50 protein-coding genes (1 of these 50 only partly in view) are annotated in these 42841 nt (G+C 61.9%); 26 read left to right on the top strand and 24 right to left on the bottom strand.

The genetic code is table 11. The annotated features are described in order from the left end of the window. The 5 genes from ccmI to FHT87_RS14035 all read right to left on the bottom strand — a co-directional run. A partial coding sequence (ccmI, locus tag FHT87_RS14055; protein ID WP_183802627.1) for a c-type cytochrome biogenesis protein CcmI occupies positions 1-909 on the bottom strand: 909 nt, incomplete at its 3' end. Between the two features lie 99 nt (positions 910-1008). Further along, the gene (locus FHT87_RS14050) at positions 1009-1437 is read right to left on the bottom strand and encodes a hypothetical protein (RefSeq protein WP_183802623.1); all 429 of its coding nucleotides are present in this window, start codon (positions 1435-1437) and stop codon (positions 1009-1011) included. A gap of 120 nt (positions 1438-1557) precedes the next feature. Then, positions 1558-2961 (bottom strand): HAMP domain-containing sensor histidine kinase, encoded by a 1404-nt coding sequence (locus FHT87_RS14045; protein ID WP_183735754.1) that lies wholly within the window; start codon positions 2959-2961, stop codon positions 1558-1560. Next, positions 2951-3622: a response regulator transcription factor gene (locus tag FHT87_RS14040; protein WP_183802620.1), complete on the bottom strand. Its 672-nt coding sequence runs from the start codon at positions 3620-3622 to the stop codon at positions 2951-2953. The genes FHT87_RS14045 and FHT87_RS14040 overlap by 11 nt, the downstream gene beginning before the upstream one ends. A gap of 54 nt (positions 3623-3676) precedes the next feature. Then, on the bottom strand, positions 3677-3925 hold the full coding sequence (locus FHT87_RS14035; protein ID WP_183735752.1) for a hypothetical protein: 249 nt from the start codon (positions 3923-3925) through the stop codon (positions 3677-3679). Between the two features lie 273 nt (positions 3926-4198). Between FHT87_RS14035 and FHT87_RS14030 the strand changes: the two genes are divergently transcribed. Next, complete coding sequence (locus FHT87_RS14030) at positions 4199-5413, top strand: MFS transporter (protein WP_183802617.1); 1215 nt, start codon at positions 4199-4201, stop codon at positions 5411-5413. A gap of 440 nt (positions 5414-5853) precedes the next feature. On the opposite strand, the gene FHT87_RS14025 is transcribed toward FHT87_RS14030, so the two are convergent. From FHT87_RS14025 to FHT87_RS14015, 3 genes are all read right to left on the bottom strand, one after another. Further along, positions 5854-6165, bottom strand: a complete 312-nt coding sequence (locus FHT87_RS14025) for a Dabb family protein (RefSeq protein WP_183802615.1) — start codon at positions 6163-6165, stop codon at positions 5854-5856. 125 nt (positions 6166-6290) lie between these two features. Continuing rightward, positions 6291-7235, bottom strand: coding sequence for a YeeE/YedE thiosulfate transporter family protein (locus tag FHT87_RS14020; protein WP_348649364.1), 945 nt, complete (start codon positions 7233-7235; stop codon positions 6291-6293). Between the two features lie 137 nt (positions 7236-7372). Beyond that, entirely contained in the window at positions 7373-7900 is a 528-nt protein-coding gene (locus FHT87_RS14015) for a DUF417 family protein (RefSeq protein ID WP_183802612.1), read from the bottom strand. A 246-nt stretch (positions 7901-8146) separates the two neighbouring features. On the opposite strand from FHT87_RS14015, the gene FHT87_RS14010 reads away from it, so the two are divergent. After that, entirely contained in the window at positions 8147-8716 is a 570-nt protein-coding gene (locus FHT87_RS14010; RefSeq protein ID WP_183802609.1) for a TetR/AcrR family transcriptional regulator, read from the top strand. An 84-nt stretch (positions 8717-8800) separates the two neighbouring features. Here FHT87_RS14010 and FHT87_RS14005 read toward each other — a convergent pair whose 3' ends face one another. Further along, positions 8801-9439 (bottom strand): hypothetical protein, encoded by a 639-nt coding sequence (locus FHT87_RS14005; protein WP_183802606.1) that lies wholly within the window; start codon positions 9437-9439, stop codon positions 8801-8803. A 157-nt stretch (positions 9440-9596) separates the two neighbouring features. On the opposite strand from FHT87_RS14005, the gene FHT87_RS31420 reads away from it, so the two are divergent. Then, positions 9597-9731: a hypothetical protein gene (locus FHT87_RS31420; RefSeq protein ID WP_281411218.1), complete on the top strand. Its 135-nt coding sequence runs from the start codon at positions 9597-9599 to the stop codon at positions 9729-9731. A 94-nt stretch (positions 9732-9825) separates the two neighbouring features. On the opposite strand, the gene FHT87_RS14000 is transcribed toward FHT87_RS31420, so the two are convergent. The 4 genes from FHT87_RS14000 to FHT87_RS13985 form a co-directional block, all read right to left on the bottom strand. After that, positions 9826-10392 (bottom strand): TetR/AcrR family transcriptional regulator, encoded by a 567-nt coding sequence (locus FHT87_RS14000; RefSeq protein ID WP_183735746.1) that lies wholly within the window; start codon positions 10390-10392, stop codon positions 9826-9828. A 25-nt stretch (positions 10393-10417) separates the two neighbouring features. Further along, positions 10418-10879, bottom strand: a complete 462-nt coding sequence (locus FHT87_RS13995; protein WP_183735745.1) for a nuclear transport factor 2 family protein — start codon at positions 10877-10879, stop codon at positions 10418-10420. Between the two features lie 201 nt (positions 10880-11080). Beyond that, entirely contained in the window at positions 11081-11449 is a 369-nt protein-coding gene (locus FHT87_RS13990) for a DUF983 domain-containing protein (RefSeq protein WP_183735777.1), read from the bottom strand. A gap of 381 nt (positions 11450-11830) precedes the next feature. Next, complete coding sequence (locus tag FHT87_RS13985) at positions 11831-13234, bottom strand: PLP-dependent aminotransferase family protein (RefSeq protein ID WP_183802603.1); 1404 nt, start codon at positions 13232-13234, stop codon at positions 11831-11833. A gap of 402 nt (positions 13235-13636) precedes the next feature. Between FHT87_RS13985 and FHT87_RS13980 the strand changes: the two genes are divergently transcribed. From FHT87_RS13980 to FHT87_RS13940, 9 genes are all read left to right on the top strand, one after another. Beyond that, positions 13637-14119, top strand: coding sequence for an MSMEG_0572/Sll0783 family nitrogen starvation response protein (locus FHT87_RS13980; protein WP_183802600.1), 483 nt, complete (start codon positions 13637-13639; stop codon positions 14117-14119). Positions 14120-14205: 86 nt separating this feature from the next. After that, positions 14206-15246 carry a Nit6803 family nitrilase gene (locus FHT87_RS13975; protein WP_183802597.1) on the top strand — a complete coding sequence of 347 codons (1041 nt, stop codon included), beginning with the start codon at positions 14206-14208 and terminating at the stop codon, positions 15244-15246. Further along, positions 15173-16291, top strand: a complete 1119-nt coding sequence (locus FHT87_RS13970; RefSeq protein ID WP_183802594.1) for an MSMEG_0568 family radical SAM protein — start codon at positions 15173-15175, stop codon at positions 16289-16291. Before FHT87_RS13975 ends, FHT87_RS13970 begins: the two co-directional genes overlap by 74 nt. Beyond that, entirely contained in the window at positions 16288-16830 is a 543-nt protein-coding gene (locus FHT87_RS13965; protein ID WP_183802591.1) for an MSMEG_0567/Sll0786 family nitrogen starvation N-acetyltransferase, read from the top strand. The genes FHT87_RS13970 and FHT87_RS13965 overlap by 4 nt, the downstream gene beginning before the upstream one ends. Next, positions 16830-17807, top strand: a complete 978-nt coding sequence (locus FHT87_RS13960) for a sll0787 family AIR synthase-like protein (protein ID WP_183802588.1) — start codon at positions 16830-16832, stop codon at positions 17805-17807. The genes FHT87_RS13965 and FHT87_RS13960 overlap by 1 nt, the downstream gene beginning before the upstream one ends. Then, positions 17804-19141 (top strand): MSMEG_0565 family glycosyltransferase, encoded by a 1338-nt coding sequence (locus tag FHT87_RS13955; RefSeq protein ID WP_183802585.1) that lies wholly within the window; start codon positions 17804-17806, stop codon positions 19139-19141. Before FHT87_RS13960 ends, FHT87_RS13955 begins: the two co-directional genes overlap by 4 nt. Then, positions 19134-19421 carry an MSMEG_0570 family nitrogen starvation response protein gene (locus FHT87_RS13950; protein ID WP_183802582.1) on the top strand — a complete coding sequence of 96 codons (288 nt, stop codon included), beginning with the start codon at positions 19134-19136 and terminating at the stop codon, positions 19419-19421. Before FHT87_RS13955 ends, FHT87_RS13950 begins: the two co-directional genes overlap by 8 nt. Positions 19422-19435: 14 nt before the next feature. Then, positions 19436-20707, top strand: coding sequence for an MSMEG_0569 family flavin-dependent oxidoreductase (locus FHT87_RS13945; RefSeq protein ID WP_183802579.1), 1272 nt, complete (start codon positions 19436-19438; stop codon positions 20705-20707). Positions 20708-20709: 2 nt separating this feature from the next. Beyond that, the gene (locus tag FHT87_RS13940) at positions 20710-21582 is read left to right on the top strand and encodes a Pnap_2097 family protein (protein WP_183802729.1); all 873 of its coding nucleotides are present in this window, start codon (positions 20710-20712) and stop codon (positions 21580-21582) included. On the opposite strand, the gene FHT87_RS13935 is transcribed toward FHT87_RS13940, so the two are convergent. Beyond that, the gene (locus tag FHT87_RS13935) at positions 21545-22984 is read right to left on the bottom strand and encodes a PLP-dependent aminotransferase family protein (RefSeq protein WP_183802577.1); all 1440 of its coding nucleotides are present in this window, start codon (positions 22982-22984) and stop codon (positions 21545-21547) included. The genes FHT87_RS13940 and FHT87_RS13935 overlap by 38 nt on opposite strands. A 90-nt stretch (positions 22985-23074) precedes the next feature. Here FHT87_RS13935 and FHT87_RS13930 point away from each other — a divergent pair, with 90 nt between their 5' ends. Both FHT87_RS13930 and FHT87_RS13925 read left to right on the top strand, forming a co-directional pair. After that, a complete protein-coding gene (locus FHT87_RS13930) occupies positions 23075-23938 on the top strand; it encodes a DMT family transporter (RefSeq protein WP_183802574.1) in 864 nt (287 codons plus the stop codon). A gap of 45 nt (positions 23939-23983) precedes the next feature. Further along, positions 23984-24709, top strand: coding sequence for a class I SAM-dependent methyltransferase (locus FHT87_RS13925; RefSeq protein WP_183802571.1), 726 nt, complete (start codon positions 23984-23986; stop codon positions 24707-24709). A 21-nt stretch (positions 24710-24730) separates the two neighbouring features. Here the strand turns inward: FHT87_RS13925 and FHT87_RS13920 are convergent, their stop codons facing one another. After that, complete coding sequence (locus tag FHT87_RS13920; protein WP_183802726.1) at positions 24731-25351, bottom strand: ABATE domain-containing protein; 621 nt, start codon at positions 25349-25351, stop codon at positions 24731-24733. A gap of 163 nt (positions 25352-25514) precedes the next feature. On the opposite strand from FHT87_RS13920, the gene FHT87_RS13915 reads away from it, so the two are divergent. After that, positions 25515-26354 carry an alpha/beta hydrolase gene (locus FHT87_RS13915; RefSeq protein ID WP_183802568.1) on the top strand — a complete coding sequence of 280 codons (840 nt, stop codon included), beginning with the start codon at positions 25515-25517 and terminating at the stop codon, positions 26352-26354. Positions 26355-26364: 10 nt separating this feature from the next. On the opposite strand, the gene FHT87_RS13910 is transcribed toward FHT87_RS13915, so the two are convergent. The 4 genes from FHT87_RS13910 to FHT87_RS13895 form a co-directional block, all read right to left on the bottom strand. Continuing rightward, positions 26365-26739: a VOC family protein gene (locus tag FHT87_RS13910; RefSeq protein WP_183802565.1), complete on the bottom strand. Its 375-nt coding sequence runs from the start codon at positions 26737-26739 to the stop codon at positions 26365-26367. A 6-nt stretch (positions 26740-26745) separates the two neighbouring features. Next, positions 26746-26922, bottom strand: coding sequence for a hypothetical protein (locus FHT87_RS13905; RefSeq protein ID WP_183802562.1), 177 nt, complete (start codon positions 26920-26922; stop codon positions 26746-26748). Positions 26923-27033: 111 nt separating this feature from the next. Next, positions 27034-27468, bottom strand: coding sequence for a DUF1801 domain-containing protein (locus FHT87_RS13900; protein WP_183802559.1), 435 nt, complete (start codon positions 27466-27468; stop codon positions 27034-27036). Between the two features lie 12 nt (positions 27469-27480). Then, positions 27481-27912, bottom strand: coding sequence for a DUF1801 domain-containing protein (locus FHT87_RS13895; protein ID WP_183802557.1), 432 nt, complete (start codon positions 27910-27912; stop codon positions 27481-27483). Positions 27913-28077: 165 nt separating this feature from the next. On the opposite strand from FHT87_RS13895, the gene FHT87_RS13890 reads away from it, so the two are divergent. Further along, the gene (locus FHT87_RS13890) at positions 28078-29700 is read left to right on the top strand and encodes an ABC-F family ATP-binding cassette domain-containing protein (RefSeq protein WP_183802554.1); all 1623 of its coding nucleotides are present in this window, start codon (positions 28078-28080) and stop codon (positions 29698-29700) included. On the opposite strand, the gene FHT87_RS13885 is transcribed toward FHT87_RS13890, so the two are convergent. Further along, on the bottom strand, positions 29697-30653 hold the full coding sequence (locus FHT87_RS13885; protein ID WP_183802551.1) for an SDR family NAD(P)-dependent oxidoreductase: 957 nt from the start codon (positions 30651-30653) through the stop codon (positions 29697-29699). The genes FHT87_RS13890 and FHT87_RS13885 overlap by 4 nt on opposite strands. Before the next feature lie 116 nt (positions 30654-30769). Between FHT87_RS13885 and FHT87_RS13880 the strand changes: the two genes are divergently transcribed. Both FHT87_RS13880 and FHT87_RS13875 read left to right on the top strand, forming a co-directional pair. After that, positions 30770-31687 carry an AraC family transcriptional regulator gene (locus FHT87_RS13880; protein ID WP_183802723.1) on the top strand — a complete coding sequence of 306 codons (918 nt, stop codon included), beginning with the start codon at positions 30770-30772 and terminating at the stop codon, positions 31685-31687. A gap of 156 nt (positions 31688-31843) precedes the next feature. Further along, complete coding sequence (locus FHT87_RS13875) at positions 31844-32749, top strand: S1C family serine protease (protein WP_183802548.1); 906 nt, start codon at positions 31844-31846, stop codon at positions 32747-32749. A 44-nt stretch (positions 32750-32793) separates the two neighbouring features. On the opposite strand, the gene FHT87_RS13870 is transcribed toward FHT87_RS13875, so the two are convergent. Both FHT87_RS13870 and FHT87_RS13865 read right to left on the bottom strand, forming a co-directional pair. Continuing rightward, a complete protein-coding gene (locus FHT87_RS13870; RefSeq protein WP_183802545.1) occupies positions 32794-33522 on the bottom strand; it encodes an alpha/beta hydrolase-fold protein in 729 nt (242 codons plus the stop codon). After that, on the bottom strand, positions 33519-34484 hold the full coding sequence (locus FHT87_RS13865) for an acetylxylan esterase (RefSeq protein ID WP_183735724.1): 966 nt from the start codon (positions 34482-34484) through the stop codon (positions 33519-33521). Before FHT87_RS13865 ends, FHT87_RS13870 begins: the two co-directional genes overlap by 4 nt. Positions 34485-34763: 279 nt before the next feature. Here FHT87_RS13865 and denD point away from each other — a divergent pair, with 279 nt between their 5' ends. From denD to FHT87_RS13850, 3 genes are read left to right on the top strand one after another with little or no spacing between them, the layout of a single operon-like run. After that, a complete protein-coding gene (gene denD / locus FHT87_RS13860) occupies positions 34764-35750 on the top strand; it encodes a D-erythronate dehydrogenase (RefSeq protein ID WP_183735723.1) in 987 nt (328 codons plus the stop codon). 1 nt (position 35751) lies between these two features. Next, positions 35752-37014: a 3-oxo-tetronate kinase gene (gene otnK / locus FHT87_RS13855; protein ID WP_183802542.1), complete on the top strand. Its 1263-nt coding sequence runs from the start codon at positions 35752-35754 to the stop codon at positions 37012-37014. After that, on the top strand, positions 37007-37642 hold the full coding sequence (locus tag FHT87_RS13850) for an aldolase (protein WP_183802539.1): 636 nt from the start codon (positions 37007-37009) through the stop codon (positions 37640-37642). The genes otnK and FHT87_RS13850 overlap by 8 nt, the downstream gene beginning before the upstream one ends. Here the strand turns inward: FHT87_RS13850 and FHT87_RS13845 are convergent. After that, positions 37639-38448: an endonuclease/exonuclease/phosphatase family protein gene (locus tag FHT87_RS13845; protein ID WP_183735720.1), complete on the bottom strand. Its 810-nt coding sequence runs from the start codon at positions 38446-38448 to the stop codon at positions 37639-37641. The two genes, FHT87_RS13850 and FHT87_RS13845, sit on opposite strands and share 4 nt — an antisense overlap. A 93-nt stretch (positions 38449-38541) precedes the next feature. Here FHT87_RS13845 and FHT87_RS13840 point away from each other — a divergent pair, with 93 nt between their 5' ends. Next, entirely contained in the window at positions 38542-38745 is a 204-nt protein-coding gene (locus tag FHT87_RS13840; RefSeq protein WP_183735719.1) for a hypothetical protein, read from the top strand. A gap of 8 nt (positions 38746-38753) precedes the next feature. Continuing rightward, positions 38754-38933 carry a hypothetical protein gene (locus FHT87_RS13835; protein ID WP_183735718.1) on the top strand — a complete coding sequence of 60 codons (180 nt, stop codon included), beginning with the start codon at positions 38754-38756 and terminating at the stop codon, positions 38931-38933. Between the two features lie 298 nt (positions 38934-39231). On the opposite strand, the gene FHT87_RS13830 is transcribed toward FHT87_RS13835, so the two are convergent. Beyond that, positions 39232-40146 (bottom strand): SDR family oxidoreductase, encoded by a 915-nt coding sequence (locus FHT87_RS13830; protein ID WP_183735717.1) that lies wholly within the window; start codon positions 40144-40146, stop codon positions 39232-39234. A 101-nt stretch (positions 40147-40247) separates the two neighbouring features. Between FHT87_RS13830 and FHT87_RS13825 the strand changes: the two genes are divergently transcribed. The 3 genes from FHT87_RS13825 to FHT87_RS13815 all read left to right on the top strand — a co-directional run. After that, positions 40248-40817, top strand: a complete 570-nt coding sequence (locus tag FHT87_RS13825) for a TetR family transcriptional regulator (RefSeq protein WP_183735716.1) — start codon at positions 40248-40250, stop codon at positions 40815-40817. A gap of 103 nt (positions 40818-40920) precedes the next feature. Next, a complete protein-coding gene (gene ampC / locus FHT87_RS13820; protein WP_183802720.1) occupies positions 40921-42072 on the top strand; it encodes a class C beta-lactamase in 1152 nt (383 codons plus the stop codon). A 136-nt stretch (positions 42073-42208) separates the two neighbouring features. Further along, positions 42209-42841, top strand: the beginning of a protein-coding gene (locus FHT87_RS13815; RefSeq protein ID WP_183735715.1) for a mechanosensitive ion channel family protein. 876 nt of this gene lie beyond the right edge of the window; 633 of the gene's 1509 nt are visible here — the first part of the coding sequence; the start codon lies at positions 42209-42211; its stop codon lies off the right edge, out of view.

Here is a 42841-nt window from a genome sequence, read left to right as displayed (position 1 = left end):
GCTGCTCAACGTCTCGGCCGCAGCGACATCCTCCGCCGTCGGGCCGCCCGGAACTGACGGTGGTGCGGCAGGCTCGGCCGCCGGTGCAACCGCCGTGCCGCCGTTTTTGGCGATATGTTCGTTGACCAGCGGCAGCCAGGGGGCATCGGCCGGCGACTGCTTCGCCAGTGCCTCGAAGGCGCCACGTGCCGCATCCGGCTGGCCGGCCTGCTCCATGCTCAGCGCCACATAAAAACGCGCCCGCGGGTTGTTCGGCTCAAGCGTGAGCGACTGTTCCAGCACCTTGCGCGCATCTTCCGTCACCACGCCTTCGGAGATCGCCATCAGCGTTTCGGCAAGGCCATCGAGACGCGCCGGGCTCGGGCCGAGCAGGCGGATGGCGTTGCGATAGGCGGTCTCGGCATCGGAAACCCGCATGGTGCTGAAATAGATCGGCGCCAGCACATCCCAGCCCTTGCCGTCGTCGGGTTTCTCAGCCAGATGCCGCTCCGCCTTGGCGACGAGGACGGCCATGTCATTGCCGGGATTGGCAAGCCGCGCTTCCAGCGGCTGCGACGGCAGGTCGGGTCTGCCGGTATTGATGTAGAGACAGAGCCCGATGATCGGCAGGATCAAGACGATGAAAACTTCGGTGAGGCGATGATGCCTTGCAGGTTTGCTTTCCTCGGCCGGAGCAGCGCCAGAGACGGCAATCAGACGCCGGCCGATCTCGGCGCGGGCATAATCGGCCTCGTCCGCGGTGATCAGGCCGCCGCTCACGTCTCTGTCGAGTTCACGCAACTGGTCGCGATAGACAGCGACCTCTCCAGCACGCGTATCCTCGGCCGCCTTCGCTCCACGCAAAAGAGGATAAAGCAGAATGGCGGCAACGGCCGCCGTCAGGACAGCCACGAGAATCCAGAACAGCATATCGGCCCAATTACTTGAAGCGCGCCCTCATTCCAACTGCCAATGCCGTGTTGACGAAGAATTGAGGCTATTGGCCGCAAGGATAACGGGACAGGGATATCAGCCGAGCGGCGACCAGGTACCGTTTTCGTTGCGGCAGGCGACACCGCGCGCCAGCGTATCCTTGCCATCGACCGTGACAGTATGGGTGTACTGGCGGCAATTCTGCGAGCCGACCTGATAGGGGGCGGCTGCCACGACACTGCCATTGGCATCACGGCCGGTCCAGGTGACCGGCTGGCCGACGGCTGCGCCTTCCAGCGCGCGGTATTCGGCTTCCAGCGCCCGTTGCTTGTCGCTGTCGCCAAGTTCCACGCCGGTGCGACCAACGATGCCGCCCTGCAAGGCAGCGATGAAAGCAGCCGAAGCCGGGGGCTTGCCGCCGCCAAAAAGACCGCGCGTCGCAGCGCCCTTCGTTGTCGTGCAGCCAGAGAGCGCCACGGCGACGATAAGGGAAGAAACGATCATGCCTTGCCAACGTAGAGTCATTGCAATCGAACCACGATCAGGGGTGTTAGTCGAGCCGATCGAAGTGCAGCGTCCCCGTGTCAGCATTAAGGCAAAGCATGCTATACATTTGCCACTATCTTTGTGACATCAAGCAGTTGCTCATGCAACATCCTTTGTCACACCTGGCAGGATAAGCTTGGCTTTCAGCCCGCCCCATTCCCCGCGGGTAAGCTCCAGACGCCCCTGGTACTCGTTGGAAATCTCGGTGACGATGGAAAGGCCGAGGCCGGTTCCGGGCTTGCTCTCGTCCAGCCGCCGGCCGCGCTTCAGCGCCTCGCGGATCTGGTCGGGCTCCAGGCCCGGGCCGTCATCCTCGACGGCAAGCTCCACCCAATGCTTGCGGGCGCTTGCTTCTACTCCCTTCACATCCTCGCCGGCTTCGACCGCCGAAAGACGCACTTTGCTCTTGGCAAAGCGCGCGGCATTCTCCAGGAGGTTGCCGACCGTTTCCTCCAGATCCTGCTGCTCCATGGCAACGGCAAGGTGCGGCGGCTGGACGATCAGCTCGAATTCGGTTTCGACATTCAGGCGGCGCATGACACGCACCAGCCGCTCGAGCGCCGGTTCGGCATCGGTTCGCGCCAGCACGGATTCGCGCTGGGCGGCAATGCGCGCGCGGTTGAGATAGGACTGCACCTGCCCCTGCATGGCCTCGGCCTGATTGCGCACCAGTTCGCCATGCGATTTTTCGAGCACGCGCGCCTCGTTGAGCAGCACGGCGATCGGCGTCTTCAGAGAATGGGCGAGATTGCCGACCTGCATGCGCGCCCGCTCGACGATGCGGCGGTTGCTGTCGATCAGCGCGTTGACCTCATTGGCAAGCGGCAGGATCTCGCGCGGGAAATCGCCCTTCAGCTGCTCGCTTTCGCCGGCGCGGATACGCTCCAAAGCGGCACGTGCCTTGTCGAGCGGCTTCAAGCCATAGAGAATGGCGAGCGCATTGACGATGAGACTGCCGACGCCGAAACCGGCGAGCGCCAGATAGAGCCGGTGGGAGAAATTGCGGACGTCGTCTTCCACGACATCGACATTGCCGGTGACGCGGAAACGCGCCGCACGGCCGTCGGTGTCGAGCACCACTTCCGTCTCGGCCACCTGCACGCGGTTACCGGCCGCATCCGTCACCTGGTAGTAGCGCTCGTAATTCTTGTCGAAAGGCGCTTCGACGACCGACAGCACGGGGATGGTCGCCGAGCCCAGCGAGGGTGAGACGAGCGGCGCGGTCGTATAGGTGCCGAGCGGTTCGACCACCCAGTACCAACCGGTCTTCGGCTGGGCGAAGCGCAGGTCGCCGAGCTGCGGGCTGCCCGAGAGCGCGCCCTGATCGCCGATCGTCACGGAATTGATGACGTTATAGAGCTGGGCGCGCAGCAGGTCCTGAAAGCCGCGCTCGGCGCTGCGTCTATAGAGTGTCGAAATCAACAGGCCGATCACCACCAGCGCCACCGTCGACCAGACCGTGGTCAGAAGCAGCACGCGTGCGGTGAGCGACTTAATTCGCATTGGTCGGCGCTTGGATGCGGTAGCCCAGACCGCGCACCGTTTCGATCAGATCGACGCCCATCTTCTTGCGCAGGCGGCCGACGAAGACCTCGATCGTATTGGAATCGCGGTCGAAATCCTGATCGTACATATGCTCGACCAGTTCCGTGCGGGAGACCACCTCGCCCATATGATGCATGAGATAGGCAAGCAGCCGGTATTCATGCGAGGTGAGCTTCAGCGCCACGCCGTTGACGATCGCCTTCGAGGTCTTGGTGTCGAGCCGCACGGGGCCGCAGACGATCTCGGAGGAGGCGTGGCCGGCCGCACGACGGATGAGCGCACGGATGCGTGCCAGCACTTCCTCGACATGGAATGGCTTCGTCACATAGTCGTCGGCGCCCGCATCGATGCCGGCGACCTTGTCGCTCCATCGGTCGCGAGCAGTCAGGATCAGCACCGGCACGGCGCGGCCGGCGCCGCGCCATTTTTCCAGCACGGTCACGCCGTCCATTTCGGGAAGGCCGATATCGAGGATGATGGCGTCATAGGGTTCGGTATCGCCGAGGAAGTGCCCCTCCTCGCCATCGAACGCCTGATCGACGACATAACCCGCTTCTTTCAGCGTGTCGCAGAGTTGCCGGTTCAGATTGACGTCGTCTTCGACTACCAGAATGCGCATCGCTTCGCCTTCTTCCGCTGCAAATCACTGGAACCTTGAATAAGCCGATTCCGTTTACATCGGAACCTTTACCGTCACCTTGCGCGGACGCTGGCCGTTGCCCTGAACGAGAACGGTGATGATGCAGGCGTCGCCCACCGGCTGCACGGAAAGAAGCTGGCCGCCGGTCTCGTCTACGACCTGCTGGGCCGCAGCGCTGCAATCGCGCGCCACACGCAGGACAAGCGTGCGGGTGTCGTCCGGTGAGGGCGCCGAAACCGCCAGTCCGGCGGCCAATGCTGCGACGCTCAGAGGAGAGGCCATGTGCTGTGCTTTCAATGTAATGCCAACTTGTCCCGAATATGTACTCACGCGACCTGAATGGCAAATGAATGCACGGTAATGCGGGAATTTTAGAACAATTCTCGACTATTGCACGAAATATGCATGATTCCTGAATGATGGACGCATGTGCTTCCGCCGCAATGGAAATCCCGGCACCAGTCATATTCATATGGCACCTGTTCGATCAAACCTTTCAGCGTCTGGTTGAAGCTGCTATCGCTTTACCGCCTTTCTTCATTTCTTTCCGGAATCATGCAGACATCATTTTCTCTCCGTACGGTGCGGACGGTTGGCGTGCTGGCAGTCACCCAGCTGATCGGCTGGGGCACGACCTTCGACATGCTCGGCGTCATGGGCCGTGTCATTGCGCCTTCCCTTGGGCTGCCGAATGAAGCGATTTTTGCCGGATTGACCATCATGATGGTGATCAGCGCCTTTGCCGGTCCGACCACCGGGCGCTGGCTCGGCCGCTATGGTGCTGCGAAGGTGCTGGCCGCCTCGTCGATCACCTTCGCGATCGGCCTGCTGCTGCTTGCCGCCGCCACCAATATCGTCGTCTATGCGCTCGCCTGGGTCGTGATCGGGCTTGGCGGCGCGCTCGGCCTTTCGGCGCCCTGCTATACCGCGGTCGTGGAGCGCGAAGGGGTAAACGGCAAACGGGTCATCGCCATCCTGATGCTGTTCACCGGTCTCTCGGCCACCATTTTCTGGCCGATCCTGACGCTGCTCAACGAGAATTTCGGCTGGCGCATCACCTTCCTCGTCTGCGCCGGCCTGCAATTCTTCGTCTGCCTGCCGCTGCACCTCTTCGGCCTGCCGAAGCCGGTTGCCAGCCACACGCAGGGGGCAGCCGCCGAAACGCCGCCGGTGGAGCTTTCGCCCTCCGACCGGCGCAAGGCTTTCCTGCTGATCGCGATCTCGACCACGCTCGGCACCTTCATCACTTTCGGTGTCTCGCCATCCCTGCTCGAAATCTTTCGCCAGTCCGGCGCATCGACGGCCCTTGCCCTGCAGCTCGGCTCGGCACGCGGCGTGATCGGCATTTCGGCGCGCGCACTCGACATGCTGCTCGGCAAGCGCGGCAATCCGATCCTGACATCGGTCATGGGCGTCAGCCTGATGCTGTTCAGCTTCCTGATGCTCTTCATCGTCCCGCCATCGACGCCGCTGCTCATTACCTTCGTGCTGCTCTACGGTTTCGGCTCCGGCGTGCTGGCGGTCGCCCGCGCACTACTGCCGCTCGCCCTTTTCTCGGCCAGGGAATACGGGCTGCAGACGGCCTGCCTGTCGATGCCGCAGAACCTCGCCAACGCGATTGCGCCCGTCATCTTCACCGCCATCCTCGACCGCGCCGGCGCCGGCGCGACGGTCATCACCTGTGCGGTGCTTGCGGCCATCGCATTGGTCTTCGTGCTGATGCTGATGGCGTTGGTACGCGGTGCAAAGCCGAGCGTACAGCCGGCCTGACCGGCGGCGGGCAAAGCAGGCCTCGCCTGCCGGAGGCCGACTTCGCTTCCAATCCGCTAAGCTTCTGAATCATTTGCGGCTTTTTTCTCAAGACTTGCTTGCGGCCCTTCACAGATTGATTCATCTGCAACCGGGATCATTTCCGGCCTCTCTCTATCCATTTGAAAATGAATAAGAATTTTCAAAGTGAGCCACTAGTGTAGCATTTTTGGGGCTAAGTCATTGATTCTGAATAAGTGATCCACTTAGCTCAAAATTACGCGTAAAGAATTTCAAAATCAGAAGCAGCGTTTGCTGAATCGAATTATTCAAAAGATTTTCGTGCCCTGGTGGATCACTTAAACATTATCAATGACTTAGCCGAAAACCCCGACACAATCGAATTTAATCGAAAATTCCCGTTCATTTTCAATGGGATAGATTAGCGACAGCCATAATTATCAATCCCGAAGGGGGCTGGTGACCGCCTTGTCGCTATCGAAATCGGCCGCAGTCCTGGTATCCCGGAGCGGCTTTACCGTGCGGGTCGAGAGGTCATAGTCGGGATGCGCCTTGTAGGCGGCGAGCGCTTCCTCGCTCTCGAATTCGCCGTAGACGACGAAATCGACCGTATTGCCCCACTGGTCCGTCTTGACGTTTTCGCCGATCTCCAGCGTCAGGGCATGGGGAATGCCCGTCAGTATGGAGAGCCCCTTGCGCACCGCCTCGCGGTTTTCCTCCGGCACGGTGAAGAAGACGATATGGCGGATCACGCGGACACTCCTGTGACAATTCCCTGAGGTTGAGCGGCGATAACACGCGCCGCCCAGGCCTTCAACCGGGCCACAATGCCGCGTCAGTGACCAACAAAGCTTGAGCCGCGCGGGCCAGCCTGATGTTACGACCAAGATCGCGCTGCTGAACCAAATCTAACGATCAGCGCGGCGAGCGCCGCTACCATAAGAAGGTAAGCGAGAAAGGCCTGCCACGCTCCCATCGGGAGGCCGACGAGCAGGAGCGTGTCGTTTCCACCAGGGATAAGGAGCGCTCCAAAGCCCATCAGCATACCGCCCATTATCCTTCGCGACACGCTTCCCCATGTCGGCCAGGTTAGCGAAAAACGATGTCGGCGAATTCTTGCCGAAACGAGACTGCCTCCGAACATGCAGACAAAAATGAGCGAACTCGTCACTGGGATCGAAAGCATCGATCCAATCGAGGTGGTGATCGAGAAGCGGGGGGCAAACGCTGACAAGGTGGCCGAAGTTATGCCAATCGTACCCATTGCCAGCGTTAGCCGCCGAAAGTTCGTCTCGGATTTGAAAGAGACGCCCAGTCTTAGAAATAGCAATGCGGGCAGAACCACCAGCAAAGCTCCCAGCGCAAGCGGCGGTGCGGCGCTGATTGGCATCGGTTCCGGGCGGAGTTCGAGCACCAAGTCGAGGGAGAGGATGATCAGAATGCCGAGGAAGGTGAAGCCGAATTCCAGGTCCCCGTTGCCAAAGTGCCCAACAGATCCAAAGATGCAGGCACCGTTCACGTATACGCCGACGCCAAAGAGGATGGCTGCGCTGACCATATGAAGCAGAGGAGACCATCCAGCATGCATGGTCGGCAACGTATCGAGGACAATATATCCGACGGCAGCCCATACCGCGCATTCGGCCAAAGCAAGAAACCGCGCGGGTCGGCGCTCGGAAACCAACTCGGTCGTAGCGATGAAGGTGCAGATCGAACCGTAGTTCATCGCGAAGCCGAGTACGAAGCTCAGCGTGCCGATAACGCTGAAACCCGCCCATGTCTCGAAACCTGCTGGCTCCGTACCGCCGGGCAATCCGTCCACGGCACCAATCCTCCGTTCAGAAAAGAAGATCGCGCTTCGCAGAATGGCACGAGTTTCGCGTTCAGTGAATGGCGAACGCCCCGATCCGAGCTGGATCGGGGCGTTCGCACCAAAGGCTAACTGCCGGGCTTTCGGGTCTAGGCCTTGGCGGACCGGATCGCGAGAAAGGAATCCATTGCAATCCAAAGGGATAGCGCCAGAAGCCCGACATCCTTGAGCAAGAATTGACCAGGAGCGACCGAAATGGCAGGGAACCCGAGCTCGAGAACAATCACGCCAGGGGTTGTAACCATGAAGCTGATGGTGGTGACGAACAGTCCGGACGACAGGACGCCTCCCAGTAACGAGTAGACCGGGCTAATGAGCCTTGCTGCGATCAGCGCGCCGATACTCAGTTCCACGACGCCAAGAAAGCTCGAAAAACCTCGAACACTGAAGATCGCATACATCCAGCTCACAAGAGGACTGTTACTGACCAGATCGACCAGCCCTTGCGCTTCGTAGGCCGTAAATTTCATGCCGCCAAACCAGGCGTAAATCACGGTGATCGAAACATAGAGGCCGGCGGTTGTCGCCGCGCGGCCATAGGTGTCCGCCAGATGCAAAATGCCGAAAATGCTTCCGGACTTCGGCTGCCTGCCGATATGATTGATAGCTTGGGTCATTTCCTTCTCCCATCGAATTGATTTCCAGAGGCTCCTCGCCTCCAAAGAGAAACGACACCGATCTGTATCGTTTATAACGAAATACTACAGACCTGTATTGTTTTCAAATCACGAAAGCGCGATCACTATCGTTCTTCGGTGAAGAAGCATGCGGGTTCAATCGCCGCGAATCTGCGCTTGCGCATTGCTAATGGTCGCGAGAACACCTAACTTTCGCTACAGGTCAGTTTTGTTTGAGGTGTGATAGTGCGGCGATCAGAGATCAGGGACCATCTACTTGAAACGGCCCTCCGTCTGTTCAACGAAAAGGGGTACCAGGCGACGGGCGTCGATTTGATTATCGCGGAAAGCGGCGTCGCGAAAACGACGTTGTATCGGCACTTCGAGACGAAGGAGGACCTGATCGTGGCCGCACTCGAGCGTCGCGACGAGGAGGACCGCCGTGAGATGCGCGAGTTTGTGGAAAAGCGTGCAAGCGATCCGGCAGAGCGGATTTTGTTGACGTTCGATTTTCTACAGCTCTGGTTCAAGGACAAGGACTTCAGGGGCTGCAGCTTTATGGCTGCTGCGGGAGAACACAAGGATATTGCCGATCCCGTGTTTCGTGCCGCCAGCATGCACAAGCGCCTGGCGCTCGCCTACTTCGAAGAACTTGCTCATGCTGCACGGTTCCGCGATCCGAGACGTGTGGCGGACGAAATCAATATTCTCCATGAGGGAGCAACGGCCGTAGCCCAAGTGGTTCGCTCAGCGGAGCCCGGCCGCCAGGCGAAACGGATGGCGGCGGCCATTCTCGCAACCATGGAACGCGATTAGTCGGGAACCGATACGCTATATCCGCCAGATTTTAGCAGATATGTCCGCGCGGGCCGCAGATGCCCGCCGAGCGAGGTGTTAAGATCAAGTCGACGAACCGCATTGTTCTAGGCGGATCGCCGCGAGGAAGGCTCGTCCATATTCGGCAAGCTTTTCCGCCCTGTCGGTGCCATTGACGATACGGCGCGCGTTCACCCAATCCTCCCTCTCCTCATTGAGATGGTCGCAAAGCCGGTGGCCGGCGAAGCTGCCGCGCAGCATGCCCTCGATCAGGATCGTCACGGCCGGCACCATTTCCATGGCGCGATCGGGCTCCGCGACGAGATCGATGCCGGTCACCTCGCTCATCGCCTCGTAATTGCGCCTGTGGGTGAGCTGCACCAGGCCGCGACCGAGCCAGCTTTTGCCATCCTCATCCAGCCGCCAGTAAGGCGTCTTCACCCAGGAGAGCCGACCGGACGCAAAGGCGGTCTCAAGGATCTCGACGGCGCGCGAATCACTTGTTGCCAGCGTCTCGCGCACAGGCTGCATCGTGTAAGCGGTCTCATGAAAGGCCGTCGCCAATATATAGGCCAGCCAGCGCCGATCTGCGGTAGCCAAATTCGCGTCCCAGTAGTCGAAAATGGCGTTCATGCCTTCGATCTGGGCCGGCGTGAGCCTGTCCTTGAACAAGTTGTGCTGCACAGTGTCGAAGAAGAATTGCCGGTCGAGTGAGACAGTCATGATACGCTTCCCGGAGGTCCTTCGTGGTTAATATCAGCTTAATCGATTGAAATTAACTAAATCGTTTCAAGTGTGACCGGCGTAGATTTACACGCAGTTTTTATTGTGCGATGCATCAATTCGTAAGCACACCCTTGCTGAGGAAGAGAGGTATACGATGCAGACCAGCACAGAAACTCCGACCAAGATCCCCCAGCACGTCGTTGACCAGATGGAAAACGAGTGGCGCCAGGTACGCACGCAGCGCGAGAATCCGCGCCCGGTCCGCGTGCCCCCGCAGAACGACGCCTAAATACAATCCTGCCGGGTGAGGCCGTCCTGAACCCCTCACCCACGGCTCCCCGAGTCTGCAGCATTCGTGCTCTTGCCGACGTAGCGGCCACCGCCTATCCCTCAAGTTTCGCTGCAGCCAGCCTGTCCGCCAACCGGTCCAGCGTTCTGCGGAACATATCCTTGTCATCCAGCGCCCGCGAGAGCACCAGCGCGCCCTGAATGCCGGATACCGCCTCTTCAGCCGCGGCGAGCGCGGCGCCCTCATCGCAGCCGGCACGGACCAGCGCCTGGCGCAGCGCCTCGATCCAGCGGACGAAATAATCCCGGATGACCGGCGAAAAACGCTGGCGTGTCTCGTCCAGCGCAAAGGCGCCGACGAGGCAGATACGGCTGCCGGAGCGGAAATAATCCATCACATTCGCCCACATCGCATCGATCGCCGCCCCGGCATCATCACGGCGCAGCGGCTCGTAGACGGCGCGTTCGAACCAGCCGTCGACATCGGCAAGGACGGCGGCCGCCATCTCTTCCTTCCCACCGGGAAAGAAGTGATAGAGGCTGCCCTTGCCGATGCCGGTACGCTCGGTGATGCGGCTGAGCGTCGCGCCCTCGTAGCCGAGCTCGCGGAAGATCTCTGCAAGCAGCGGCACGACATCGGCACGTTCATAAACGGTCTTCACACTTCACCTTTGGGTCACCTCGGCCTCAAAGGCCGAGGTCGGAAAGGCCCGGATGGTCGTCGGGCCGCCGGCCGAGCGGCCAGTGGAACTTACGATCCGATTCCTTGATCGGCAGATCGTTGATGCAGGCGAAACGGCGCTGCATCAAGCCTTCGGCATCGAATTCCCAATTCTCGTTGCCGTAGGAGCGGAACCAGTTTTTGCTGTCGTCATGCCATTCATAGGCAAAGCGCACGGCGATGCGATTGTCGGTGAAAGCCCAGAGCTCCTTGATCAGCCGGTAATCCAGCTCTTTTGCCCACTTGCGGGTCAAGAAGGCGACAATATCGGCGCGGCCGGTGACGAATTCGGCACGGTTCCGCCACTGGCTGTCGGGCGTGTAGACGAGCGAGACGCGCTGCGGATCGCGGCTGTTCCAGCCGTCTTCCGCAAGGCGGACCTTCTGGGTTGCGCTTTCATGGGTGAAGGGGGGAAGCGGTGCAGGCATGTCTTGTCTCCTTTGCTGGGTTGTACCTTTCGTTTTGCATTGTACCGATCGGTACAATTGACGCAAGTGATTTCGGCAGATGCCGTCTGCGACATTTTGGCTCGAGGGCGGAATGCGCACAGCAAAAAGGCCGTTCGAGGAATTCGAACGGCCCTGGCACTCATATGAATCGCTTTCAGAGCGCGGCATTTCCAATGGACGTCAGGCGAGCTTGCCCTCTTCCGCCTTGTAGAAATACTGGCTTGCCACCAGCCATCCCTTCAGCGGCCTCAGCGGCGGAATACAGGTGGCGAACATGAAGGGACCCGTCACCAAAAGCTGGACCCAGAGCGGCGCGGAGAAGGCAACTTCCAGCCAGACGCCGAGCAGCACGCTCGGCACGCAGGCGAAGCAGATGACGAAGAAGGCCGGGCCGTCGGCCGGATCGGCGAAGGAATAATCCAGCCCGCAGACTTCGCATTCCTTCTGCAGCGTGAGGAAACCCTTGAACATATGCCCCTGTCCGCAGCGCGGGCAGCGGCCCCGGATGCCGGTCTGCATCGGAGGGAGAGGAGGATATTCGGTGTCCATGGCGATCTCGCTTTTCGACGTTGCGGGCATTGGTGAAATCCATTCAATAGCCCATAATGTATGCATACAATATAATTACATTGAAAGCAGATTGCCAGTCCATTCGTCAGAATGACGCAGGGATTTTGCGGATTGAGGAGCGGAAGTGTTTGGCGGTGGGAGGATTGCCGCTGCGAGGACACGTTTGCGCGCTGGGCAAAACCCCTCCCCAACCCCTCCCCACAAGGGGGCGGGGCTAACCCGTGGCACCGCCTCGCCCAGCTTGAAACATTGAGGAAGTGAGGGGCGAGCGCAGCAGGTTAAGCCCCTCGCCCTTGTGGGTGAGGGGTTTGGGGCGGGGTCTTTATTGATTGAATTGAAGCCGTAAAACGGACCAGCAGCTCAGAAAAACGAAGCCGACATTTCAGGCGGTCCCTCAAGCGCATGCGCCATGAAGTCCAGAGCGCCCTTCAGCCTCTCGCGGCTGATCGGCCCGCCGAGGCAGACGCGCACGGCTTCGGGGGCCGCACCTTCCACCGTGAAGGCGTCGCTTGCCACCACGCCGATGCCGGAAGAGCGCATGTGGCTGCCGAAGGTGGAGCGGGTCCAGCCGTTCATCAGCGGCAGCCAGATGTTGAAGCTGATCGGATCGGCCCTGTAGCTGCGCTCGGGCAGGATATTCGCCACCATCTGCTGGCGGGCACCCGCCTCCGCGCGGATGAAGCGCAGGATCGTATCGGCCGTGCCGTCTTCGATCCAGCGGGTGGCCAGCGCCACCGTCATCGGCGAGGCCATGACATTATTGGTGCGCATGGCGCTGACGAAGGGCCAGATCGCCTTGGTGTCCGGCGCCACGACATAAGCAAGGCGAAGGCCGGCACCGATGCATTTGGCGAGACCGCCAATATGCCAGGTCAGGTCAGGCGCAATTGCCGCCAGCGGCGGCGGGCCGTGCAGCGGGATGAAGCCGTAGGCGTCGTCTTCAACGATGGGCACATGATATTTGCGGGCGACGGCGGCGATTTCCTCGCGGCGCTTTTCCGGAATGGTCAGCGTCAGCGGGTTCTGCAGCGTCGGATTGAGATAAAGGGCCTTCGGCTGCAGCCGCTCGCAGGCCTCGGCGAAGGCATCCGGCAATATGCCCTCCTCATCCATCGGCAGGCCCGAGAGATTGAGACGAAGCTGGGCGGCGATCGAGCGCATGCCGGGATAGGTGATGTTTTCCGACAGCACGGTTTCGCCGGGCTTTGCCAGCAGGCCGAAGATCGCCAACAGCGCAGGATGAGCACCGGGCGTGACGAAGATGCGCTCCTGCGAGGGCACAAGACCGCGACGGCTGAGCCAGGCGGCAGCCGCCTCCTTGTCCATGCCCGAACCGCCAAAACCCTGGTAGCGCAGCAGCGGAATGAGATTGGTCGCGACCGCCGACATGCCCTCGCGCATGCGGGCGATCAGCTCCTGATCATCCGGCTCCGGCGGCAGGTTCATCGAGAAATCGACGACGGAGGCGCGGCGCGGATCGGGCGCTGCATCGGAGGCGAAGCCACGGCGCTCGCGGTCCTGCCCGCCGGTGACGAAGGTGCCGCGGCCGACATGCGAATCCACCAGGCCGCGCTTCTGCGCCTCGACATAACCGCGCGCCACCGTGGTGAAATCGATGCTGAGGCGCTTTGCAAGCTCGCGCTGCGGCGGCAGCCGGTCTCCAACCGCCAGCACGCCGCTTCTCAGATCCATTTCGATCAGATCGGCAATTGCCATGTAACGGGGGCTTGAGGAGCGGGTGAGGTCGGGATGCCAGTCTTTCATTTCATCTTCCGCAATTCGTGATCGACGCTGACGGGGATTCTCGTCGACATTGACCGTATATTGTTGCATATTTCGCCTGTCACGCAAAAACGGTGTCGCTCCGTCATGCGCCGGACGACCGAATGCAGCGTGCGAGCATGATATAATCGGGATTACGCACTGCATCGATATATTTGATAGCATATTGACTGCATTCATTTCGATCTTATTTGCATTCATTTTTTGCACATAAATGCCCGCCTAATTGGCGTCAGATTCAATCCCCCTCAAAATTGAATGCATAATTGAATGCTTTTTGGCGCGAATTGACTGCTATTTGTGCAAAGTCAATTTGGCACGGTGCTTGCAATTCAATGGCTGTACCCCGCGACAGGGGCCTGACTTCAAACACAGGAGCCATTCATGCCCGCAGTTACCGCATCGGCCCACGCAGATGGAGACTTCTTCGTCGATTACGAAGAAAAGGTCTTCGAGGACGTCCAGGCCAAGGAGGGTGAGAAAGCCCTCATCACCTTCCACACCGTCGCCTTCGAAGGATCGATCGGCCTCGTGAACCTGCTGCAGGCCAAGCGCCTGAAGCGCAAGGGCTTCGAAACCTCCGTCCTGCTCTATGGCCCCGGTGTGACACTCGGCGTGCAGCGCGGCTTTCCCAAACTCGGCGCGGAAGCCTTCCCCGGCCATCTGAACTTCAACAACCAGATCAAGGGCTTCATCGAGGAAGGCGGCAAGGTCTATGCCTGCCGCTTCGCGCTGCAGGCGCTCTATGGCCACGGCGAACAGTCGCTGATCCCCGGCATCCGCCCGATCAGCCCGCTCGACGTGCTGGACATGATCCTGATCCACCGCCGCGACGGCGCCTTCATCCTCGACACCTGGACGCTCTGAGCCCGACAGCAACGCTGCCGTCAGGCGCGTTCGAGAGGCGGAACTCCCCTCCTCCGCCTCTCCCACACCATCAGGAGGATTTCGCCATGGAAAAGAAAATGACCGTCCGGGCCGCAGCGGCGCAGATCGCGCCGGATCTGATCTCGCGCGAAAAGACGCTGGCGCGCGTGCTGGAGACAATTGCCGAAGCCGCTGCCAAGGGTGCCGAGATCATCGTCTTTCCGGAGACCTTCGTACCCTGGTACCCCTATTTCTCCTTCGTGCTGCCGCCGGTTCTTTCTGGCCGCGAGCATCTGCGCCTCTATGAAGAGGCTGTCACGGTTCCGAGTGCGGCAACCGATGCCGTTGCGGCGGCGGCCCGCGAGCATGGCATCGTCGTGGCGCTCGGCGTCAACGAGCGCGATCATGGCTCGCTCTACAATAGCCAGCTGCTCTTCGATGCCGATGGCAGGCTGATCCTCAAGCGCCGCAAGATCACGCCGACCTATCATGAGCGGATGATCTGGGGGCAGGGCGATGCCTCCGGGCTCACGGTGGTCGACAGCAGCATCGGGCGGCTCGGCGCCCTTGCCTGCTGGGAGCATTACAATCCCCTCGCCCGCTACGCACTGATGGCCCAGCACGAGGAAATCCATATCGCCCAGTTTCCGGGCTCGATGGTCGGGCCGATCTTTGCCGAGCAGATGGAGGTGACGATCCGCCATCATGCGCTCGAAAGCGGCTGCTTCGTCGTCAACGCCACCGGCTGGCTGACCGAGGAGCAGATCAATTCCATCACCCCCGACCAGGGACTGCAGAAGGCACTGCGCGGCGGCTGCATGACGGCGATCGTCTCGCCCGAGGGCAAGCACCTGGCGCCGCCGATCATCGAGGGCGAAGGCATCCTGATCGCCGATCTCGACATGAGCCTGATCACCAAGCGCAAGCGGATGATGGATTCGGTCGGCCACTATGCCCGCCCCGAACTGCTGCATCTCGTCATTGACGGCCGCCCCACCCAGCCGATGGTCGGCTCCGCACATTCCTTTGAAACAGACACAGGGACCAAGAGCGATGGACAATACGACGTTTCTGCCGACCGAGACGCTGATCAACGAGTTGCAGTCCTTCGGAGCCAGGCTGGTTGACCCCAAGGCCGGGCACGAGAGCCGCCGTGGCGGCGCCGGCCCGTCCGACCACAAGGCGCTGACCATAGACGGCATGACCGTGATGGTACCGGTCCACACCGCGCCGGCCTTCGAGAGCCCCTATCTGGTCGAGAAGCCGGACGAGGAAGGCCGCAGCCGCATCACCCGCGACGGGCGTGTGCTCGGCGAAGTATCCTTCCCGCTGCGCCCGCGCTTCTACGAGCGCAGCACTGATGATGGCATCCCCTATTCGCAAATCGCCGTGCTGCATGGCCGCGACGTGCTGGCGACCACCGTGCTGCAGACCTGCATCCGCTATCAGAGCCGCACCAAGACCTGTCAGTTCTGCGCCATCGGCCAGTCGCTGGCGGCGGGCCGCACCGTTGCCCATAAGACGCCGGAGCAGCTGGCGGAAGTAGCCAAGGCTGCCGTCGAGCTCGATGGCGTCAAGCATATGGTGATGACGACGGGCACGCCGAAGGGGCCGGATCGCGGCGCTTCGATCCTTGCCGACAGCGCCCGCGCCATCAAGGCTGCCGTTAACCTGCCGATCCAGGCGCAATGCGAGCCGCCGGAAGACGACATCTGGTTCTCGATCATGAAGAAAGCCGGCGTCGATGCGCTCGGTATGCATCTGGAAGTCGTCACGCCGGAACTGCGCGAACGCATCATGCCCGGCAAGGCACAAGTGCCGATCGCAAAATACATGGCTTCTTTCAAGGCTGCGGTCGAAGTCTTCGGGCGCGGCCAGGTCTCGACCTATATCCTTGCCGGTCTCGGCGATACGCGTGAGGCGATCCTCGATATCTGCGAAAAGCTTGTTGCTATCGGCGTCTATCCTTTCGTCGTGCCCTTCGTACCGATTTCCGGAACGCCGCTCGAAAGCCATCCGGCGCCGAAGCCGGACTTCATGCATTCGATCCTCGGCCCACTCTCGAAAATGCTGGTCGATAGCGGGTTGAAGGCCGTCGACATCAAGGCCGGCTGCGGCAAGTGCGGCGCCTGCTCTGCCCTTTCCTCCTATGAAAGGATGCTGACCAAATGATGCTGGAGCCTTTTGCGCCCTATCGCGCCAGCGAATTCCAGGTGAAGTTTTCGACCTCGGACTGGGAGCGGCAGGAAGCGCATGCGCTGCGCCGCGCCGTTTTCTGCGAGGAGCAGAAGATCTTCGAGAGCGACGACCGCGATGCGACCGACGAGCATGCGATCCCGATCGTGGCGCTGTCGATGATGGGTGTCGCGGCCGACCGGGTGGTCGGCACGGTGCGCATTCATCAGGAAGAGCCGGGCCTCTGGTGGGGCTCGCGCCTGGCGGTGCATGAGGATTTCCGCAAGATCGGCGCACTTGGCGCAACGCTGATCCGGCTTGCCGTCTCCTCCGCCAATGCGATGGGCTGCCACACGTTTCTCGCCAATGTGCAGGTGCAGAACGGGCTGCTCTTCCGCCGGCTGCATTGGGATGTGATCGAGGAATTCGAGGTCTACGGCAAACCGCATCTCAGGATGAAGGCGGATCTTGCCTGGTACCCGCCCTGCCCGACGCCGGAAACCGGCCTGGTGGCGCTCGCCAGGAAGGCGGCGTGATGGGCGACAGGATCGACATCAAGGCGCTCGCCGCCAAACTCTCCGCCTCGTCAGGCATCGCCGCCAAGGCGGATATCGGCACGGTCGCAGCCAGCCTCGGCCTTGCCGGCCAGCCGGTTGCGGTCGGAGATGATTGCGCGGCACTGCCCGATGGCGACGGATATCTGCTCTTTGCCATCGAGGGTTTCATCAACGAGTTTGTTGCCGCCGATCCCTGGTTTGCCGGCTGGTGCGGGGTGATGGTCAACATTTCCGATGTCGCCGCCATGGGGGGCCGGCCGGTCGCCGTCGTCGATGCGGTCTGGGCGAATGGCGAGGCGGGAGCGGCACCCGTGCTCGAAGGTATGCGGGCAGCGGCCAGAGCCTTCGGCGTGCCGATCGTCGGCGGCCATACGAATATCCGCACCGATCGCGGCCAGCTCTCGGTCGCCATTCTCGGCAGGGCGAAAAAGCTGCTGACAAGCTTCGATGCGAAGGCGGGCGATGTGCTGATCGCGGCGATCGATCACCGCGGCCGCTATCGCGAGCCTTTCAGCAATTGGGAAGCGGCAACCGATGCGCCACCTGCGCGGCTGCGCGGCGATCTGGAACTCCTGCCTGACATTGCCGAAGCCGAATTGGCATTGGCCGCCAAGGATATCAGCCAGGGCGGAATGATCGGCACTGCGATCATGCTGGCGGAATGTTCCGGCGTCGGTATCGATATCGATGTCTCCGCAATCCCGCTACCTAGTGGCGTAGCGCTCGAGCGCTGGCTCGCGACCTTCCCGAGCTTCGGCTACCTCATCTCCACCACGCCCGAAAAGGCCGATGAGGTGATCCTGCGCTTTGCCGCCCGCAATATCAGCGCTGATGTTGTCGGCAGCGTCACAGCCGGCAGCGAGGTGGCGCTGATAGACGGAAGCGAGCGCGCCGTGATCCGCGACTATGCGGATCAGCCGCTGCTGCAGCTCGGCCGGCAGGAGGATGCGGCATGACGCGCAAGCTGCGGATTGCCATGCTCTCGCATTCCACCAATCCGCGCGGCGGGGTGGTGCATGCCATGCAGCTTTCGGAAGCGCTGGCCGCTCTCGGTCATCAGGTGGTGCTGCATGCGCCGGATGTGAAAGGGACGGGATTTTTTCGCACGCCGGCGTGTGGTGCTGTGCTGGTGCCGGTTGCACAGGTTTCTCCCTCTTCTCCCCAGCGGGGAGAAGATGTCCGCAGGACAGATGAGGGGGCGGAGCGAAGCGACGCAACGAGCGGTAAGCGAGGTGCAGCATTTGAGGGTGCGGCCCCCTCATCCGACCCTTCGGGCCACCAACCGGGGTTGAGCCACGGGTCTCAACCCGTCCTTCGGACCCCCGCTGGGGAGAAGGGGGAGATGACAGCCATGGTCGAACAAAGGATCGCCGATTATGTCCACTATTTCGAGAACCCCGCCGCCCGCGGTTTCGATATCTACCACGCCCATGACGGCATCTCCGGCAATGCGCTGGCGACATTGAAGGAGCGCGGGCTGATCCCCGCCTTCGCGCGTACCGTCCACCATATCGACCAGTTCGCCGATATCAGGCTGATGGAATTGCAGGAGCGCTCCATCGACCGTGCCGACCTGTTTTTCACGGTCAGCGCGATGTGGCGCCAGACGCTCAAGGAGACGCGCGGCATCAGCTCCACCATCGTCGGCAATGGCGTCGATACCGCGCGCTTCTCTCCCGCCGTCGACGGCAGCGCACTGCGCCGCAAACTCAAGCTGCCGGATGGCCCTGTTTTCCTCGCGGTTGGCGGTATCGAGGCGCGCAAGAATACGATTGCCATGCTGGACGCCTTCCGGCAGGTACGCGCGATCCGCCCCGATGCGCAATTCGTCATTGCCGGCGGCGCTTCGCTGCTCGATCACCGCGGCTATCAGGGCGAATTCCGCGCCGTGCTTTCTTCACTTGGCGAACATGCGGCTGCCGTCCATATCCTCGGGACCATTGCCGATGAGGACATGCCGGCGCTCTACCGGCTGGCCGATACGCTGGTCTTCGCCTCGGTCAAGGAAGGGTTCGGCCTCGTGGTGCTGGAGGCGATGGCGAGCGGCGTGCCCGTCGTCGTCTCCTCCATCGCGCCCTTTACCGAATATCTCTGTAACGATGACGTCGTCTGGTGCGATCCGCACAATGCCGCCTCGATCGCCGAAGCCATGGTGATTTCGCTCATGCCGCCGGTGCGCGCGGGGCTCATCCCGCGTGGGATGACACTTGCCGCCCATCACAGCTGGCAGCGCACGGCTGCCGCCCATCTCCAAGCCTACGAGACATTGAAGGAGCCTGCCCATGCCTGAAATGCGCTTCGTCATCGCCTGGCCGGATGGCCGCGAGGAGACCTGTTATTCGCCCTCCCTGGTGATCCGGGATTTCTTCGAGGAAGGCCAGACCTATCCGATCCGCGATTTTCTCGACCGCAGCCGCAAGGCGCTGACCATCGCCAGCGACCGGGTGGAGGCGAAATACGGCTATCCCTGCTCGCTTGCCCGCGGCCAGCTCGCCCGCATCGAGGAGGCCGGCGCCCTCTTTCTTGGCGATGTCGATGCGCGCGTGCGCTGCGAAACATTCATTCTCTGAAAGGAACCCGACCCATGACCTTTTCCCTCAAGCCGCATTACAGCGCCGTCGTGATCGGCGGCGGTCAGGCCGGGCTTTCGGCCAGCCACTATCTCCAGAAGCACGGCATCGACCATGTCGTCTTCGAGAAGAAGACCGTGGCGCATAAATGGAAGAACGAGCGCTGGGACGCCTTCTGCCTCGTGACGCCGAACTGGCAGTGCCAGCTGCCGGACCATCCCTATGACGGCGATGACCCGCACGGCTTCATGGTCAAGGACGAGATCATCGCCTATGTCGACCGCTTCGTGAAAAAGGTGAATGCGCCCGTGCTCGAAGGCACAAGCGTCACGTCGCTGGAAAAGGTGGGCGACCTCTTCCGGCTCTCGACCTCGGCTGGCGCGGTGACCGCCGACAGCGTCATCATCGCCACCAGCCTCTACAGCGCGCCGGCCATTCCGCGCGCCGCCGAGCGCATTTCCGACGATATCCTGCAGATCCACACGGCGGACTACCGCAATCCCGGGCAGTTGCCGGAGGGCGCCGTCGTCGTCGTCGGCTCCGGCCAATCCGGCTGCCAGATCGCCGAGGACCTGCACCTTGCCGGCCGCAAGGTGCATATGATGACCGGTAACGCGCCGCGCTGCGCCCGCTTCTACCGCGGCCGCGATGTTGTCGACTGGCTCGCCGATGTTGGCCAGTACGACATCACCGTCGAGCATGACGGCATGACCAAGAAGAAGCACGACACCAACCATTACCTCACCGGCCGCGACGGCGGGCGCGATATCGACCTGCGCAAATTCGCGCTGGAGGGCATGTCGCTCTATGGGCGTATGGAAGGCGTCTCGGGCGGGCGGATGCTGTTCGAGGCGAACCTCAAAGCCAATCTCGACAATGCCGACCGGGTCTATAACGGCATCAACGCGCTGATCGACCGGCATATTGCCGAGAAGGGCATCGATGCGCCACCGGCCAGCGTCTACGTCCCGCTCTGGGAGCCGGAGCGCGAACCGACCGAGCTCGATCTCAAGGCGGAAGGTGTCACCTCCGTCATCTGGGCAACCGGCTTTTCGCCTGACTGGTCATTCGTCGGCCTGCCGATCTTCGATGGCACCGGTTATCCGGTGCAGCGGCGCGGCGTGACCGGCATTGACGGCGTCTACGTGCTCGGCCTGCCCTGGCTCTGGACCTGGGGTTCCGGCCGGTTCCTCGCCGTTGGCAAGGATGCCGAGCATGTGGTGAACCATCTCACCGGCCATCTGGAAGCCGCCCGGCCGGTCCTGAAACAGGCGGCCAGCGCTTGAACATGAATGTAGCGATCCTCGATTTTCATCCGCCCGAGCCGTCAGCGCGCGAGCTGATGGAACTGGCGCTTGCGCCGCACATGCTCATCGGCATGCCGCACCTGACGCCGACAGGCCTTTCGGAAACATGGGCGATGAAAGAGCTCGGGCATCGCCACTGGCTGATGCTGGCGCGCCATCTCGGCATGGAGAATGCCGATTTCCGCACGCCCGATGGCGGCGAGGCCTATGCGGCGATCTGCGCGACGTCGCTGGAGCATGCGAACTTCGATGCGGTGCGTGCCAATGACGTGCTGACGATCCGCTCGGCGCTCTCGCCCGTCTCGCGCACGCAGGTCTCGACCGGTCACCGGCTTTTCGTGCGCGGCAACCTGATCGGCGAGGTGGAGTTGATCTCCACCTTCGTCTGCCGGATGCGGGAGGGCGACAATTACTCGATCGCCCGCGTTCCCCTGCCCGGCCTGACGGCGGCTGCCGAGGATAATGCCTTGGCAAGGACGGCGGCACTGCTGCGCGCCGGCACGCTGGAGACGCATTTCGGTCTGCCGGCCAATCCGGCCAAGGCGTTGCGCGGCTATCGGTTCGAGCCGGATGCCTCGCAGGAATTCAACGGCGCCGGCCTCTTCTACTTCGCCGAATTCCAGGCGCTCACCGATCGCGCCTTGGGGCGGTGGTTCCCTGAGCTTTCGCAGGTGTCCCGGCGAGAGATATTCTTTTCCGGCAATATCCGGGCGGGCGAAGCCGTGCGGGTGGAATTGATGGGGCTTTCTCCAGACCGACGGCAAGCCTGCTGCCGGCTGCGGCGGGAAGAGGATGGCAAGGTGATCGGCAAAGCCTTTATGGAGTGGCAGGCGGACGAATTGATGCCTGCTTGAGCGCATCCCGAAGCACCTCAAATACCCTGCTATCCAGCGTCTGGGAGACATTGAAGCGCATGAAGCCGGTGGCCGATTGCGACAGGCTGAAGGCATTGCCGGGCGCCAGTACGACATTGCGGGCAAGTGCGGCGCGCGCCACGACGGCGGCGTCGAGGCCGTCAGGCAGGTGGCACCAGAGGAACATGCCAGCCTGCGGCTCCAGCCAGGGCCGGATGCCCAGGGCTTTCAGCCGCGTCGTCACCTCGAACATCGTCTTGGAAAGGCGGCTGCGCAGGTTTTCCGCATGTTTGCGATAGCTGCCGTCGCTGAGCACGCCGAGCACCAGTTCGGCATTCATTCGTGCACCGCCGAAGGATGTGGCGATCTTGAGATCGATCAGGCCCTCAATCCAGTCCGGCCGCGCCGCAATGAAGCCGCAGCGTGCGGCGGCCGAGAGCGTCTTGGAAAAACTGCCGATATGGATGACGCGATCCAGCCCGTCGAAGGCGGCAAGACGCGGTGCGGCCGCATGTTCGAAATCGGCGAAGATATCGTCCTCGATGATGGTCAGGCCATGCTGCTCGGCGAGCTTCAAGAGCCGGTGGGCCGTCACCGGCGAGAGTGTCGCGCCGGTCGGGTTATGGATTGCGGAATTGGTGATGTAGAGCCGCGGCCTGTGCTCGGCGAGTGCGGCGGCGAAGAGTTCGATATCGGGGCCGGAGGGCGTGTAGGGAACGCTGACGACCTTGGCGCGATGGGCTCTCAGCAGCGCATGAAAGTTGAAATAGCAGGGATCGTCGACCAGCACCGTATCGCCGGGTTCGATCAGGAAGCGGCAGAGAAAATCGATCGCCTGGGTTCCGGATTCGGTGAGCATGATCTGGTCGGGCGAGGCCTCTATGCCGCGCTCGGCCATGCGCCTGACAATGAGCTGGCGCAGCGGCAGAAGGCCGAGCGGGGCGCCGTAATCGGAAAGGCTTGCGGCATCGGTGCGCGACAGAGTTCTCAGCGTCCGGCGGATGGCGTCTTGCGGAAACCAGGAGGGTGGCAGCCAGCCGCAGCCGGGTTTGAGGTCGCTTTCGTGCGCCTCCAGCGATTGCCGCGACACCCAGAAGGGATCGACGGCGCGATCGAGCTTCGGGCCGATATCGGCGAGCGAGAGTGGTGCCGTCTGGCTCGCGACATAAAAGCCGGAACCGGGGCGTGAGAGGATCGCGCCTTCGGCGACCAGCCGTTCATAGGCATCGACCACCGTCGAGGCAGAGACTTTCAAGGTTCCCGAAAGGCTGCGGATCGACGGCAGCTTTGAGCCTGGTGTGAGGCTGCGGCCGGCAATGCGCTGGCGGATCGTCGCCATGACCATGCCGACCCTGCTGCCAGCCTGTATCTGCTCGTCCATCCGTACTGGTCCTTTCACCATTACAGTTTCAGCAAACTGTACCGAACTGTGGCTGGCAACGCCAGTGCGAAGCGCCGATAAGCGTGGGACGAACTAATGAGGGAGCCTCGCATGGATCGCACCGCGACCGGATGGATCAATGGTTTTATCGGCGTGCTGATCTTCAGCGGGTCGCTGCCCGCTACACGCGTGGCCGTCATGCAGCTTGATCCGGTTTTCCTGACGGTGGCGCGAGCGGCGATTGCCGGCATCCTGGCGCTCTGCCTACTGATCGCCTTCCGGGAAAAGCGGCCTTCGCGGGAGGATCTCATCTCGCTGGTCGTTATCGCGCTTGGCGTTGTCGTCGGCTTTCCGCTGCTGACAGCGCTGGCGCTGCAGCATGTGACCTCGGCGCATTCCATCGTCTTCATCGGCCTTCTGCCGCTGGCAACGGCGATCTTCGGCGTCGTCAGGGGTGGTGAGCGGCCGAAGCCGGCCTTCTGGTTTTTCTCCCTGCTCGGCAGCGCGCTGGTCGCGGGCTTCGCGCTGACACAGGGGCTGACCGCCTCGCCCATCGGCGATGCGCTGATGCTTGGCGCCATCATCGTCTGCGGGCTCGGTTATGCCGAAGGCGCCAGGCTGTCGCGCCGGCTCGGCGGCTGGCAGGTGATTTCCTGGGCGCTCGTCGTATCCCTGCCGGTCATGCTTGTGGCTGCCATCGCCTACCGGCCGCCTGATTTCGCCGATATCCAGACGCCCGCCATGCTGGGGCTCGCCTATGTCTCGCTCTTCAGCATGCTGATCGGTTTCATCTTCTGGTATCGCGGCCTCGCGCAGGGCGGCATCGCCGCCGTCGGCCAGCTGCAACTGCTGCAGCCCTTCTTCGGGCTGGCGCTTGCCGCAACGCTGCTGCGCGAAACGGTGAGCTGGTCCATGCTTGCCGTGACGGTCGCCGTCATTCTCTGCGTGGCCGGGGCACGCAAGTTTGCGAAATAGGCTTGCGAATTGACAGTTCGGATATCGTGTAATAATTAAAGTTACATGATGAGAGATGACCATCCGCCCTCGCCCCCTGACAGATCTGCGGCCCGCGTGCCGGCATCCCCCTTCACCGGGGATGCGGTCAAATCCTATCTCGAAGGTCCGCCGCGCCAGGTTCCGGGTTTCTCAAGCCTGCATCGCATGGCGGCGATGCTGATGGCGGAGCGCACACCCGTGAACGGCCGGGTGCTCGTGCTTGGTGCGGGCGGCGGACTGGAACTCAAGGCTTTTGCCGAGGCGCATGAGGGCTGGACTTTTGACGGTGTGGATCCCTCCGCCGACATGCTGCAACTGGCAAGGCAGGTCGTCGGAGAGCACGGCAGACGCATCGGTTTTCACGAGGGCAGCATCAATGTCGCGCCGGAGGGTCCGTTCGACGCGGCGGCGTGCCTGCTGACCTTCCATCATATCCCTCGCGAACAACGCCTTGAAACACTTCAGCAAATTCGGCGTCGCCTGAAAGCGGATGCGCCGTTTGTTCTGGCGCATGTGAGCTTCCCGCAAACGGAGCCGGAGCGATCGATATGGATCGATCGGCATATCGCTTATGGCGCACCCGATGGGGCAGACCCGACCCGGCTGAACAATGCCCGCAAGGCCATGCGGGAAAGGCTCGAAATCCTCGCCCCAGAAGATGAGGAGGCCATGCTGCGCGCGGCAGGCTTTTCAGACGTCACCCTGTTCTACGCGGCCTTCAGCTTCAGAGGTTGGGTGGCTTATGCCTAACCAAGCTGCCTGTCGCGGCCCTCAAGCCTGCCTGATCCGGTGCCGATGTGCTGCCTGTTTGGCGCGATTGCCGCAGAGTGCCATGCTGCACCAGCGCCTGCGGTGACCACGGGTGTGATCGGCAAACAGCAGCGTGCAGGACGGGCCTTCACAGGCCTTCACATTGGAAAAATCCTCGTCGCAAACAAAACGGCCGAGCGCCTCGCCGACCGGTAGCAACAGCGCTTCCGGCGAGCGCCATTTGCGCATGGGCTGAAAGTCGAAGACCTCGCCTTCATCGGTCTGCCGCGCCACGACGCGGCTGTAACCTTCGTCGCGCTCCAGCAGACGGTTCAGCGGTTCGAGCTCGGTGAGCGCCTCGGGCTTCAACGGCTTTCCCCTGTGCTCGCGGACGAAGGTCCGGAACCACTCGCGCAGGTTTCTCGCCTGGTCGGCGACCTTGTCCAATTCTCCCGGCAGCGCCTGAGCCCGCATGGCTTCCAGCGTTTCCGGCGAGACAAGCTTTGCCTGATCGAGCCAGCGCAGCAATCCCTCCCCGTCCTCGATCGCGTCGACAGGCACATCGACTGACGTTGCCACCGAGTTCAGAAAATCCAGCGCCGGCGCATCACCCAGAAAAAGGGCGGTAGAGTGGTTATCCATCACGGGTCCTATTCCGGCTTCCGGTCGCAATCCAAAGCAGATTCTTTCGAAACGTGGTTTATATGTAACCGCTCAAATTGCTGTTGACAAGTTATCTTCTTCGAGAGTAACCGTTCTATACCGATTTAAGCAGTTACGAGGCGAAAACGAAGGAAACATGACGATGACCAAGATCAGCTACCGCAACACCACTGTCGACGGCATCAAGATCGCCTATCGCGAGGCCGGCGCGCGGGGCGCTCCGAAGCTCCTGCTGCTGCATGGCTTCCCGACCTCCGGCCACATGTTCCGCGATCTGATCCCGCTGCTTGCCGATCGCTATCACATCATCGCCCCTGATCTTCCGGGCTTCGGCCAGTCTGGCGATCCGGCTGTCAACAGCTTCGACAGCATTGCAGAGACGATCGACCGCTTCACAGAGATCGTCGGCTTCGATCGCTATGCCGTCTATGTCTTCGATTACGGCGCGCCGACGGGCTTCCGCTTGGCGGTGAAGCATCCAGAGCGGATCACGGGCATCATCTCACAGAATGGCAATGCCTATGTCGATGGCCTCAGCGAGGCATGGAACCCGGTGCGGGCCTATTGGCAGGACGCGAGCGCAGAAAACCGGGCCGTACTCAAAGCATTCCTCGGACCGGAAACGACGATCTGGCAGTATACGCATGGCGTTGCCGATCCGACCACGGTCTCGCCAGACGGTTATTCGCTCGACAATTTCTATCTCTCGCGTCCGGGCGCGGAAGATGTGCAGCTCGATCTGATGGGCGACTACAAGAGCAATGTGGCGCTTTACCCGACCTTTCAGGATTACTTCCGGACCCACAAACCGCGCTTCCTTGCCGTCTGGGGCAAGAACGATCCCTTCTTCCTGCCACCAGGTGCGGAAGCATTCGCCCGCGATATTCCCGATGCCGTAATCAAGTTCTTCGACACCGGCCATTTCGCGCTCGAAACGCATGCGGAAGAGATTGCCGCCGCGATCCGCGATTTCCTCGGCTGAGGCTGACCGACTATCCGGAGGTGACGCAGAAATTGTTGCCTTCGGGATCGTTCAGCACGGTGTAGTCAGCCGCTTCACGCACGAAGGTCGCGCCAAGCGATATCAGGCGCGCGACCTCCTTTTCGCGGTCGTCGGCAGCGATATCGAGATGAACGCGGTTGCGGGCCGGCCGCTCTCCCCGGCGAAGATGGAAGCAGAGGCGCGTTCCCGGGCCTGCGACCATCACCACCGGGTCGGTTTCGGGTGTCAGGCCGAGCGCTGCCAGACGCGCGATTTCATCATCGTCATAGGGCAGCACCGTGTAGCCATCGAGCGCTGCGGCCCAGAAGCGGGCGACGCGGGAGGGCACATCGCAATCAATGACGATTTCCTTCAGCCGCCCCATCGGTTCCTACGAATTGCCGGAGCGGCGCTGGACGAAGCGTTCAACCACCGCCCCGCCGGCGACCGGCAGCAGGGCGAAGAGGATGAGTTGCGGCGTTCCCGTCAACGTCAACAGGCTGGAGAGGAGAATGGCGACCAGCACTCCTGCCAGTGCGCCGACCAGATAGGGAAGGTAATCCTTCAAGAGAGCCTCCGTCTTATCGGGTTTCAGTTGATGTAATCGAACAAGGCCGAGATAGGACGCTTTGCGTGACCGGCAATGAGCGGTTGCGGCACGAGATGCCTTTGGGCCGATCTAGCCGCTTGCTTTCTTCGACGCTGGTTTGCGCGCCGTGTTCAGCGCCACTGCCGCCTGCACCAGTGCCTTCAGCGCCGCTTCATTGATCACTTCTCCTTCATGAATATCGATCGCGCGTCGCGTATTGCCTTCAAGGCTGGAGTTGAAAAGGCCAGCGGGGTCTTCCACGGAAGCACCTTTGGCGAAGGTCAGCTTCACCACGGCCTTATAGGTTTCGCCGGTGCAGATGATGCCGGCATGTTCCCAGACCGGGACGCCACGCCATTTCCACGTTTCCTCCACGTCCGGGTCGGCCTCGCGGATGATGGCTCTGACACGGGCGAGCGTTTCGCCGCGCCAGTCGCCGAGTTCCTTGATCTTCGCATCGATGCGTTCGGCGGGAGAGGGTTCCTTTGGTTCCGTTTCCTTTTTCGTCGTCGCCGCTTTCTTCATGGTCTCTCTTCCTTACATTTTCTCGCCCGGCAACAGGCTTGCCTGCTTCACCCATTCTGTAAACTGCGCCTCGTCGATCTCATCCTCTTCGTGGATGTGGAAATAACGTGTTTCCGCGGTCCTGGATTCTCCCGGCGGAACCGGCTTGAGCCCGGCCCCACGGAAGAAGGCGACCTTGATGTATTTGTTGAAGCAGTGGATGCCGAGAAACCAGCCGTCGCCCTTCATGCCGTAGAGCGGCGAGTTCCATTTGACGGCCTTGTGAGCATCGGGAACGGTGCGCATGATCAGTCCGTCGAGGCGGCGGCCGACCTCGCTTTTCCAGCCGGGCATGGCGGCAATATAGGCCTGCACCGGGCCATCGCCCTCGCCTTTGGCGATCTGCGGATTGCCGCCTGACAGCAATCGCGGCTCTGCCTGTTTGTCAGTCGTTTTGTCGACCATAGGGTTCCTCCACCGCGGGGGATAATAAGGAGGGATCACCGGATTTCCAGTCACACCGGGCGGGTCGCTTCCAACATCACAGCTTCATGACGCGGAAAAACTGCGACAGGAGCGAAAACCCGTGGCATAAGGGCGCCAAAATTCTCCCAGGCACCCGCGTTAGACATGATCCGTATCGACAATATCAGCAAGCAGAACAGCCACCGCATCCTCTTCATCGAAGCCACAGCCGCCCTCAATCGCGGCGAAAAGATCGGCCTCGTCGGCCCGAACGGCGCCGGCAAGACGACGCTTTTCCGCATGATCAACGGCGACGAGCTGCCGGATGAAGGCCAAGTCTCGGTCGAAAAGCACGTCACGATCGGCTATTTCAACCAGGATGTCGGTGAAATGGCCGGCCGCAGCGCGGTTGCCGAAGTGATGGAAGGCGCCGGCCCCGTCAGCATCGTCGCCGCCGAATTGCGCGAGCTGGAAGCGGCCATGTCCGATCCCGACCGCATGGACGAGATGGACCAGATCATCGAGCGCTACGGCGAAGTGCAGGCGCGTTATGAAGAACTGGACGGCTATGCGCTGGAAGGCCGGGCGCGCGAGGTTCTGGCGGGCCTGAGCTTCAGCCAGGAAATGATGGATGGCGATGTCGGCGCGCTCTCGGGCGGCTGGAAGATGCGCGTGGCGCTCGGCCGCATCCTTTTGATGCGGCCGGACGTGATGCTGCTCGACGAGCCGAGCAACCATCTGGATCTCGAAAGCCTGATCTGGCTGGAAGAATTCCTCAAAACCTATGAGGGTGCGCTGCTGATGACCTCGCACGACCGCGAGTTCATGAACCGCATCGTCACCAAGATCATCGAGATCGACGCCGGTTCGCTGAACAGCTATTCCGGCGACTACGGCTTCTACGAGCAGCAGCGGGCGCAGAACGAGAAGCAGCAGCAGGCCCAATTCGAGCGCCAGCAGGCGATGCTTGCCAAGGAAATCAAGTTCATCGAGCGCTTCAAGGCGCGCGCCAGCCACGCCTCGCAGGTACAGAGCCGTGTGAAGAAGCTGGAAAAGATCGAGCGCGTCGAGCCGCCGAAGCGCCGCCAGACGGTGGCCTTCGAATTCCAGCCGGCGCCGCGTTCGGGCGAAGACGTCGTCAACCTCAAGAACGTGCATAAGAAATACGGCAGCCGCGTTATCTATGAAGGCCTGGATTTCATGGTCCGCCGCAAGGAGCGCTGGTGCATCATGGGCGTCAACGGCGCCGGCAAGTCGACGCTGCTGAAGCTGGTGACGGGCACTGCCGATCCAGATGCCGGCAGTGTGGCGCTGGGTGCCAGTGTCAAGCTCGGCTATTTCGCCCAGCACGCCATGGACCTGCTCGACGGCGAGCGCACCGTGCTGGAATGGCTGGAAGATTCCTTCCCGCTCGCCGGCCAGGCGCCGCTCAGAGCGCTCGCCGGCTGCTTCGGCTTTTCGGGAGACGACGTGGACAAGCGCTGCCGCGTGCTGTCCGGGGGCGAGAAGGCCCGCCTCGTCATGGCCAAGATGCTGTTCGACCCGCCGAACTTTCTCGTGCTCGACGAGCCGACCAACCACCTCGACCTCGACACCAAGGAAATGCTCATCAAGGCGCTCGCCGATTTCGAGGGCACGATGCTGTTCGTTTCGCACGACCGGCATTTCCTGGCCGCCCTTTCCAACCGCGTGCTGGAACTGACGCCCGATGGCATCCACCAGTATGGCGGCGGCTATACCGAATATGTCGAGCGTACCGGCTACGAGGCGCCCGGCATCCACGCCTAAGAGCGGGTGAAAGCGTCCACACCGGTCAGTTCCGCCGAGAGCGCCCACAATCGGGCCGCCTCGTCGGGATCGACGGCATAGGCGCGCACGCTGGTTTCCGCGCCGTCGTCCGAGATGACAGCGACGTTACAATCGGCGCAATAGATGCCGCCGAGGCCTGCAAGCTGCGGCGAGGTTGCAGCCCAGACCTGTGTCGCGGCGCCCTGTGCAGGCGTTTTGAAACTCGGGTCGATGGCATTGCCCTCGGCATCGATCCAGCCGGCGGCGACCATTTCCTCCTTCTGCAAATGGCGCTGCAGCGGCGTCAAGATCTTGCCGGGATGCAGCGAGAAAGCGCGTATGCCGGTATCCCTGCCCAGCCTGTCGAGCTGCACCGCAAAGAGCGCGTTTGCAGTCTTCGACTGTCCATAGGCCTGCCACCGGTCATAACCCTTGGTGAACTGGATATCGTCCCAGCGGATGGGCGTGATGCCATGAGCACCGGAGGAGACGGCAACCACGCGGGCTCCGCTTGCAATCGCCGGCCAGAGACGGTTGACGAGCGCGAAATGGCCGAGATGGTTGGTGGCAAATTGCGCCTCCCAGCCCGGCCCTATCAGAGTTTCCGGGCAGGCCATGATACCGGCGCTGTTGATGACCATATCGGCCTTGCGTCCCGACGCGACGAAGCGCTCGGCAAACCGCCGCACGCTTTCGAGATCGGAAAGATCGAGCCTTTCTACCTCTACATTGGCGATACCGGCGAGCGCCCTGGCCGCCTCTTCGGGCCGGCGGGCGCCGACCAGCACATGGCTGCCTGCCCGCGACAGCGCCTTCGTCGTTTCCAGCCCGAGGCCAGAATGGCCGCCGGTGACGATCGCGAGCTTGCCCGAGAGATCGATGCCGGCGAGCACCTCGTCAGCCGTCGAGCGGGCACCGAAACCGGAGCTGATCGGGTGTTGCGCGTTTTCCATTGATGTCTCCTTTCTGCTTTCGGTCGAAGATTAAAGCGATGGCCCGCATACGATCTATGCGTTAAAGTCCACGATATGTTTGCGATCGTCCGGATTTCCACATGAGTTCCGTTTCCATGGATCCGCTCTCCGATGTGCTGGCGCTTTTGAAGCCGAAGAGCTACGTCTCGCTCGGGCTCGATGCCGGCCGCGACTGGGCGATCGATTTTCCGCCGCCGCAGGGCATCAAGTTCAATGCCGTGCTTTCGGGCGGCTGCTGGCTGGAGGTGGAGGGCGTCGAGCCCATCCTGCTCGAAGAGGGCGATTGTTTCCTGCTGACGCAAAGCCGGCCCTTCCGCATGATGAGCGATCGCAGCCTGCCGACAATCCCGGCCCATGATATCTATGCGCATGCGAAGGATGGGGTTGCCATCTGCAACGGCGGCGGCGCCTTCTTCCTGGTCGGCAGCCGCTTCGGCTTTTCCGGCGCCGGCGCGGATCTGCTTGTCGGCATATTGCCGCCGGTCGTCCATATCAGCGAACATTCGGATCAGGCTTCGGTTCTGCGCTTTGCGATCGACCAGATGGCGCGGGAACTGCGCGGCCGGCATCCGGGCGGTTTCCTGATGACGGAGCATCTGGCGCATATCATGCTGATGCAGATCCTGCGACTCTATCTTGCCGCCCCCGATACCGAAGGCACCGGCTGGCTCTTTGCGCTCGCCGACCGGCAGATCGGCCTGGCGATCGGCGCCATGCATGCCGAGCCGGCGCGGCGCTGGACGCTGCAGCAGCTTGCCACGTTGGCCGGCATGTCGCGCTCCTCCTTTGCCGAGCGCTTCAAGGAGAAGGTCGGAGCCGCGCCGATGGATTATCTCACCCGCTGGCGTATGATGCTGGCAGGCGAGCGTCTGACAAACAGCAGCGAGCCGATCGGCACGATCGCCCTTTCGCTCGGCTACGAGTCCGAAAGCGCCTTCAGCACTGCCTTCAAGCGGGTGATGGCGCGCTCGCCGCGGCAATATGGCCGAGAGGCGGCCGCTCAAGCGAAATAAGGTCAGGTGAGATAAGGCCGGGTAAAAGACCGCAGGCCACAGGTCTTGCAGCGGAGCGTTCCGTTACATAGTTATCACGGGAATGGTATGCGTCCGGCCCTTGCCGGCCCTCGCGACATTCCGAGCCTTTGTGCTGCGCCTTACGAGGATGAAACCATGAATATCGACAGGATCCTGCGGTCAGTTGTGGCCGTTCGCGCCTCCATCCCCGAAGATGCCTTCACCGCGAATACGCTGGGCACCCGCCGGGAAGGAAGTGGCGTCGTCATCAGGGATAACGGGCTGGTGCTCACCATCGGCTACCTGATCACCGAAGCCGACGATATCTGGCTGACGCGCCAGGACGGCAAGGTCGTTCCCGGCCATGCGCTGGCTTACGATCAGGAAACCGGCTTCGGCCTCATTCAGGCGCTTGCGCCCCTCGACCTGCCGTCGGTCGAAATCGGCGACAAGGTCAAGACCAAAGTCGGCGACGCGGTGATCCTTGCCGATGGTCTGGGCGAATTCGTGCAGGCCCATATCGTCGCCAAGCAGGAATTTGCGGGCTACTGGGAATATCTGCTCGACGAGGCGATCTTCATCGCACCGGCCCACCCCTCCTGGGGCGGCGCGGCGCTCATCAGCGACGAGGGCAAGCTGCTCGGCATCGGATCGCTACGCCTGCAGATGATCCAGGACGAAGAGGTCGCAGATATCAACATGGTCGTGCCGATCAACCTTCTGCCGCCAATCTTGGAAGACGTGCTGCACCGCGGCCACATCGACCGGCCGCCGCGCCCGTGGCTCGGCGCCTTTTCGGCCGAAAGCAACGGCGAAGTGGTAGTCATGAGCGTTGCCAAGGGCGGCCCGGCAGCACAGGCCGGCCTGCAGCAGGGCGACGTCATCTCCGAAATCCGCGACGGCGAGGTGGACGGGCTTGCCGATTTCTACCGGAAGGTCTGGAAGAGCGGGCCTGCGGGGTCGGAAATTCCGATACGCGTGCTGCGCAATGGTCGTGAAGCCTGGCTGCGCATCAAATCTGCCGACCGCAACAGCTTCCTGAAGAAGCCGCTGATGCAGTAAAGCCCAACGGTGCTCAGAGATAGAGCGGCGCCATCCGGCGGCATTTAGATGTAGAGCGGCGCCATCCGGCGCCAGGCACCCGCGCGGTGTGCCCTTCCATCCCAGAAATACAGTTGATGGCCGACGCCCTTTTCGGCAAGCAGCCGGCTGAGATATCGGTTGTTGTCAAGGAAGGGATCCTCGTTGCCGATCGTCAGGACGATATCGACCTGGCGCAGCTTCTCCAGCCGCCAGTCAGAGGGAAGACCCGGCAGGAAATGCGTCGGCATGTGGAAGTAGACGGTCTCGTCGTAATAGCCCTCGAAGAGATCACCGAAGGACTCGACCCTCATCGTCAGGTCGTAGCGGCCGGAAAAGGCCACCAGCTTGCGAAAGAGATGCGGGTGGCGAAAGACGAGGCTGGCGGCCTGGAAGGCGCCGAGGCTGCAGCCGTGGACGATGGTGCATTCGTGCCGGTTGCGGCTCTCCATCAGCGGCAGAACCTCGTTCAGCACATATTCTTCGAAAGCGATATGGCGACTGATACGATCGGCCGGATGGCGGCGGAAATCGTAGAAGGTCTCGTTCGCCAGGCCTTCGATGCAGAAAAGCTGCAGGTGACCGGCCTCGAGTTTATCTCTGAGGCTGGCGACGATGCCGAGATGTTCATATTCCCAAAAGCGCCCTTCCCGCGTTGGGAACATCAGTACTTTGGCGCCGGCATGGCCGAACACCAGAAGCTCCATGTCACGATGGAGCCGATCGCTGTACCAGCGCAGATATTCTCGGTTCATAGACCCCTGAAAAACCGCCCGACTCGCTCGTGCAGCGCAGTCTGCTGCACTGCACTATCAAGATAGTCGAAATGCCCGGCATCCAGGATGAAGATTTCATTAAATTTTGATTGCGGCAGAGCGTTCGCCACCGTGAACTGACAGGGAGGTGCTACCGCCGGATCGAAGAGCGCGACAGCGGTCAGCATCGGCACTTTGATACGCGTCGCAGCCGTTGCGGCATCGAAAAGGCGCAGCTTTTCAAAGACCTCGGGATGGGTCTTTGCGTATTCCTGCACCGAATGGGCGCTGCCGACAGTCGGCAATGTCAGCCACAGCTTGCGGTTCCCGAAGGTCGGCACGGTCAGATGGCCGCGCGTGATTCTGACATCAAAGGGAATTGCGAGCGCGCCGATGCCACCGCCGAAGCTGATGCCGCTATAGCCGATATGGCCTGACAGAGCTGGATAGAGCGCCAGCAGCACAGAGACGGCAACCCAGAGATCCTCGACACAGCCGCCGATCACGTAATGATCGGGATCGTCGATATCGTGCAGCACATGCCAGGGCGCCTCCGGCGAGATCGGCGGATGGGCGCTGCGCGACATGCCGCGGAAGCAGGGAAAGAGGATCGCGGTCTCCTCGACCGGGATATCGAATTCCGGCTGGTCGCGGCCGCCATAACCGTGGCCGACGACGAGACCGCGCTTGATCTCGCCCTTGCGGGGCGTAAGCAGCCAGCCGCCGATGCTGATATTATCGGTGGAGGTGTAAACGATATCCTGCACATGCCAGTCCGGATGGGCGTCCTTGCTCTTGGTCAGCACCGGCTGCGGCCTCACCGTCAGTGCCCTGGCATAGCGTTTCTGCCAGAAAGCATCGAAGCCCGGCGGTGCCTCGGGCGGGCGGATCGCCTGCAGATCGGCAAGCGTCATGCCGTAGGTGGGGTCGAAGTCGAAGGGGTATTCTGTCGGGATGCTCATGCAACGCTTGTTGCCGCGAAACCGGCCGTGGGGCAAGACCCGCGGGGATGTCCCAATACTGCCTTCGGCGTCCGGGGAGACCGAACTGCATCGACAGGAGCCCTGTCGCCGCGGCTCATGGAGTGGTTTCCAACTCGCAATCAAACAGGCCCTTCCGGCTGAAATTGCGTGACAGCCCTTCCCGGCTGGTCTTAACTGGAAACGTGGCGTCCACGCCGACTCAGGCGGCGGCGCGTTTTCTGTTGGCGTTCATTTCATCGGTCGGAGGGACCGCTTCAAATGAAAATCCTTGTTATCGGCGCGGCCGGGATGATCGGCCGCAAGCTCGTCCATGCTTTGTGCGAGCGCGGGACGCTGAACGGCAGATCCATCGACGCGCTGGTGCTGGCGGATGTCGTGGCGCCGGAAAAACCTGATTTCGGCGGCGCAGTGGAGGCCATTGCGGCTGACCTTTCACAGCCGGGAACGGCCGAGCAGCTGATCGCTCGACGGCCGGACCTGATCTTCCATCTGGCGGCGATCGTCTCCGGCGAGGCGGAAGCGGATTTCGAGAAGGGCTACCGCGTCAATCTCGACGGCACGCGCTTCCTGCTCGAGGCGATCCGGCTTGCCGAACAGCCCTATTGCCCGAAGCTCGTCTTCACCTCCTCCATCGCGGTCTTCGGCGAGCCGCTGCCATCGATTATCGGCGATACACATCACCTGACGCCGCTGACGAGCTACGGCACGCAGAAGGCGATCGATGAACTGCTGCTGGCAGATTATTCCAGGCGCGGCTTCCTCGACGGCATCGGCATCCGCCTGCCGACCATCACCATCCGCCCCGGCAAGCCGAACCGGGCCGCCTCCGGCTTCTTCTCCAGCATTCTGCGCGAGCCGCTGATCGGCCAGGAGGCGGTGCTTCCGGTCGATGAAAGCGTTCGTCACTGGTTTGCAAGCCCGCGCGCGGCGATCCGTTTCCTGCTCAAGGCTGCCGAACTCGAGACAGTGCCGCTCGGACAGATCCGCACGCTGACCATGCCGGGGCTTGCCGCCACCGTCGGCGATGAGATCGAGGCGCTGAGGCGCGTTGCCGGCGAGAGCGCCGTGAGGCTGATCCGGCGCGAACCGGACGCCGGTATCGCCAAGATCATCGCCGGCTGGCCGCAGAGCTTCGATGCCAGCCGCGCCCTGTCGCTCGGCTTCACAGCCGAGACATCCTTTGACGACATTATCCGCGTCCATATCGAGGACGAATTGAACAACAGACTGCCGGAGCGCGCCTGACATGCTGCTTGGAGCCATTGCCGACGATTTCACCGGCGCCAGCGATCTTGCCAATACCCTTGCGCGCGGCGGCATGTCGACGATGCAGTTCGTCGGTCCCGGCCGCGGCAAGGTGAATTGCGAAGCGGGCGTCGTGGCGCTGAAGACACGCTCGGCGCCGGTCGAGGATGCGGTGTTGCAGTCGATGGATGCGGCGCGCTGGCTGCTGGACCAAGGCTGCGAGCAGATTTTCTTCAAATATTGCTCGACCTTCGATTCCACGCCCGAAGGCAATATCGGCCCGGTGGCCGAAGCCCTGCAGCGGCTGACGGGCGCCAATGTCACCGTCGTCTGCCCCGCCTTTCCGGCAACGGGCCGACGGGTGTTCATGGGCCACCTTTTCGTCAAGGACAAGCTGCTCAGCGAATCCGGCATGGAGAACCATCCGCTGACGCCGATGACCGATCCGGATATCCGCCGCTGGCTGCGGCTGCAGACGCGCGGCGGCGTCGGCAGCATCACGCTCGATACGGTGCGCGAAGGTTCTGGCGCCATCCGCAGCCGCCTGCGCGACGAGCTGACCGAGGGCAACCGCCTCGTCGTGGTCGACGCCATCGAGGATGCCGATCTCCTGACGATCGGCGAGGCGGTGGTCGATCATGAGCTGGTGACCGGCGGGTCCGGACTGGCGCAGGGGCTGGTGTGCAACTTCGCCAAGCGCGGCAAACTATTAGGCATTCCGGCCGAGGTACCCGCCGTCAGCGGGCCGGGCGTCATCCTCTGCGGCTCCTGTTCGCTTGCCTCGCAGAACCAGGTCGCCTGCCATCTGCAGAACCATCCCGGTCTCTCGATCGATCCGGCGGCTATTGTGCGCGGCACGATGTCGATAGAGCATGCCGCCCGCTGGGTAGCCTCCAATGCGGACGACAATCCGATCGTCTATTCCACCACCTCGCCCGATGTCGTGAGCTTCGTGCAGCAGCGCTTCGGCCGCGAGGAATCGGCAAAGATCCTCGAGGATTTCTTCGGCGGCCTTGCCAAGCGGCTTGCCGATACCGGCACACACCAGATCGTCGTCGGCGGCGGGGAAACGTCAGGCGCCGTCGTCGAAGCGCTCGGCCTCAAGCAGATGATCATCGGTGCGGAGATCGATCCCGGCGTGCCGGTCCTCGTTTCCGAGCGCGGCCGGCCAATGCGGCCGATCGGCCTGGCGCTGAAGAGCGGCAATTTCGGCTCGCCCGACTTTTTCGCCAAGGCACTGGACAGGATCGCCGGCCATGAATGAGGCAGCACTGCGGGAAAGCATCGTCCGCTGGGGAAAATCGCTTTTCGACCGGGGGCTTACGGCCGGCTCTTCCGGCAATATCTCGGTGAAGACCGAGGACTTCTACCTCGCAACGCCGACCAATTCCTGCCTCGGCTTCCTCGATGCCAACAGGCTTTCGAAGCTCGACAGCGACGGCAAGCACCTCTCGGGCGACGCGCCGACCAAGGAGTTGCCGCTGCATTTCTCCTTCTATGAGAAGCGGCCGCAGACGGGTGCGGTCGTGCACCTGCATTCCACCTATGCAACGGCGCTTTCCTGCCTTGCCGATACCGATCCGAAGGATGCCATTCCGCCGCTGACGCCCTATGTCGTCATGCGTGTCGGCAAGGTGCCCGTTGTGTCCTATACGCGGCCGGGCTCGGCGGATGTGAAGCCGCTGATTGCCGAAATCGCCGGTCAGCACAGTGCGGTGCTTCTCGAAAATCACGGGCCGATCGTATCGGCCGCCACGCTTGATTCCGCCGTCTTTGCCATCGAGGAGCTGGAGGAAGCGGCGAAGCTTTCGATCATCACCCGCGGCATGAAGGTGCGACAGCTGAATGGCGAGCAGATTGCCGACCTGGAGAAGCACTTCAAGCTGCGCTAGGCAACTTCAAGTAAAAGCGCCCGATGATCGGAAACCTCGGGCTGTTCGACAATTTCAAAGCGCTCCACCACGACCTCCGGCGTCACCAGCATATAATCGGCAAAGCGCCCCTCCTTCGGATAGAGCGAGGTGCGGGTATCGGTAAAGCCTCTGCCGGTGACGAGATCGTTGAGGCCGAGGCGGCCAAGCTTCTCGAAGGTGACGCTGTCAGGCAGCACATTGAAATCACCACAGACGACGAGGCGTTCATCACCGGGCCAGACGCGTTCGATGAGTTCGACCAGTGCGTCGGCCTGGGCATGGCGGGCCGGAATGTCGCCCTTGCCGGCGGGATCGCGCAGGCCGTGAAGCTGGGCGATGGTGACGGAAAAGCCGCCGGAGTAGTCGAACAGGCGGATGCAATGGGCATTGCGGGATCGCGGATGCTCGCCCCAGTCATCGGCCGAAAAACGGCCATGGATAAAATCCGCCGCCTGGCCGATGACAGGATATGATTTACGCACGAAGGTGGCGATACCGAATTCGGTCGTGAAGACCGTCTCGCCGTCAAAGAGATCGCCCCGCGCAAAGGGGCAGAAGAAGCCGTCATGGTCAGGCAGAATGGCGGCGATTTCGTCGTAAAGATGGGCGCGTTGCGGCAGCACAGTGTTGCCGTCGCGATATTCCAGCCAGTCAGGCGCACCCGCAGCCGATCGCACCACCTCCTGCAGGCAGAAGATATCGGCCTCCGCGCCCGCAAGATAATCGATCAGCGGTGCGTGAATGCTGCCGCCCCAGACATTCAGTGAAATGATCCGCAAAGCCATGCGAGCTCCCTTTTCGGCGAAACTAGCAGATTCGCACAGGGAACAATGCCGGTCCTGCCCTGTTGTTCTCTGCGACAGTAAAGGAGAAATATCATGGCACTGAACAGTCCCAAGGATGGTGCGCCCGGCACCACAGATCAGTCGCCGCGCTGGGAAGGGCCGCAGGGCACGAAGCCAGCAGGCTATCTGCATGCGAAGGATGATCCGGAAAAGGCCCGCGATGCCCACGGCGAAAACCTCAACCATCCCAATGTGAAGAAGGTTTCCGACGCCATGAAGACCAAGGAAGATGATTAGGAAGACCCATGGCCAACCCGCAACGTTTCATAAAACCGGAAGCAGGTCCGCCCGCCGACACCGGCAACCAAGATTCACACGGGAAAGAGTCCGGCAAACCGCCGATCCTCAAGCCGGACGCCGGCAGCGACGGCAAACAGCCTATTCCGCTCATCAACCCCTCGGGCGGTGGCGCGGTGACGCGCTAGAGCCTTTCCTGGTTAGCTTGCAGCATTCTGTTGGCTCAAACGGAGTCGGATGGTCGACCGGCCGGCGCGCGTCGTAGCCCAGATCTACGGCCAAGCCGGCCGGTCGATCAGACGGCCCGTTTCAGCCAACCCCGCTGGTTTGCTAGCAAACCAGCGGGGGCCGGGCATCTTTGCGCCAGGATCAAAGGCGATCGGCTCGGACGTACCTGGGGTATGCCCGTCGCCAATCGCCTTTGCCCTGACACAAACCTGCTCCGGCAGAATGCTTCAAGCTAACCAGGAAAGGCTCTAGATCCCGTCAGCGATAGCCGGTGTCATCAGCCGGTTTGCCGGGCTCCTGCACCTCGGCAAGATAACGCCAGCAATCCGGCCGCGTGCCGTCGAGATCGGTGAAGCCGTAAGCCTCGGCCAATTGGAAGCTCGACAGCGACTGGCCGTTCCATCTGCTGCGGTCGGGATCGGCAGCGAGTGCGGCGACTGCCCGGCCGGTGAAACGCGGCGTTTCCGAGATAACAAAATGCGGCTGGACCTTTGTGCCATCCCGCCAATTTTCTTCCTTCACGCCATAGATCTCCAGCATCATTTCCGAGCGCATCCAGCCGGGCGAAAGCGAAACCGCGGTCGCGCCGTGCGGCGCGAGGTCCCTGGCATGCGCCCAGGCCATACGGTTCGTGCCCGTCTTGACGAGATCGTAGTAGGGGCAAAGCCGGTAATGGGTGGCGTTGTAATCCGCCGTACCGTCGGTCATCTCCACCAGCAGGCCGCCGGGCCGCTCGATCATCAGCGCCAGCGCGTAATGGGCGGTGATGAAATGCGTGTCGATCGCAAGCCGCAGCATGCGAAGACCCTTGTCGAGGGAGTGCTCCCAGACCGGTTTGTCCCACTCCGTCAGATGCTCGCCGCCCCAGATGTCGTTGACGAGAATATCCAGCCTGCCCTGCTCCGCACGAATGCGGGCAACCAGAGCTTCCACCTCACCCGGGACCAGATGATCCACCTGCATGGCGATGCCGCGACCGCCAGCCGCACTCACCAGTTCGGCTGTTTCCTCGATGGTTTCCGGCCGGCCATATTCGGATTGCTGCGCGCGGGTCGTGCGGCCGGTCACATAGACAGTCGCGCCTGCCGCGCCCAGCTCCACCGCGATGCCGCGACCGGCGCCGCGCGTTCCGCCAGCGACAAGTGCAACCTTTCCCTTCAAGTCCGCTGTCATTTCGCTCTCCTCCCCGCTAGAAACAATCGGCGGCCTAGCCGGCCCCCTTGTATATAAACGAATGTTCGTTCATAAATCTGTTGAACGCAAGAGGAAATTTCATGCCGCGTCCGCGCACGCTTTCCGATGAACGGCTGCTATCGATGGTTCTCGATGTGATCCAATCCAAGGGGCCGGATGCAGCGACCTTTGCAGCAGTCTCGAAGGCGAGCGGCCTCTCGGGCTCGACACTGGTGCAGCGTTTTGCCACCAAGGCCGGCATGCTGCGCGCCGCCCTGCTCCATGCCTGGGACAGGCTGGATGCGGAAACGGCGCGGCTCGCCGAAGCCATGCCGAAGACGGCAGATGGGGCGATCGCCTTGCTGACCGGCCTTTCCCGAGACTATGGCGACAACCCCGCCTCCTACGCGGAAGGCCTGCTCCTGCTGCGCGAGGATTTCCGCGATTCGATGTTGCGCGCCCGGGGCGCTGCCTGGGGCGCGGCGCTGACGGCAGCGCTTGCCGAGCGTTTCGAGGGACAGAGACAAGCGCAGACCATTGCCCGGCTGATGCTGTCGCAATGGCAGGGATCGCTTCTCTGGTGGGGCTTTTCCTCCGAGGGCGCAGTCGCCGACTACGTGGAGCGGGAACTGCGGCTCTTTCTTGCCGCCCTCGAGCCCAAATTAATCTAGGGTCTCCTGCGAGTTCTTATCGTTTGCGGAGGGGCAAAGAGGCGGGCTATCGACCATGTACCGGCCATGTCGCCGGGCGCACGTGAAGGAAACGCTCGTGAATATGAAACACTGCCTTATCGCCCTCGTTTTGTCGGCGAGCCCGCTTCATGCAGCCGACATGACGGACAAGGCGTTCCAGGAGATCGCAAACCGCATTTTTCAGCCGGTGATCAAGGCCTACGATATTCCGGGGCTCGCCGTCGGCGTTTCGATCAACAGCTCCGAATTCTACTACACTCACGGTGAAGCTTCGCGCGAGACGAAGGCACCCGTCACCAGCGACACGATCTTCGAGCTTGGCTCCGTCAGCAAAATTTTTAATGTCACGCTCGCAGCACTTGGAGAACAGCGCGGCCTGTTGTCGATGGAACAACCCGTCTCGACCTATCTGCCGGAGCTCAAGGGGAGCGCCTTCGACCGGGTCACGCTCGTCAACCTCGCTACCCACACCTCGGGCGGCCTGCCGCTGCAGGTGCCGAACAGTGTAACTGATGATGCCGAGTTGATGACCTATCTGAAGGCCTGGAAGCCGGCCTACAAGGCAGGCACCATGCGCTCCTATTCCAATGTCAGCATCGGCCTTCTCGGGCGCATCGCCGGAGAGCGTTTCGGCGGGAGCTACAGGCAGGCGGCCGAAGGCCAGCTGTTTCCCGCCCTCGGCCTCAAGAGCACCTTCATCTCGGTTCCGCCTGAGGCCATGGACCGCTACGCCTTCGGTTATGCCAAGGACAATCGTCCCGTCCGCGTCGGCCCAGGCGTCCTCGATGACGAGGCTTACGGCGTCAAATCCACGGCTCGCGACATGGTCCATCTGCTCGCGCTGAATTTGAAGCCGGATGCTCTGGCGCCCGAGTTCAAGGCGGCGATCGAGAAGACACATACGGGCTATTTCGATACGGCCTATTACACGCAGGACATGGTCTGGGAGCAATATGCCTGGCCGGTCGCGCTCAAGCGGCTTGTCGACGGCAACTCGGCCAAGATGAGTTTGGAAAGCCAGCCGGTCAAACAGCGGGCGAAGCCGCTTGCGCCGCAGACATCAGTGCTGATGAACAAGACCGGATCGACGAACGGCTTCGGCGCTTATGTCGTGCTGGTGCCGAAGGCGCATATCGGGCTGACGATGCTGGCAAATCGGAACTATCCGAATACCGCACGCGCCGAAGCAGGCCTGAAGCTCATCCAGGCACTCGAGGCATACGCCGCGAAATAGCCGCCACGTCGGCCGGTCGCAGCAGCGGTTGCGGCCGGCCGACGTTAGCGGTGGCGATACCCTATCCATTCGTGTCAGAGGACAGAACTTCTTCATCCGTGATATAGGGTCGAATGCCCCAACCAGGATGCAATGCATGTCATGGACCATGCTGGAAGATCCGCTGTATCAGTTTATCGCTCTCGTTCTGCTCAGCGCCGTGGCACGGTTCATCTTCGGACGAAACCCGACCTTCCGGCTGATCGCCAATTTCGTCTTCTTTGCACTGCTGACGCTGCTGCTCGTTGAGAACGAGATTGCGCCCTACACGTCAGACATGGGCCAAGCGACGGATCTTTTCCGGCGCATTTTCGTCGGGGTCGCCAAGGCGGTCTGGTGGATCGGCGGGGCGATGGTGCTGACAAGCTCGGTGCGGCTCTTCCTGATCTTCGAGCGCAAGCCGCGCGAGGCGCGTCTGCTGCAGGACCTTATTGTCGCCATCATCTATGTCGGCGCAGCACTTTCAGTCGTCGCCTATGTCTTCGGCGCGCCCGTTGCCACGCTGATCGCCACCTCGGGCGTCTTCGCCATCGTGCTCGGCCTTGCGCTGCAGAGCACGCTGAACGACGTCTTCTCGGGCATCGCGCTCAATCTCGGCCGGCATTACAGCGTCGGCGACTGGATCGTCCTCGATGACGGCGTGCAGGGCCGCGTGGTGGAGACGAACTGGCGCTCCACCCACCTTTTGAACGGCACGAACGACCTCGTCATCGTGCCCAACAGCGCTCTT

The organism is Rhizobium sp. BK316, assembly GCF_014193695.1.
Lineage (GTDB): Bacteria > Pseudomonadota > Alphaproteobacteria > Rhizobiales > Rhizobiaceae > Rhizobium.
The sequence above is the reverse complement of the archived record's forward strand: the minus strand, read 5'-3'. Positions and strand labels throughout refer to the sequence as shown.

Bases quoted from the DNA above. Each gene is read 5' to 3' on its own strand.
- FHT87_RS13880 (WP_183802723.1), top strand. From the start codon at position 30,770: ATGGATCCGCTCTCCGATGTGCTGGCGCTTTTGAAGCCGAAGAGCTAC.
- FHT87_RS13840 (WP_183735719.1), top strand. From the start codon at position 38,542: ATGGCACTGAACAGTCCCAAGGATGGTGCGCCCGGCACCACAGATCAG.
- otnK (WP_183802542.1), top strand. From the start codon at position 35,752: ATGCTGCTTGGAGCCATTGCCGACGATTTCACCGGCGCCAGCGATCTT.
- FHT87_RS13990 (WP_183735777.1), bottom strand. From the start codon at position 11,449: ATGGACACCGAATATCCTCCTCTCCCTCCGATGCAGACCGGCATCCGG.
- FHT87_RS13900 (WP_183802559.1), bottom strand. From the start codon at position 27,468: ATGAAGAAAGCGGCGACGACGAAAAAGGAAACGGAACCAAAGGAACCC.
- FHT87_RS13895 (WP_183802557.1), bottom strand. From the start codon at position 27,912: ATGGTCGACAAAACGACTGACAAACAGGCAGAGCCGCGATTGCTGTCA.
- FHT87_RS13890 (WP_183802554.1), top strand. From the start codon at position 28,078: ATGATCCGTATCGACAATATCAGCAAGCAGAACAGCCACCGCATCCTC.
- FHT87_RS13985 (WP_183802603.1), bottom strand. From the start codon at position 13,234: ATGAAAGACTGGCATCCCGACCTCACCCGCTCCTCAAGCCCCCGTTAC.
- FHT87_RS13885 (WP_183802551.1), bottom strand. From the start codon at position 30,653: ATGGAAAACGCGCAACACCCGATCAGCTCCGGTTTCGGTGCCCGCTCG.
- FHT87_RS13940 (WP_183802729.1), top strand. From the start codon at position 20,710: ATGAATGTAGCGATCCTCGATTTTCATCCGCCCGAGCCGTCAGCGCGC.
- FHT87_RS13915 (WP_183802568.1), top strand. From the start codon at position 25,515: ATGACCAAGATCAGCTACCGCAACACCACTGTCGACGGCATCAAGATC.
- FHT87_RS14045 (WP_183735754.1), bottom strand. From the start codon at position 2,961: ATGCGAATTAAGTCGCTCACCGCACGCGTGCTGCTTCTGACCACGGTC.
- FHT87_RS13830 (WP_183735717.1), bottom strand. From the start codon at position 40,146: ATGACAGCGGACTTGAAGGGAAAGGTTGCACTTGTCGCTGGCGGAACG.
- FHT87_RS13835 (WP_183735718.1), top strand. From the start codon at position 38,754: ATGGCCAACCCGCAACGTTTCATAAAACCGGAAGCAGGTCCGCCCGCC.
- FHT87_RS14015 (WP_183802612.1), bottom strand. From the start codon at position 7,900: ATGACCCAAGCTATCAATCATATCGGCAGGCAGCCGAAGTCCGGAAGC.
- FHT87_RS13975 (WP_183802597.1), top strand. From the start codon at position 14,206: ATGGAAAAGAAAATGACCGTCCGGGCCGCAGCGGCGCAGATCGCGCCG.
- FHT87_RS13995 (WP_183735745.1), bottom strand. From the start codon at position 10,879: ATGCCTGCACCGCTTCCCCCCTTCACCCATGAAAGCGCAACCCAGAAG.
- FHT87_RS14005 (WP_183802606.1), bottom strand. From the start codon at position 9,439: ATGACTGTCTCACTCGACCGGCAATTCTTCTTCGACACTGTGCAGCAC.
- FHT87_RS13950 (WP_183802582.1), top strand. From the start codon at position 19,134: ATGCCTGAAATGCGCTTCGTCATCGCCTGGCCGGATGGCCGCGAGGAG.
- FHT87_RS14050 (WP_183802623.1), bottom strand. From the start codon at position 1,437: ATGACTCTACGTTGGCAAGGCATGATCGTTTCTTCCCTTATCGTCGCC.
- FHT87_RS13980 (WP_183802600.1), top strand. From the start codon at position 13,637: ATGCCCGCAGTTACCGCATCGGCCCACGCAGATGGAGACTTCTTCGTC.
- FHT87_RS13965 (WP_183802591.1), top strand. From the start codon at position 16,288: ATGATGCTGGAGCCTTTTGCGCCCTATCGCGCCAGCGAATTCCAGGTG.
- FHT87_RS13825 (WP_183735716.1), top strand. From the start codon at position 40,248: ATGCCGCGTCCGCGCACGCTTTCCGATGAACGGCTGCTATCGATGGTT.
- FHT87_RS14030 (WP_183802617.1), top strand. From the start codon at position 4,199: ATGCAGACATCATTTTCTCTCCGTACGGTGCGGACGGTTGGCGTGCTG.
- FHT87_RS13960 (WP_183802588.1), top strand. From the start codon at position 16,830: ATGGGCGACAGGATCGACATCAAGGCGCTCGCCGCCAAACTCTCCGCC.
- FHT87_RS13845 (WP_183735720.1), bottom strand. From the start codon at position 38,448: ATGGCTTTGCGGATCATTTCACTGAATGTCTGGGGCGGCAGCATTCAC.
- FHT87_RS13920 (WP_183802726.1), bottom strand. From the start codon at position 25,351: ATGGATAACCACTCTACCGCCCTTTTTCTGGGTGATGCGCCGGCGCTG.
- FHT87_RS13945 (WP_183802579.1), top strand. From the start codon at position 19,436: ATGACCTTTTCCCTCAAGCCGCATTACAGCGCCGTCGTGATCGGCGGC.
- FHT87_RS13865 (WP_183735724.1), bottom strand. From the start codon at position 34,484: ATGAGCATCCCGACAGAATACCCCTTCGACTTCGACCCCACCTACGGC.
- FHT87_RS13925 (WP_183802571.1), top strand. From the start codon at position 23,984: ATGATGAGAGATGACCATCCGCCCTCGCCCCCTGACAGATCTGCGGCC.
- FHT87_RS13910 (WP_183802565.1), bottom strand. From the start codon at position 26,739: ATGGGGCGGCTGAAGGAAATCGTCATTGATTGCGATGTGCCCTCCCGC.
- denD (WP_183735723.1), top strand. From the start codon at position 34,764: ATGAAAATCCTTGTTATCGGCGCGGCCGGGATGATCGGCCGCAAGCTC.
- FHT87_RS13930 (WP_183802574.1), top strand. From the start codon at position 23,075: ATGGATCGCACCGCGACCGGATGGATCAATGGTTTTATCGGCGTGCTG.
- FHT87_RS13970 (WP_183802594.1), top strand. From the start codon at position 15,173: ATGGACAATACGACGTTTCTGCCGACCGAGACGCTGATCAACGAGTTG.
- FHT87_RS13935 (WP_183802577.1), bottom strand. From the start codon at position 22,984: ATGGTGAAAGGACCAGTACGGATGGACGAGCAGATACAGGCTGGCAGC.
- FHT87_RS13955 (WP_183802585.1), top strand. From the start codon at position 17,804: ATGACGCGCAAGCTGCGGATTGCCATGCTCTCGCATTCCACCAATCCG.
- FHT87_RS13875 (WP_183802548.1), top strand. From the start codon at position 31,844: ATGAATATCGACAGGATCCTGCGGTCAGTTGTGGCCGTTCGCGCCTCC.
- FHT87_RS14035 (WP_183735752.1), bottom strand. From the start codon at position 3,925: ATGGCCTCTCCTCTGAGCGTCGCAGCATTGGCCGCCGGACTGGCGGTT.
- FHT87_RS14040 (WP_183802620.1), bottom strand. From the start codon at position 3,622: ATGCGCATTCTGGTAGTCGAAGACGACGTCAATCTGAACCGGCAACTC.
- FHT87_RS13850 (WP_183802539.1), top strand. From the start codon at position 37,007: ATGAATGAGGCAGCACTGCGGGAAAGCATCGTCCGCTGGGGAAAATCG.
- FHT87_RS13870 (WP_183802545.1), bottom strand. From the start codon at position 33,522: ATGAACCGAGAATATCTGCGCTGGTACAGCGATCGGCTCCATCGTGAC.
- ampC (WP_183802720.1), top strand. From the start codon at position 40,921: ATGAAACACTGCCTTATCGCCCTCGTTTTGTCGGCGAGCCCGCTTCAT.
- FHT87_RS31420 (WP_281411218.1), top strand. From the start codon at position 9,597: ATGCAGACCAGCACAGAAACTCCGACCAAGATCCCCCAGCACGTCGTT.